The organism is Colwellia chukchiensis (assembly GCF_002104455.1).
GTDB lineage: Bacteria > Pseudomonadota > Gammaproteobacteria > Enterobacterales > Alteromonadaceae > Cognaticolwellia > Cognaticolwellia chukchiensis.
Genome location: NZ_NBOC01000009.1, coordinates 115,343 through 163,381, shown reverse-complemented (window position 1 = coordinate 163,381; position 48,039 = coordinate 115,343). Strand labels below are relative to the sequence as shown.

40 protein-coding genes and 3 pseudogenes (1 of these 43 running past the window's edge) are annotated in these 48,039 nt (G+C 40.9%); 22 read left to right on the top strand and 21 right to left on the bottom strand.

What is annotated here, in order from left to right; genetic code table 11:
• Positions 1-3: 3 nt before the first annotated feature.
• From B6K83_RS11660 to B6K83_RS11635, 6 genes and pseudogenes are all read right to left on the bottom strand, one after another.
• A pseudogene (locus tag B6K83_RS11660) lies at positions 4-251 on the bottom strand (IS3 family transposase); the annotation flags it as partial.
• Between the two features lie 30 nt (positions 252-281).
• Positions 282-470: pseudogene (locus tag B6K83_RS18665) on the bottom strand (DDE-type integrase/transposase/recombinase); the annotation flags it as partial.
• Between the two features lie 50 nt (positions 471-520).
• Positions 521-1,413: pseudogene (locus B6K83_RS18660) on the bottom strand (IS3 family transposase); the annotation flags it as partial.
• A gap of 232 nt (positions 1,414-1,645) precedes the next feature.
• Positions 1,646-2,575, bottom strand: coding sequence for a polysaccharide deacetylase family protein (locus B6K83_RS11645; RefSeq protein ID WP_085285097.1), 930 nt, complete (start codon positions 2,573-2,575; stop codon positions 1,646-1,648).
• A complete protein-coding gene (locus B6K83_RS11640) occupies positions 2,575-3,447 on the bottom strand; it encodes a polysaccharide deacetylase family protein (protein WP_233143979.1) in 873 nt (290 codons plus the stop codon). Before B6K83_RS11640 ends, B6K83_RS11645 begins: the two co-directional genes overlap by 1 nt.
• Positions 3,448-3,659: 212 nt before the next feature.
• Positions 3,660-4,325 carry an isochorismatase family protein gene (locus B6K83_RS11635; RefSeq protein WP_085285095.1) on the bottom strand — a complete coding sequence of 222 codons (666 nt, stop codon included), beginning with the start codon at positions 4,323-4,325 and terminating at the stop codon, positions 3,660-3,662.
• A 1,069-nt stretch (positions 4,326-5,394) separates the two neighbouring features.
• On the opposite strand from B6K83_RS11635, the gene B6K83_RS11625 reads away from it, so the two are divergent.
• From B6K83_RS11625 to B6K83_RS11605, 5 genes are all read left to right on the top strand, one after another.
• Positions 5,395-6,225: a DUF1838 family protein gene (locus B6K83_RS11625; protein ID WP_158088347.1), complete on the top strand. Its 831-nt coding sequence runs from the start codon at positions 5,395-5,397 to the stop codon at positions 6,223-6,225.
• Between the two features lie 29 nt (positions 6,226-6,254).
• Positions 6,255-7,766 (top strand): FAD-dependent oxidoreductase, encoded by a 1,512-nt coding sequence (locus tag B6K83_RS11620; protein ID WP_085285092.1) that lies wholly within the window; start codon positions 6,255-6,257, stop codon positions 7,764-7,766.
• Positions 7,767-7,770: 4 nt separating this feature from the next.
• On the top strand, positions 7,771-7,986 hold the full coding sequence (locus B6K83_RS11615) for a hypothetical protein (RefSeq protein ID WP_085285091.1): 216 nt from the start codon (positions 7,771-7,773) through the stop codon (positions 7,984-7,986).
• A 299-nt stretch (positions 7,987-8,285) separates the two neighbouring features.
• Complete coding sequence (locus B6K83_RS11610) at positions 8,286-9,530, top strand: MFS transporter (protein WP_085285090.1); 1,245 nt, start codon at positions 8,286-8,288, stop codon at positions 9,528-9,530.
• A 5-nt stretch (positions 9,531-9,535) separates the two neighbouring features.
• The gene (locus tag B6K83_RS11605; protein ID WP_085285089.1) at positions 9,536-10,705 is read left to right on the top strand and encodes a Bcr/CflA family efflux MFS transporter; all 1,170 of its coding nucleotides are present in this window, start codon (positions 9,536-9,538) and stop codon (positions 10,703-10,705) included.
• A 128-nt stretch (positions 10,706-10,833) separates the two neighbouring features.
• Here B6K83_RS11605 and B6K83_RS11600 read toward each other — a convergent pair whose 3' ends face one another.
• Positions 10,834-12,414, bottom strand: a complete 1,581-nt coding sequence (locus B6K83_RS11600) for an FAD-binding oxidoreductase (protein ID WP_085285088.1) — start codon at positions 12,412-12,414, stop codon at positions 10,834-10,836.
• 667 nt (positions 12,415-13,081) lie between these two features.
• On the opposite strand from B6K83_RS11600, the gene B6K83_RS11595 reads away from it, so the two are divergent.
• From B6K83_RS11595 to B6K83_RS11580, 4 genes are all read left to right on the top strand, one after another.
• The gene (locus B6K83_RS11595) at positions 13,082-14,137 is read left to right on the top strand and encodes a nitrilase-related carbon-nitrogen hydrolase (RefSeq protein ID WP_085285087.1); all 1,056 of its coding nucleotides are present in this window, start codon (positions 13,082-13,084) and stop codon (positions 14,135-14,137) included.
• Between the two features lie 12 nt (positions 14,138-14,149).
• Complete coding sequence (locus B6K83_RS11590; RefSeq protein WP_085285086.1) at positions 14,150-15,547, top strand: aldehyde dehydrogenase family protein; 1,398 nt, start codon at positions 14,150-14,152, stop codon at positions 15,545-15,547.
• A complete protein-coding gene (locus B6K83_RS11585; protein ID WP_085285085.1) occupies positions 15,548-16,279 on the top strand; it encodes a GntR family transcriptional regulator in 732 nt (243 codons plus the stop codon).
• 190 nt (positions 16,280-16,469) lie between these two features.
• Positions 16,470-16,790, top strand: coding sequence for a hypothetical protein (locus B6K83_RS11580; RefSeq protein ID WP_085285084.1), 321 nt, complete (start codon positions 16,470-16,472; stop codon positions 16,788-16,790).
• 208 nt (positions 16,791-16,998) lie between these two features.
• Here B6K83_RS11580 and B6K83_RS11575 read toward each other — a convergent pair whose 3' ends face one another.
• From B6K83_RS11575 to B6K83_RS11530, 10 genes are all read right to left on the bottom strand, one after another.
• Positions 16,999-17,358 (bottom strand): nuclear transport factor 2 family protein, encoded by a 360-nt coding sequence (locus tag B6K83_RS11575; protein ID WP_085285083.1) that lies wholly within the window; start codon positions 17,356-17,358, stop codon positions 16,999-17,001.
• A gap of 392 nt (positions 17,359-17,750) precedes the next feature.
• Positions 17,751-18,170: a VOC family protein gene (locus B6K83_RS11570; RefSeq protein ID WP_085285082.1), complete on the bottom strand. Its 420-nt coding sequence runs from the start codon at positions 18,168-18,170 to the stop codon at positions 17,751-17,753.
• A gap of 3 nt (positions 18,171-18,173) precedes the next feature.
• Positions 18,174-18,809 (bottom strand): endonuclease III, encoded by a 636-nt coding sequence (gene nth / locus B6K83_RS11565; RefSeq protein WP_085285081.1) that lies wholly within the window; start codon positions 18,807-18,809, stop codon positions 18,174-18,176.
• Positions 18,810-18,858: 49 nt separating this feature from the next.
• Complete coding sequence (locus tag B6K83_RS11560) at positions 18,859-19,557, bottom strand: electron transport complex subunit E (RefSeq protein ID WP_085285080.1); 699 nt, start codon at positions 19,555-19,557, stop codon at positions 18,859-18,861.
• A gap of 2 nt (positions 19,558-19,559) precedes the next feature.
• Complete coding sequence (gene rsxG, locus B6K83_RS11555; protein WP_233143972.1) at positions 19,560-20,216, bottom strand: electron transport complex subunit RsxG; 657 nt, start codon at positions 20,214-20,216, stop codon at positions 19,560-19,562.
• A complete protein-coding gene (gene rsxD / locus B6K83_RS11550; protein WP_085285079.1) occupies positions 20,213-21,265 on the bottom strand; it encodes an electron transport complex subunit RsxD in 1,053 nt (350 codons plus the stop codon). The genes rsxG and rsxD overlap by 4 nt, the downstream gene beginning before the upstream one ends.
• Positions 21,266-21,273: 8 nt before the next feature.
• Positions 21,274-23,565, bottom strand: a complete 2,292-nt coding sequence (gene rsxC / locus B6K83_RS11545) for an electron transport complex subunit RsxC (protein WP_233143969.1) — start codon at positions 23,563-23,565, stop codon at positions 21,274-21,276.
• Positions 23,566-23,573: 8 nt separating this feature from the next.
• On the bottom strand, positions 23,574-24,131 hold the full coding sequence (gene rsxB, locus B6K83_RS11540; RefSeq protein WP_085285077.1) for an electron transport complex subunit RsxB: 558 nt from the start codon (positions 24,129-24,131) through the stop codon (positions 23,574-23,576).
• Positions 24,131-24,712: an electron transport complex subunit RsxA gene (rsxA, locus tag B6K83_RS11535; RefSeq protein WP_085285076.1), complete on the bottom strand. Its 582-nt coding sequence runs from the start codon at positions 24,710-24,712 to the stop codon at positions 24,131-24,133. The genes rsxB and rsxA overlap by 1 nt, the downstream gene beginning before the upstream one ends.
• 252 nt (positions 24,713-24,964) lie before the next feature.
• Positions 24,965-26,851 (bottom strand): EAL domain-containing protein, encoded by a 1,887-nt coding sequence (locus B6K83_RS11530; protein WP_085285105.1) that lies wholly within the window; start codon positions 26,849-26,851, stop codon positions 24,965-24,967.
• Positions 26,852-27,546: 695 nt separating this feature from the next.
• Between B6K83_RS11530 and rimP the strand changes: the two genes are divergently transcribed.
• The 12 genes from rimP to B6K83_RS11470 all read left to right on the top strand — a co-directional run bounded on the left by rimP (position 27,547) and on the right by B6K83_RS11470 (position 41,462).
• The gene (rimP, locus tag B6K83_RS11525; protein ID WP_085285075.1) at positions 27,547-28,008 is read left to right on the top strand and encodes a ribosome maturation factor RimP; all 462 of its coding nucleotides are present in this window, start codon (positions 27,547-27,549) and stop codon (positions 28,006-28,008) included.
• Positions 28,009-28,037: 29 nt separating this feature from the next.
• Entirely contained in the window at positions 28,038-29,534 is a 1,497-nt protein-coding gene (nusA, locus tag B6K83_RS11520) for a transcription termination factor NusA (protein WP_085285074.1), read from the top strand.
• A gap of 21 nt (positions 29,535-29,555) precedes the next feature.
• Positions 29,556-32,240, top strand: coding sequence for a translation initiation factor IF-2 (gene infB / locus B6K83_RS11515; protein ID WP_085285073.1), 2,685 nt, complete (start codon positions 29,556-29,558; stop codon positions 32,238-32,240).
• 169 nt (positions 32,241-32,409) lie between these two features.
• Positions 32,410-32,811, top strand: coding sequence for a 30S ribosome-binding factor RbfA (rbfA, locus tag B6K83_RS11510; protein WP_085285072.1), 402 nt, complete (start codon positions 32,410-32,412; stop codon positions 32,809-32,811).
• A gap of 2 nt (positions 32,812-32,813) precedes the next feature.
• Positions 32,814-33,758 carry a tRNA pseudouridine(55) synthase TruB gene (gene truB / locus B6K83_RS11505; protein WP_085285071.1) on the top strand — a complete coding sequence of 315 codons (945 nt, stop codon included), beginning with the start codon at positions 32,814-32,816 and terminating at the stop codon, positions 33,756-33,758.
• A gap of 138 nt (positions 33,759-33,896) precedes the next feature.
• Positions 33,897-34,166: a 30S ribosomal protein S15 gene (gene rpsO, locus B6K83_RS11500; protein WP_085285070.1), complete on the top strand. Its 270-nt coding sequence runs from the start codon at positions 33,897-33,899 to the stop codon at positions 34,164-34,166.
• 298 nt (positions 34,167-34,464) lie between these two features.
• On the top strand, positions 34,465-34,923 hold the full coding sequence (locus B6K83_RS11495) for a hemerythrin domain-containing protein (RefSeq protein ID WP_233143968.1): 459 nt from the start codon (positions 34,465-34,467) through the stop codon (positions 34,921-34,923).
• Between the two features lie 6 nt (positions 34,924-34,929).
• Entirely contained in the window at positions 34,930-35,190 is a 261-nt protein-coding gene (locus B6K83_RS11490) for a DUF2249 domain-containing protein (protein ID WP_085285068.1), read from the top strand.
• Between the two features lie 81 nt (positions 35,191-35,271).
• On the top strand, positions 35,272-36,588 hold the full coding sequence (locus B6K83_RS11485; RefSeq protein ID WP_085285067.1) for a hypothetical protein: 1,317 nt from the start codon (positions 35,272-35,274) through the stop codon (positions 36,586-36,588).
• 277 nt (positions 36,589-36,865) lie between these two features.
• Entirely contained in the window at positions 36,866-38,986 is a 2,121-nt protein-coding gene (gene pnp / locus B6K83_RS11480; protein ID WP_085285066.1) for a polyribonucleotide nucleotidyltransferase, read from the top strand.
• A gap of 108 nt (positions 38,987-39,094) precedes the next feature.
• Entirely contained in the window at positions 39,095-40,012 is a 918-nt protein-coding gene (gene nlpI, locus B6K83_RS11475; protein ID WP_233143964.1) for a lipoprotein NlpI, read from the top strand.
• Positions 40,013-40,064: 52 nt separating this feature from the next.
• Positions 40,065-41,462, top strand: coding sequence for a M64 family metallopeptidase (locus B6K83_RS11470; RefSeq protein WP_085285064.1), 1,398 nt, complete (start codon positions 40,065-40,067; stop codon positions 41,460-41,462).
• 61 nt (positions 41,463-41,523) lie between these two features.
• Here the strand turns inward: B6K83_RS11470 and B6K83_RS11465 are convergent, their stop codons facing one another.
• Complete coding sequence (locus B6K83_RS11465; RefSeq protein WP_085285063.1) at positions 41,524-41,751, bottom strand: hypothetical protein; 228 nt, start codon at positions 41,749-41,751, stop codon at positions 41,524-41,526.
• Positions 41,752-41,918: 167 nt separating this feature from the next.
• On the opposite strand from B6K83_RS11465, the gene B6K83_RS11460 reads away from it, so the two are divergent.
• Positions 41,919-43,613, top strand: coding sequence for a SufS family cysteine desulfurase (locus tag B6K83_RS11460; RefSeq protein ID WP_085285062.1), 1,695 nt, complete (start codon positions 41,919-41,921; stop codon positions 43,611-43,613).
• A gap of 10 nt (positions 43,614-43,623) precedes the next feature.
• Here the strand turns inward: B6K83_RS11460 and tcdA are convergent, their stop codons facing one another.
• The 3 genes from tcdA to B6K83_RS11435 form a co-directional block, all read right to left on the bottom strand.
• Positions 43,624-44,421 carry a tRNA cyclic N6-threonylcarbamoyladenosine(37) synthase TcdA gene (gene tcdA, locus B6K83_RS11455; protein ID WP_085285061.1) on the bottom strand — a complete coding sequence of 266 codons (798 nt, stop codon included), beginning with the start codon at positions 44,419-44,421 and terminating at the stop codon, positions 43,624-43,626.
• 915 nt (positions 44,422-45,336) lie between these two features.
• Positions 45,337-46,863, bottom strand: a complete 1,527-nt coding sequence (locus tag B6K83_RS11440; protein ID WP_158088346.1) for a hybrid sensor histidine kinase/response regulator — start codon at positions 46,861-46,863, stop codon at positions 45,337-45,339.
• 162 nt (positions 46,864-47,025) lie between these two features.
• On the bottom strand, positions 47,026-48,039 hold the 3' portion of the coding sequence (locus B6K83_RS11435; RefSeq protein ID WP_085285057.1) for a citrate synthase. The gene runs 273 nt beyond the window's last position; only the last 1,014 of its 1,287 coding nucleotides appear in the window; its start codon lies beyond the right edge, outside the window — the gene reads right to left on this strand; the stop codon is at positions 47,026-47,028.

Here is a 48,039-nt window from a genome sequence, read left to right as displayed (position 1 = left end):
AAGCTAGGCCGCACACTTTTTCCTTACACTTTCAAATTCAATTGGCGACATATCGTTTAAGCTCGTATGTAACCTAACTGAGTTATAGTATTTGATGTATTCTTCAACATCGAATTTCATGCTTTCTCTGGTTAAGTGGTAAACATTTAATAGCCATTCATTTTTCAAGCTACCGAAGAACCTTTCAACTACTGCATTATCCAAACAAGCGCCACGGCCACTCATTGATGACATGATTCGATTAGCCCATAACAACGCTTGGTAACGTTTGCTGGTATNAGCCATTCATTTTTCAAGCTACCGAAGAACCTTTCAACTACTGCATTATCCAAACAAGCGCCACGGCCACTCATTGATGACATGATTCGATTAGCCCATAACAACGCTTGGTAACGTTTGCTGGTATATTGAGAGCCTCTATCGCTATGGAAGATTAATCCCGCTTTTGGTTGGCGAAGATTAATTGCCATTTGAATTGCTCTCATTGTTAAATCAACCGTCATACGCTTACTCAATGCCCANGTTTGCTGGTATATTGAGAGCCTCTATCGCTATGGAAGATTAATCCCGCTTTTGGTTGGCGAAGATTAATTGCCATTTGAATTGCTCTCATTGTTAAATCAACCGTCATACGCTTACTCAATGCCCAACCGATAATACGACGAGAGTGCAAATCCATTACGACGGCTAAATACATCCAGCCTTGGTGCGTTCTTAAATAAGTAATATCACCAGCCCACGCTTGATTTGCACTAGCTGGATTAAAGTTACGCTTTAATAAATTATTGGCAACCGCATGACTATGTTTTCGCATTGTCGTTATTTTATAAGCAACTCGTTGCTTAACGACTAAGCCTAGCTTTTTCATCAAGGTTTTTACTCGGAAAATACCAATTTTAAAGCCTTCCTTGCGTAGCAACTTCATCAAGGTTCTAGCACCAGCACTACTTCGGCTATCATCAAACAACCTTTTCATGCGGCGATAAAGCATTAGCTCATCAAGACTAATGATTTTCGCTGGCCGTTTAAGCCATGCGTAATAAGCAGAGCGACTAACGTTTAAAACCTCGCATAGCGCATTTATCGGGAAGCGCCATTGTTGCTCTTTTATAAACTCGAACTTTACTTCATTTCTTTCGCAAAGAAGGCACTGGCCTTTTTTAAAATTTCACGCTCCATCAATAAGCGTTTATTTTCTTTTCTCAGCTTAACCAGCTCTGCTCTTTCATCTTTGCTTAATGCTTCGCCTGAAGCTTGCTTGGCTAATTTATCTTTCCAGTTATAAAGAAGCTTAGTTGTAATACCTAAAGATTTAGCAGCTTCTGTTACGGTATAGCCTTGTTCAGTGACCAGTTTTACTGCTTCTTCTCTGAACTCATCTGTATAATTTCTTGGTTTTCTTCTTTGCGTCATTTTCACACCTTTATTAATGGATTAATTATCCTTCATAAAAGTGTGCGGTTCTATTTAATCAGATCACTTATCTCTCGCGAGTTTACATGTAAAACGGTAAATAGGCGTAGCACTTCAGTGAAATTTTAGCGAATAACGCTTTAGCAACTAGAGTCAGTGATAATATCTAAAGGTGATAAATAGCTAGGCCAGCCCATCGAAATGGGCCGGTAGCTGGCATATAATTTTTCGCTTATTTAGTGCTTTGCTGTGCAGTGAAGCAATTTAATATTTCACTTGCTGAGGCAGACCAGATATTTTGCGCGGTTACATATTCGAGTACTTTTTCTAGCTTTGCAATGCGGTGAGGTTGTCCTAACATCCACGGGTGGATATTAAGGGCAAGTATTCTTCCACCTTGCGTTGTTGCTTCTTCAGATAAAAAATCACAAGCGTCGCAAATTTGTTCTACATACGAGTCTTCACTATGTAAGTTGTCCATGATGATAAACTTATCTTCTAACTCATTTGATAATGGCATCGCCCAAAGAGGCCCGTTTTGGGTGTTAAATTGATAAGGCATATCATCATTTACCCAGTCACAAAAATATTTAATACCATTAGATGCGAGTAACTCAGGGGTATTTTCGCTTTCATTACGGGCAGGGCTTAACCAACCGGTAATGTTTTGTTTGGTTAAATGACGTAATGTATCGAGCGATTCTGCTACAAGTGCTGTTTCTTCTTGAATATTTTGTCCACCATAATGTAACGCATCCATATGCATACCGTGACAGATAACTTCATCCTGACGCTCTTTTATCACATCAAGCAGATAGGGCGTTCTTTTCGCTAGCTCGCTATTCATAGCAAATGTTGGGGTAACCTTATATTTATCGAATGCTTTTAATAAACGATATATGCCAACGCGATTACCATAATCCCTTAAACTATAATGACGTAAATCAGGGTAGGGCATAGTCATGCCACCAGGAACTTTAAATGGTATGCCCTTTTGGTCTAAAGGAAAAAACTGCAAGGGCACGTTGATCCACAAGGCTAACTTTTTGTTTTCAGGCCAAACGATGGCTTGTTGTTGGGCTAACATTTGCCATTCGTAGCGGTTGTGATCCATGCCGTAAGATCGCTGCGGATATTGTAAATGCTCTTTATCTAACGCCATTATCTACCTCCAAACTTTATCTGCTTTTGTTTTATATCAGCAACGGAACTGTCGTAATAATGTTGGATATAATATTCGGCAATTTCTCGACCTGTGGTTACCCAAACATCGTCATGGCTCGTAATATAATCAAGTGCTTGTTCATAAGCCTTCATGCGATGAGGACAGGAAACTTGGTAGTTATGGGTCGGAATGCACATAATCGTGCCTGACTCGTCTGCTTCTTGGTAAAGTCGATCAAAGTTTTCTTGTAACATTTTACCGTAACGACGAGGCTCCATTTTATTGACTGCAAAAGCTATCGTGTCATTCATTTCTAATGAATATGGCACTGAAACAAACTTTTTCTTACTGCGTAAATGAATCGGTGTTGGTTGGTCGTCGTGAAAAAGATCGCAAGTATAAATACCACCTTCATTACCGAATAGTTCAGTACCTACTTCAGCGAATAAATCTAGGGTTCGTTCAGAGTGAGAAAGTGCTGGCGCTAAATACCCAGCACACTTTTGACCTGTATGTTTAAAGATGGTCTCCATTGAGTCTTTAATCATTTCTCGCTCTTGCTGCTCAGACATGCCATAGGTATATCGAGTATTGTAGATACCATGGCTAAAAAACTCCCAATTGCGTTCTTTACACATTTGAATGATTTCGGGGTGATGTTCACAAAGGGCAGTCGATAAAGAAATTGAACCTCGAATACCATATTTATCGAGTAATTCCATTTGCCGAATATGGCCGACACGATTGCCATAGTCTCTGATACTATAGCCCTGATTGGCAGGGTTTGGCTGAGGCCACGCTTTTCTGTTTGGGTTTACCGGGGGATTTAATTCGTAAAATTCAATATTGGGTGCAACCCAAAATGCCATCTTTTTTCCATCGGGCCAGCGGATTTTAGGCCTATTATGGTACGGCCAATAATCATAATATTCGGGATCGCTTTTCATAAAAGTTCTCACTGTCTATTTAATGTTATTCATGATATTTACAGGAACACTACTATTTTTTTTTACCCGAGAAGATGACAAATGTCATCTTCTGACGATATGTAAAATGTCGTTTTAAGGTAAAAAATAATGCGTTATTTCTGTTGTGATAGCCAATCAAACACTTCTTTTAATTCGACGACATCAGCATACTTTAAAGACATGTCAGTTAAGTTCGCGTAATGATAACTTTCGTGTTTATCGGCAACACACTCTTCAGGCACTATGGTACGATAGCCGCGCGAGAGAGAATCAACCGCAGTAGATCTAATGCAACCCGAGGTGGAGCCGCCGGTTAAAATAACCGTATCAACTTTGTGCCAAACCATTAATGATTGCAGCTGGGTTTCAAAAAAAGCAGAAGGCATTTTTTTTAAATAAATGACATCGTTTACCGCATCGATTTCTAGGCGATCGTCGAATTCACTGCGCGGAGAATTAAATTTTATATTCTGCAAAGAGTCTGGAGTATTCGTTCTTGTGCCCCATACACCTGCATCTTCCGCTGAGTCCATATAGGCAACATGCGTCCAAACCACGGGCCAATTTAATGACCTAAACTTTTTCGCTAAGGTATTAATATATTCCATTTGGCGGGGGTCGGTTTCATAGGCTGTGTTGTATGTACCGACTTCTGTATAAGCTTTTTGAGGATCAATATTAACTAATATTGCTTTTTCACCGAAACCAAAGCGTTTTCTGGCTGGGTTGTTTTTTACCTCGAAGTAGATTTCTTTTGCTGTTTTATTTGTTGTTTCCATCGTAACCATCCACCTATTTGATTTTTATCAAGGGCATTGCTCTAACATTTTTTAACAATAGAGCAAGTTTTATCAGGTAAACGATTAGTTAGGTGTCGGCAGGGTGTTTGAATAAGCACATTCATTCTTAAACATTTAAAGAGCAACTTCAACAAAATTGTCATCTTTTTACCTGAATTATTTATGCGGCTAGGCTGCGGCATGTTGGTGCGCAAAAGCATGTCAAAAAAGGCGTAAAAGACTAATAACGAGGTAAGTTAAGTGCAATTATCGTTGTTGGTTAGCGGTTAAATGACGCTGGCTACGTTTGGGCAGCTGCAAAGCTCTGTTCGCATACCTCTGTTCACATGCCATAGGGTATAACAGGACCTTTTTACAATTTGCGCACGGTTCGTTATGTTGTTTAAAGGGGCGAGAAGCCATAGAGGATCATTAGGGCGTGTTGCTCTTTCAGGACTATTTTTACAGCCGTTTGTTTGGTCTTTATACAAGGCTGAGCCTGTAACGTGTAGTTATGCTACTCGCACAGGCGAAAACGTAGGAAAAAAATGCCAAACAAACGCTGTCCAATGGATTCATTTGAGCGTGATTTCCTCTTTGTTACGCGTTATTTATTGGGCATAACCAAACTTCATGCCGAGTGCCGCGATCAAATCACGTTCAATTCGAACAAAATTCAATCACGCAAGTTCAACACGCCCTTGTATGTGTTGAAACAAAAAGACCTAGCGCTAACCTTGTTTTATAAACCTTTACTCAAATGCAATTATTTCACACGACGCTTGCGCTCTAAATAGTTATATCCGTGCCTCGCTTAAACGCATAACACCTTTTTCAAGAGAAAAATAAAAAAACAGCGTCTCTTGACAAATATCAACCGGTTTTGTTTTTTTATCTTTAAATTAAGTCATAATCATTTCTAGAATTTGTCCAGACATATTATGAAAATAATATCTCAGCAGATAATAAAAGATACTCACATGTAATTTGATAGTAAGGAAATACCATGAAGTTCAAACAATTAATATTTCTCGCTTCTTTCTCAATATGTTCGTTAAATGTTCATGCCGTGCAGGGGAATAAATTAGATTTATCAGACTCTGAGGATGCTTATAAGGCAATGTTAAGAGTGGTAGGTAATTTAGATGGTAGCGCAGTGTTTAAAGATTGGGATGCAACCATATTGATGGTATTACCGGGCGAAAAACCGAAACCCATTTTACGTACCATTGGTTTTAATGCGGGGCGTATGATAGCAAAAGAAGATGGCAGTTATGAATGGGTGACTCGGGAAGTATCATATTATGTTGATTTGAAATCAGGGGAAATTATTAACCAATGGCATAACCCTATTACGGAGGAAACCGTATGTATTCTCGATGTGGCAAACGACCCTGTAAGTAATATTTTTCCTTTACCTAGTAAAGATAAAAATAATCCTTTCGCGGCTTTTACAAACTTCGATGTGATGGGAGATGTCTCGGTGTTACGTTGGGATGTGCCGTTAAAGTATCCTAACCCCCTACCGCCGAAAGAACACCCTGAAGAATCAACCGGCGAAAACTACGTCGCTTCTGAACACTTTATTTTCTTTGCGGGTACCGATGATTTAGAAAAAGCGACAACCACCTCTACCGATACGCATTATTCATGGGCTAGAACGGGACCCTGGTTGCCTTGGATGGAGTTAGGCCAGACGCCTGGGTATTTAATTTATAGTGGCCATGGCAGAAAGTACCATTCGTTTAACGAGCTTTCGAGTCAATTAAAAGCATATACCTTAAAGCATTATCCTAAATTTGCCGATGCCCCTAATAGCTTCTATCAACCTAATGAAACTAGCTGGACTTACTATTTAAAGCAAAAGAAAGCGGGCAATTTAAAGTCAAAATGTAAATAATTTAACACCATTTATTGGGGAGAGTTCCAATGGCAAGTCTATTATCAGTTGAAAAGTGGGATATCGAAACGGATGTTTTGATTTTAGGTTTTGGTTTAGCGGGAGCGAGTGCTGCTATTGAAGCGCTTGATGCAGATCCCGATGTTAAAGTAACAATTTGTGAAAAAAATCCAGAAAAATATGCTGGTGGCAACTCTCGAGCAGCGGGGCAATCTTTGTTAATTGCAAAGAATCCAACAGCCTTAAAAGCCTATCAAAAGTCAATGAGTACAGCTAACCCGATTCCTGAAGAAATGTTAGATGAATGGGCGATACGTATGTCACAGCTTGAGCCTTGGATACAAGCACGTGCAGAAGAAGCCGGCTCACAGTATATCAAAGGTACAGGGTTTACCGATCGTGACGCCGTATTAGAATTTCCAGAGCTAGGTGCTGCCGATGCGGTTACCTACACCGCGACTATATTACCTATCCCGGCCGGTGTTTGGTTGGCATTTAAGAAGAACGTAGATAACCGAGCGGTGGATGTATTATATGAGTCACCGGTGAAAGATTTGATTCAAGATCCAGATACCCTTGAAGTGTTTGGCGCCGTCATTGAACAAAATGGCGAGCTAAAGCGGATTAAAGCTAATCGAGGTGTAGTGATGGCGGTTGGTGGCTATGAAGCTAACCTCGAAATGCAACGTAACTACTGCGGCTATCAAGATATTTTTCCATTAGGTAATCCTGCTAATACGGGTGATGGTATCCATATTTTGCAAAAAGCCGGTGCGGATATGTGGCATATGCGAAATAAAGGTCAATCAGGTGGTATTTGGCCGGGATTACAAGTTCCTGGTTACCAAACCGTATTTTTACGCAATCCTTTTTGGCAAAGCTACAGTTGGATTGAAATTGCTGCGGATAATAAACGTTTTTACAATGAAACGGCTGAACTTCAGTTAACACATTATAAAGAAAAGAAACATAACCATTGGGTTGATACGCCACATATTAACGCGGGCCCGATCCATATGATTTTTGATGAGACAACGCGTGAATATAATTGCTTAGCACTTAAAGCTTTTACTTGGAATATCGCCGCAGAAAATCTTGATTGGAGTGATGATAACCAAGTGGAAATAGAACAAGGAATAATTAGCAAAGCCGACAGTATTGAGGAGCTTGCTGAATTGATCGGTCGTGACCCTAGTGAGGTTAGTGCTGAGGTGCAACGTTATAATGATTCATGTGAAGCTGGTAAAGACAGTGATTTTGAACGAGAAGCGATAACATTACAGCCCATTATTAAGGCACCGTTTTATGCGGTAAAAATAGTACCAGCGGTTGTTTGTACTGGTGGTGGCGGTCGCCGCAATATTGAATCTGAAGTATTAAACCCAGCAGGGCAGCCTATTCCCCGACTTTATGAGGCAGGTGAGTTAGGTTCAATGTTTTCAAACTTGTATCAAAATGGCAGTTACTTAACTGAAGCTATGATTTCTGGTCGTGCTGCCGGTAAAAATGCAGCAAATAAAGAAAATTGGGATAAAGGGTAAAGTTATGCAAGTTAAAACGGTCGCAATGAAAATGGGTGTACGTATAGAAAAAGCTGAAGCGCTTGATGATACAGTGGTCTTACATGGTTTTGCCGGTACTATGCCGTGTGAAACCACTATCACGGCATCAGAAGCGATACAAATTTTTAAAATGTGTTTTAAAATAAGCATTTTAAAAATGTTGTTTAAAGCAATTTTTTCAAAAAATAAAGCACAGTAGATTGGCCCTTCATTTCATTTGAGAAATAGCATAGCCGCTCTGAGTTTTTATCCTTAATAACTATCAATTCACCCGACTATATTAGTTATCCATAGTCGGGTGTATTGGTGCCAATTATATTTGGCGGTGTTTTTTATTAATATAAAACAAATGGTTAGAATGCTTTGGTTGGTGGTTGTAATTTTTATATGATAGATTTAATTAGATCATTTACTCGTTGATAAATATCAATTAGGTAATCCGCTATTCAGTCTATAACTATAGATAAAAGATATTATTAAAATACACTGAGGAGATGTATGGAAACAGTATCAGAAGTACCCAAAAAAACGGCTAGTAGAATAATGCACTGGACAATTGTATTTATTGCGATGCTTAGCTTAATGGTTTCAAACGGCATGGTTTTTACCGGTATAACTGCCTTTGACAGTGCAATATTAGCTGACTTTCCCGAATGGAGTCGAGGCGAGTTAAAATTACGTGAACTTATTACCTTAATTGGTATTGGGATCCTTGCTCCCCTCTTTGGTATTTTAATAGACAAAGTGGGAGTAAGGGCACTCATGATCGTTGGCTGCTTAATTTTAATACCGAGTTATTTTGCCTATGGACATGTTGAAAATTTAAACCATATTTATATTCTGCATACCTTTCTATCTATTGTTATGGTGTGCTGTGGCCTTAACGTCGGTGTTATTTTAGTTTCAAACTGGTTTGTGAAGCATCGGGGAACCGCCATTGGTATTGCCATTTTAGGCACATCTTTAGGTGGGGCTGCGTTAGCTCCACTATTTGGTTATTGGCTAAGTATTGGCTTGTCTTGGAGAGAAGGCTTTCAATATGCTTCTGTGATCCCATTTATATTACTCGCCATAACTATCATATTAGTGCGAAGCAAACCCTCTGTCATTGGCTTAAAGCCGTACGGCACGGAAGGCTACTCTACTCAGCATCAAGAAGATTTGTCTAATCATGGTTTAGAGTACAAAGATGCCATTAGAACCCGTTCCTTTTGGGCCATAACCTTTATTGCTATGTGTACTTTTTATACCTTAATGGGGCTTCAGGCTAATTTAGTTTTGCACTTGCAAGATTTGGGTTTTGATATTCAATCTGCATCGGTAGGGCTCACTATGCTGTTTATTCCGGCTTTAGTTGGTAAGTTTTTATTCGGTTTATTTGCCGATAGGTATGAAGGTAATAGGCTTTTGTATGCCAATATCATCATGCTGCTCATTGGTTTGTTAGCGCTGATCACGAGCTCTTCGGCGACGGTTATGTACAGTATAGTGTTGATTGGTTTTGCTTGGGGCGGCTTTTATACCTTATTACAGCTCAACGCCATCAATAACTTTGGTTTAAAAGCATCAGGTAAGATATTAGGCACGATTACGATTCTAGATGCCTTAGGTGGTGGTTTAGGTATCTATTTAACTGGGGTTATTTTTGATGTCTATGGCAGTTACCAGTATGCATTTATAATATTCGGCGTACTTTGTACTATTGCATTAATATTAATCAGCCAAGTTAAAAAGCACGTATAACAGCAATGGGAAAAACTTCGTTAGCAGCCAATAAACTGATATTTTTATTGGCTGCTATTATTGCTACCACCCCTCTAGCTATTGACATGTACTTACCTGCAATACCCCAAATTGCAGCAGAGCTGGGCTCAGATCTGAGTCATGTACAGCAATCAATTAGTATTTTTTTACTTGGCTATGCTATTTCACAAATTATTGCGGGTCCTTTAGCGGACCTGATAGGCCGTCGGCGTTTAGCTTGCATAGGTTTATTAGGTTTTAGCTTTGCGAGCTACGCATTAACCATGGCAGAAAATATTGAATCATTTTTAATATTTCGCAGCCTACAAGCTTTTTTTGGCGCTTTCTTTTCGGTTGTTATTCCCGGAGTCGTACAACAAATTTACAATAAAAATACCGCTAAAGGTATGTCGTATCTTTCATTGATCATGATGATTGCGCCATTATTGGCACCAGGCATAGGGAGCATGTTGCTACAAGCATACACTTGGCAAGCTATTTTTATATTCTTAGGCACATACGCGATGGTAATGATGATACTTGTGATCTGCTTTTTACCGAATGATCCAGTACAGATAAAACGCCGACGAAAAAGAGACTTATTAGCAGGTTATCGGCTGATATTTTCCCACCGCATAGCCCGGCCATTTTTAATTTCCAGCATGTTATCTTCATTTGCCTTTTTTTGTTATATCACAGCAATCCCGTTTGTTTACTTAGATTACTATGCTGTTAGTGTTCAAGATTTCCCATTTTATTTCGCGTTTAATGTGTCCTTTGTTATTTTAGCAAATATCATTAACAGTCAGCTTTCCGTGCGATTTGGGGCGGTTAGAATGCTGAGATTTGGTATGTTCTTTGGACTTATTATCGGCGCACTATTATGCCTTGTGACTTGGTATAACTTAGCATTTATTTATACCGTGCTGTTACTGGGGCTTATGATGAGTTCGTTATCATTTATTTCTACTAATTCAGATGCTTTAGTGCTTATGAACTTTAAAGAGCATGGTGGCAGTGCGGCGGCAAGTATTGGCGCATTAAGGTTTGGCTCAGGGGCATTAGCGGGGCCCTTACTGCTAGTGTTGCATAATGATACCCCATTGGCTTTTACCACTTTAATGCTTGCTTCGTTAGTTGTTATTATACTGACTCGTTCTAAGGTATTAGATTAGTTAGGAAAGATAATTAAGTAGGAAAGATAAATAGCGTCATATTATCTGCTAATTGAGTTGTTATATATTATTAAAAATAAAGCGGCTTTATGCCGCTTTATTAACTTGACTAAAAGATTGGCTACAAGTTAATTAAATCCTAAACAACCAGGGTTTAAGCGATTATTAGCATCTAGCATGTTTTTAATATCGGATAGTAACTGATAATTTTCCTTATCAACGACCTCTTTAAATTTGTAGGTTTTACCTAATTGCATATGAACATAGCCAGAGTCTGCATAGGTCGCCATTAAGTCAGCTCTAATTGCCGATAAAGCTTCGCTAGCAGCAGGGTTGGCACTAAAACCAGGTAAGCGTTTTAGGTGTGCGGGTTCAACGGCTGATTTATGTAATTCGTTTAACTCATCAGGCCAGAAAAATACTGGCTCCAAGACAAATACGGTACTTGAAACAGTCGCTAATAAATAACCAATGCCAATGTTGTGTTTGGCGATAGCATCTGCATGCTTTTTAAAAACCGCTTCGGTAGCATTATACGCTTCTTGGGCGCTTGAATGGGGAACTAAGGCGTGAACAGGGACCCATCGCTCTCCTTTAGGACCAACCATATTATTCACCGGGCCGAATGGATTAGCGCTCAGCACTTTAGGAATAGTATTTTCAACGACTGTACCTTGTAAGTCTTTTGCCAGCTGGTTAATTCTATTTAGTTTTAGTTCGACACCTTGCTCAGTCCAGTCTTCAACCATAAAGTGTACAGACCAACATTCACTCTCAATAAAGTCTCGACCCGCAAGTGCAATTTTTGATCCTGCTTTTAACGCTTTGCCAACACTACCCGCGGCTTTCATAACACCGAATAATGACTTAATATCTTTGCCCAAACTTTCTCGTTGTAAGCGCTGAGCTTGTAAAAAAGGATCGAAGCCAAAGCACTCACTGGCTAAGCCTTGTCGAGCGACTTCGCTCATTAATTCCGCTTGATGATTAAACTCGGTGAAGCTGATGGATGTTGAGCCTTTGTGTAAAGCTTCTGGAATTAATCGGATAGTTGCTTTCGTTTTGATGCCTAGTGCTGCGCTGTCATTACAAAATAAGCCCGTCAGATCAGGTCCGAAATGGCGAGTAAAGGGTTTGGTTTCTTGTTTCGCTGCCGAGCCAGTATTAATTGTTTTACCATCACTTAAGATAACTTCTAAAGATAAAACAGAATCAACCGCAAAACCATGTTGTGCAGATCCCCAGAAAATACCATTTTGCGATAAGCTACCACCAACTGTGGCAAAGCGGCCAGATAATGTCCCCCAAAAAGGGGTTCTTAAATTATAGTCTTTTAAAGTTTGATAAAGTTTTTCCCAGCTACAGCCACACTCAACGGTGACATACATATCTTTAGTATTAACTTCAATCACGCTATTTAATGCCGACATATCTATAATAACGGAGTGTTCTTCATCGGGTACATATCCCCGAGTGTAAGACATACCGCCACCCCGAGCAACGACAGAGTATCCAGCTTGAGTAATCGTTAATACTGCCTCAGCAAGTTTTTCTGTTGAGCTTGGCTGAATGACCATTGCGCTAGACTTATCTTTTGTATAGACATCTTGTGAGTATAAAACGCATGATAGTTGATCTGTTTTAACTTCATTAGCGTCCAAAATTTCTATTAGTTGATTTGATAGTTCATTTTTACTAAGTAATTGCATAAGTTTTAACTCTTAAATTATTGAATCTAAATGCTGATAAGCCAAGCAAGCGAATAGCTTAAATTCTGTAATATATAATCCATCTAGTTATGATTGCTGTTGTGATGGTTACTTATTATCACTCGTGGGTTATTTATTTGTAGCGTTTTGATATAGTAACCGATAATTTCGTCATCTATTTTTCCTTTACTGTTATTCGCATAATGCTAATAAATCGCCCACCTTACTATGAAGCTTGCTTAAACTGTCATAAAACAATGCTAAACCTCTGACAAAATTAGCCATTGATAAATCTCAAAGATCAGCATTTAAGTCGCGTTATTATCTTTATTTTGAAGTCTCAAGAGAGTAATAAATAAAATACGCTTTCGTGTAGAGTATGGCGCTTGTGACTTTAATCGAGTAGATAACAATGGCTTTTAGTGGTTCGTATCATCCCCAAGCTATCTTGAGATAAGAATAAAATTTTCGTTAGGCTGGTATATGGTTCTTAATTGACAAATATCAGTCAAACGTCGGTTAGTTTGAATTAATATTGCGTTATATGAAGACAAAAAACGCTATTTAGCGTTATTTTATTTTTAATTGTGAATAATTAAATCAAAACAAAAATAACTAAGTGTGGCTTTAGATTATGCCATTTTATGATACGACTTTAGGGGTTAGTATGGATTTGTCATATTGTGCGTTGGCTTTACAGCTTGAATGTAGATCGGTCAATAGTTTAGATATAGCAGCATCACGGCAGCAAATATTTAATAATATTGCTCACATTTCTCAGCAAATAAAATCGAGCTTAGGCTTTATTAAAACTTATTCTGGTGACTCGGTACGTTTAGTTGTATTACCTGAATATTTTTTAACTGGTTTTCCAATGGGCGAATCAATCGAAGAATGGCAAGCAAAAGCTGCTCTCGCTATGGACGGGGAAGAGTACGAACGATTGGCGACAATTGCTCAAGATAATAACATTTATTTATCAGGCAATGCCTACGAGCTTGATCCTAACTTTCCAAGTTTATACTTTCAAACTTGTTTTATTATTTCACCTACTGGCGATATCGTTCTGCGCTATCGTCGACTTATTTCTATGTTTGCGCCAACACCTCATGACGTGTGGCAGCCGTATTTAGATATTTATGGCTATGAGGGGGTTTTTCCAGTAGCAAAAACAGAAATTGGGCATTTAGCCGCTATCGCCTCAGAAGAGATATTATACCCTGAAATTGCTCGCTGTCTTGCTATGCAAGGAGCGGAAGTTTTTATGCATAATACCTCGGAAATTTCTGCTCCTGACTTAACGCCAAAAGATATCGCGAAAAGAGCTAGAGCTATTGAGAATATGGCGTATGTGGTATCGGCCAATTCCGCGGGTATTATCGGGACTAATCTACCGAGTAATTCATCAGATGGTATGTCAAAAATTGTTGATACTAAAGGTCGAGTGTTAGCTCAAGCAGATGTGGGTGAAACGATGGCGGCTCATGCTGAGATAAATATTTCTTCGTTACGCTCACAACGGTTAAAGCCCGCGATGACCAACGTATTCGCGCGTCAGCGTAATGAACTTTTTTTACCCACATATCAAAAAACAGTGTATCCGGCTGATAATATGGTGGCGCAAATTGGAGATGAAAAGCCAATAAACCGCCAGCACTTTATCGATACTCAAGTTCACGTGATTGATAACTTAATAGCTCAAGGTGTTTTTTCAACCAGGTAATAGGAAATAAAGATGCAGATCAGAAACCCAAGAACAGGCATATACGACTATGACCTTACTGAATTCTCAGCTGAACAAGTTGAAAAGATTGCGGTAAACCTACGAAAGGAACAGTCGCTTTGGTGGCAGTCTGGGCTAGAAATGCGTATCGAGCAATTACAGTTATTTGCTGCGGAAGTTGTCAAGGCTAAGCCTGAATTAGTTAAGGCTATCGAAGAAGATACTGGTCGCTGGTCGGAATCAGAGCTCGAAGTTGATGCGCTCGTGCAAACCATAACGCGCTGGTGTAATGATGCGCCAAAATTGTTAGATGTGGTGCCTGCTAGACCCGCTAGCATTCCTTTTTTAGAGATTGAGCAGCAATATTATCCTTATCCAGTTGTTGGTGTGGTTAGCCCATGGAATTTTCCGCTCTTATTGTCTTTTGTTGATGCCATTCCCGCTTTATTAGCAGGCTGTGCATTATTAATTAAACCTAGTGAAGTTACTTCACGTTTTGTTGAAACTTTGTCCGTTGTGTTGGCAAAAGTACCGCAATTACAAAAAGTATTGGCACTCGTTACCGGGGGGGGAGAAACTGGGCAAGCGGTAACCAATAATGTCGATATTTTGTGCTTTACTGGCAGTGTAGCGACAGGACGTAGAGTAGGGGAGCAGTGTGCTAAATTATTTATTCCCGCATTTTTAGAGCTCGGAGGTAAAGATGCCGCTATTGTATGTGCAGATGCGGATCTTGATATTGCTAGCAGTGCCATCTGTTGGGGCAGTATGGTAAATGCTGGTCAATCTTGTATGAGCATAGAAAGAGTCTATGTCGATAGCAAGGTAGCAGAAGAGTTTAAGCAGCTTTTAGTAGCAAAAGTCAGTAATTTAAAGCATAACTACCCCGCCATTAAAACGGGTCAAGTTGGCCCTGTAATTTCTGATAAACAAGTTGCAGTTATCGAGCAACAATTTCAGGATGCTAAACAAAAAAATGCGCGTTTTTTATGTGGCGGTGAAGTGGTTAACTTAGGTGGTGGAGTTTACTGCCAACCTACCGTAGTAGATAATATAACGCCTGATATGTTAATTGGAGTGGAAGAAACTTTTGCGCCAGTATTAGTTATCGAAACGTTTTCCTCTGAGCAGGAGGCGGTTAATTTAGCTAATGCGACTAAGTATGGTCTTTCCGGTGCCGTATTTTCACAAGATATTGAAAAAGCGCATAATATAGCAAAACAGTTAATTGTTGGTGGCATCAGTATTAACGATACCGCATTAACGGGCTTTGTTCATGAAGCTGAAAAGCAGTCTTTTGGTCTATCTGGTTTAGGGGGTTCGAGAATGGGTGACGAGTCTATACGCCGCTTTATACGTAAAAAAGCGCTATTAACTAATACAGGCGTGAGATCTCCTTGGTGGTTTTAAATGATAAAAAGCAGTAAGCAGGTTAAGTATAAGGAATTAGGCGACGAAATTATTGATGCGATTTTACAGCGTCAGTATTTAGTCGGTGACCTGCTGCCAACTGAAAAAGAACTATGTCAAAGCCACGACATTAGTCGTTATACCGCTCGTGAAGCTTTACGGTATGTCCAAAATGCTGGCCTTGTTGAGCGTAGACAAGGCTCAGGTTCGCGTGTGTTACGAAATAGTTTACCTAATAAAATAAATCAGTTTATTCACTCAGTACAAGATCTATTTTCTTTTGCTGAACAGACTCGTTTTGAAGTTGAAAGCTGCGCGTTAGAAACGGTCAGTAATACGCAAGTTGAAATATTCTCAGTCCCCGTTGGGACACGATTTGTTAAACTTGATGGCATCAGATTAGAAAGCCATAATAAAAAACCTATTTGCTACTCTGTTATTAACCAATTTAATTTTGATCCAAGAGCCCTGCCAGAAATTAACAATAAAAGGACAGTGTTACACTCCTTTGTTAACAGCATGAAAAGTATAGCCATTGGGCGAGTGGAGCAAAACTTCTCAGCAACAATGATTCCCAACGAACTATCTGAGAAGCTTGATGTGCCAATGAATAGCGTTGCTATGTTAATTGTTAGAAGATATATTGCCAAAGATGGTAGTTTACTCTTGGTAGCTGAAAGCCTCTATCCCGCATGCAGATATAGCTACTCAAATGTCTTAGAGCAAAGCTAGATTAGGAAAGCTGAATTAGGAAAAATAATCAAAATTTTTGTAGCAAAAGTACTAAAACCTGACAAATTGCTAGAAAATAAGGTCAATTTAGTATGCGTCGGCTTTTGATGACGTTAATTTTTATAAACCAGCAAAGTTATTATAGGGGGTATATTGGTTTATTGCTTCAACACTAAGGTTTAATTTATATATGACTTGTATCACTAATATTATTCTTACAACGGCTATACAAGATGGCGCTTGGATGCACAGTGATTATGGCAGTGTAGATCAGTTGAATGATTATTTATCTTCGAAATATCAAGGCACTAGGCTTTATTCTGTCGAAAATAGTGCTGGCGGTCATAAAACCATTAGTTGTGATATTTTTGTCGCCGCAGTTGATTACTTAAATGTTGATGAGTTTATTGAAGAATTTTTAAAAATAGCTTGGCAAAAGCCTGAGCAAGTTCAGCTGTTAATTAAAAATAATCATGATTTAAGGTTTACGTCGTACTATCCAAATGTTTAATGAAATGAAATTTGTTTTGCTATTGCAAACAGCCGTATGCCTCTAATTAACATATATTAGAAAACGCCTAAGTAAATTTGAGCGACTTATAGCCTTACTGATTGGTTGTAAAAGGTTGCGCCCTAACGTAAGCCATAAAAGATGCTGAAGATTAATTACGGAAAAAGCCGCAAAGGTGTTTTGCAAAAAAATAAACCAAAGTTCAATGCTATTCACCGGTACCAACAAAGCCAATCATACGGCAAATAAGGTCACCGTCTTTTTCTACAAAGTATTGGCCGAGCTGAACTTGCTGGCAGCCATCTGGTCCCATACCAGTGAAAGCAACAGTGACACGAGTAACGCCAGAGATAATATCGCTTTTAACTACTTCTGCTGACCATCCCGGAGCATTTTCGCTAAACATAGTTATATAATGACTTAATGCTTCAATACCGTTTAAAGGTTCATTCGTGCGAGGATCTGAGTATTGTACACTTTCTGTCACAGCGCTATTTATCGTAGTAAGCCGAGTTTCAGCGTCCTTGATTTCCCAAGCTTTAAAAAACCTTGTAATACAATTTGACATAATTCGTTCCTAGTTTTGTTAACGCAACACCTGAGAAATAATATAGGCTCTCACTCGGCGTCTATGTGCTATCGTGAAGTTGTCGACAAGCCTCATTTGATCAGGAGTCTTTAGGTTACTAATGAAAGCAATTGGCATCGATAAAGCCAAACTTGTTTTTAGTATTTATGGGATTGGTGAACATAACAAGTGTACATTGGTAAAATCATTAAAAAAATTATTAGTAGAGGTTGCTCAGTTACAGTAATTAAAAGTGACATTCATGCCAAGTATAAACTTGGCTTTTGTTTCATCAAGACATAACACGAGATGATTTAGCAGCAATGAAATGAATGGCGAGTTAATTGCGGACTAAATAACTCGCCATTTTATCATTAGAATACGTTAATGGCTTACCAAGTGCCGATATTTTCCATGCTTTGCCATGGCTCTTGTGGCGCTAATGCCTGTCCTTTTTGTAGTAGCTCGATTGAAATATTATCAGGTGATTTAACAAATGCCATACGGCCGCAACGGGGAGGGCGGTTAATGGTGATGCCGGCTGCCATAAGTTTTTCACAGGTGGCATAAATGTCTTCCACTTCAAAGGCTAAGTGGCCAAAGTTTCTGCCTACTGTGTACTCTTCCTCTGAGCCCCAGTTGTGGGTCAGTTCAACTTCAGCGCCGCCTGGCTCGGCGGCTAAAAATATAAGGCTAAACTTGCCTTCGGGTACATCAACACGGCGTGTTTCAACTAAGCCTAAGTGTTGAACGTAAAAGGTTAGTGATTTTTCTAAATCGGAAACACGAACCATGGAATGTAAAAATTTCATTGTTTAACCCTCAGTTTTATCTTTAAACTCGCACAAATCTTCAATAATGCACGAACCACAGCGTGGCTTTCGTGCCACACAGGTATAACGACCGTGCAAAATTAACCAGTGATGGACATCCACTTTAAACTCAGCAGGTACAACTTTAAGTAGTTTTTCTTCAACTTGGTCGACGTTTTTACCCATGGCTAATTTAGTGCGATTACTAACCCGATAAATATGGGTATCTACCGCTATGGTTGGCCAGCCAAAGGCTGTGTTAAGCACCACGTTGGCGGTTTTTCTGCCAACGCCGGGTAGCGCTTCTAGTGCAGCTCTATCTTCTGGTACTTCACCACCATGTAGATCAACCAGCATTTGACAGGTTTTTATGGTGTTAGCCGCTTTGGTGTTAAATAGACCAATAGTTTTGATATATGATTTTAATCCCTCTAAGCCCAAATCTAGAATGGCTTGTGGGGTATTTGCCACAGCGTAGAGCTTTGCCGTGGCTTTATTAACACCAACATCAGTCGCTTGTGCCGATAGTAATACCGCGATTAATAGCTCAAAAGGGCTAGAAAAGTTAAGCTCTGTAGTGGGGTTAGGGTTAGCGTCCCTTAAACGGGTTAATATGGCTAATCGTTTTGCTTTATTCATGAGATTTTCAGTGTTCGCTTAGGTTAGTCGAATAGCTTTAAGAGTCAGTTTAGCTGTCAAAATTTACCCGCACGCGCTCAATACCTTGCTGTAATTTTTTCGGTTGTGCTTGTGCAACTTTATCATCAATATAGTTTTTACCTGCAATTAAAAAGCCCATCGCAATAAAGGCACCTGGGGGTAAAATAGCTAATAAAAACTGACTATCCAGTTGATAAACTTGTATTTTAAGATCTGTTGCCCAAGCACCTAGCAGTAAGTTGGCACCGTAAAACAGGGTGCCTTGGCCGAGTACTTCACGAATAGCGCCTAACGCCAATAACACCGCTAAGAAACCAAGCCCCATCATTAAACCATCAAAACTGGCTTGCTTAATGGGATTTTTTGACGCGTAAGCTTCTGCGCGGCCAATAATGGCGCAGTTGGTGACGATAAGCGGTAAGAAAATGCCCAGTGACTGATATAAGTCGTAGGTATAGGCATTCATTAATAACTGCACACAGGTGACGAATGCGGCAATAATCAAGACAAAAATAGGAATACGTACTTCTTTGGGCACCCATTGCCTAACGGCTGACACTGTAACGTTTGAGCCAATAAGTACAAATAAGGTGGCAATACCTAAACCGAGTGCATTAACCACGGTGGAAGTAACCGCCAATAAGGGGCATAAGCCAAGTAACTGCACAAGGCCGGGGTTGTTTTTCCAAAGTCCTTGCCAGGCCAGCTCTTTATATTCTGGATTCATTTTCATGGTTGCTCTCCACAATTGCTGTCACTGGTAAAAATAAGTACTTGATTTGCTTTAAAATATTCAATGGTTTTCTTAACCGTGTTAACGACAGCGCGCGGGGTGATAGTGGCGCCAGTAAATTGGTCAAACATGCCGCCATCTTTAACAACCGCCCAACGGCTATCGTTTTCATCTAGCACTTTTTTGCCCGTAAAGCTTGCTATCCAATCACTTTTTCGCAACTCTATTTTATCGCCTAAGCCTGGTGTTTCTTTATGGTCTAACGCCCTAACACCGCTGACGCTGCCATCGCTATTAATGGCAATTAATAGTTCAATATTGCCGCTATAACCGTCGGGTGCTACGGTTTTAATTGCTGCTGCCGTTGCCTCATTATTGAGTCTTGCGCGATAAATTACGTCAATGAGTAACTCGCTATGACTATCTTGCGGTGCAATCAGGCAGTCACGAAACATTTCATTATCATGGCGGTCACTTGGGATAATTTCATTTAGCTGTTGGATCAACTTTTGTTGTGCTTGTAGCTCGATGCGATCTTTAGTTAATGAATGGACAAAGCCAACTGCAGCAGTACAGGCAATGGCAAATAGTGCCAGTACTTTTGCATTTTTACTAATGGCTGGCATTAAGCTGGACATGATATTTTTACTCATAACTTATGGCCGTAAGTGCGTGGACGGGTATATTGGTCAATTAACGGCGCTGCCATATTACATAACAACACGGCAAAGGCAACGGCGTCAGGGTAACCGCCAAATTTGCGTATTAAGTACACTAATAGTCCGGCAAGTGCGCCGAATATTAATCGGCCTTTAACACTTGTTGCACCTGAAACCGGATCCGTTAAGATAAAAAACGCGCCCAGCATAGTGGCACCAGTAAACCAGTGAAACATGGTTGAAGCGCTGCTATCTGGGCTGATAACAAAGGCGATAAAGCTACAAACAAACAAACTTGTTAAGAAGCTAACCGGCGTGGTCCAGTGTATGGCTTTGCGCTTAAGTAAGTATAAGCCACCGAGCAGGAAGCCGGCATTCATCCACTCCCAGCCAACGCCAAAGTGCTCGCCTATGGTTGCACTTTGCATGCTTTCTACCACAGTTAGCCCCATGGTGATATTCGTTTTTACGGTATCTAGCGGTGTTGCCATAGTATAGCCGTCGATGTGGGTACGAATTTGTTCAACTGAATAGCCTTGCGGTGTATAACCTGAAAATATCACCGAGAGCGTATCGACAAAATGTATATCTAGGGCTAACAAGGATAGCGGTGGTTGCCACAGTGTCATTTGCACCGGAAATGAGATCAGTAACATAACGTAGGCCGCCATGGCAGGGTTAAAGGGGTTATGACCTAAACCACCATAAAGTTGCTTTACCACTATTATGGCAAATAAGCTGCCGGTAACCGTTATCCACCATGGCGCGAGGGCAGGTAAGCTAATGCCGATTAACACCGCGGTTAATATTGCGCTGCCATCAAAAAGTTGTGTGCTGATTTTTTTATGACGTAAAGACAGTACGGTAAATTCCGCCACTAGGGCGGTGACCACAGCTAAAGCAATATGAATAAGATTACCCCAGCCAAAAAAATACCATTGTGCCAGTACACCAGGAATAGTGGCGTAAATAACCAACCGCATCAGCGCCGAGGTTTCACTTTGTTGATGATGATGTGGAGAACTTGCTATCCAAAATGCCATAGTGCCATTTACTCTAAAGGTTGTGATTTATGCGTTGTTGCCGCTAATTTTTTCGCTTTTGCTTTTGCAACGGCTGCTGCTATGCGTGCTTTTTTTTCGGCCGCGTCAGATGTTTGCTCAGCTTGTTGCTGAGGCTGCTGCGCTGTCGGTTGCTGAGCATGTTGTTTTGTCGCTAGGTTATCTTTGTCTTGACTGCTACAGGCTTGCTTTGCCTCGGCTAATTTCTTGGCTTTTGCTTTGGCCACGACAGCAGCAACTTTGGCCTTTCTTGTGTTGTCATCTTCGTTTGCTGCCCTCACTGTACCTGTGTTGGCTTCTTCTGTTATTGACGCCTTTTGCTGGCGATCAATATTATCTTGCGCGGCATCGGATTGCTCGTTTTCGTTTACCGCAAGCTTATCGTTTGTAACCTCAACCTGTGGTTTGTTTTGAGCTAAGGTACTGGTTGCATTGCTTTCAGGCTCTGGCGTAGTCGCAAGCGATTGGCGCTGCTGTTTTGCTTTGGCTTTTGCAATTGCGGCGGCAACTTTGGCCTTTTGTTCACTATTAGCAGGCGCTGCCTGTGATAAAGTCACGGAGCTTTGTGACTCATTACTTTGCAAGGTGTTTAAATCATCAATTTGACCTTGCTTTTTTAAGGCCAGCTTTTTGGCTTTTGCACGCGCAATCGCATTAGCGACCTGTTTTTTTGAGTCGCTAACTTCTGGCGCAACAGCGTCGGCTTGTTGGTCGCTCGTTTGAGCTTTTTTTGCTTTTACTCGTGCTAATGCAGCAGCAACCGCTGATTTCTCCGCTTTTGCGGCTGGCGTACCTGCGTTCATACGAGCTTTTCGTGCTTCGGCAGCTTTTCTATGTTTTTCCGCACGGGCGATTTTTTCGCGCTCAAGGCGTTGTTTACGCGCTTCAAACCTGACTTTGGCTTTTTCGGCTTTTATGTCGAGTAACTTTTGTTGGCGAATTTCTGCTTTTGCAACCCGATAATAATGCACGAGTGGAATTTGACTCGGACAAACATAAGCACAGGCACCGCACTCAATACAGTCAAATAGGTTGAGGCTTTCTAGCTGCTTGTGATCTTTTGCTTTAGCGCTCCATTGTAGCTCTTGTGGCAAAAGTTGTGCAGGGCAAGCGTCAGCACATTGCCCACAACGAATGCATTCCACCTCGTTATTACTGGTAGAAGAAAACGGTGAGGCAATTTCAATTTCGCTCGGCGCAAGAATACAGTTACTGGTTTTGACCACAGGAATTTGATCATGTGGCAAACTAAAGCCCATCATAGGACCGCCCATGATCAAGTGTTTGTATTTTTGGTTTTGATATTGGCAGCGCTCGATTAAATCACCAACTGGTGTACCAATAAGTGCCCAAAAATTTTGCGGCTTTGCCAACGCTTGGCCGGTAACCGTTACCACGCGTTTTATTAACGGAGTGTCGTTAATCACGGCATCGGCGATAGCAAAACAGGTGGCAACATTTTGCATTACCATGCCGAGAGAACTCGGCAGTACACCACTGGGAACTTCTTGCCCCGTTAGTATTTTGATCAATTGTTTTTCGCCACCACTGGGATACTTGGTTGGGATGACACAAATTTCCACTTTGCTATTGGCTGCCGTGGCTGTTTTTAATGCTGTGATCGCTTGCGCTTTATTGTCTTCAATGGCAATGAGAATGTGTTTAGGCGCCAATAAGTGATCTAAAATGTTTATGCCGTCAAGCACTGTAGGGCTATGCTCTTGTAGCAGTAAGTCATCAGCGGTAATGTAGGGTTCACATTCGGCGGCGTTGATGATCAGATAATCAATTTTGGCTAACGTGCCCGCTTTAACTTGGGTTGGAAAACCCGCGCCCCCCATACCTGCAATACCGGCATTGGCGATTTTTTCTAAAATTTGTCCTTTGCTCAATAATTGAAAGTCAGGACAAATTTTCCGCTGTTGCCATAGATCTTCGCCGTCAGGAGTTAAAATAATGCAGGGTTCACTGAGACCTGACGGATGCGGAATAGTCATAGCTTTGATGGCAGTGATAGTACCGCTTGTAGGCGCGTGTACGGGTAACGACATCGGACTATTTGCCCGAGTTAAGGCTTGACCTTTGAGTACAGTATCACCGACGTTAACGACTAATTCACCTGCTTGACCAATGTGCTGGCGAATAGGAATCGTTAACTGCGTGGGAATTGGCATATGAGCAATAGGTTTATTGCAGGTAAGAAATTTTTGCTCAGGTGGGTGAATGCCACCATGAAATTGCCAAAATTTGCCTTTTTGTATGCGTTCTATAACCGAATCCACCAAAACCTCTACTTATCTATTTGCACGACAGGAATCGTTTCTAAATCCCATTGCCAATTTTGTGTTGTGGTTGCCACTGGGATCATTTCAATACAATCGACTGGGCAAGGAGCAACACATAAGTCACAGCCTGTACATTCGTCAGCTATGATAGTATGCATTTGCTTAGTGGTGCCGATAATGGCATCAACGGGACACGCTTGAATACATTTAGTACAGCCAATACAGTCTTCTTCGATAATAAAGGCGACTTTTGGCGAATTATCTGTTTCGTGGGCTTCATCTAATGGCTGCACTTCAACGCCCATTAAGTCGGCAATTTTTTTGATGGTGTCTTCGCCGCCAGGCGCACATTTATTGATGGCTTCGCCGTTAGCCACGGCTTCAGCATAGGGTTTACAGCCAGGGTAGCCACATTGACCACATTGTGTTTGTGGCAGTAAAGCGTCTAATTGCTCAGCAAGTGGGTCACCTTCCACTTTAAAGCGCACTGAGGCAAAGCCTAACAAGGCCCCAAACAAGGCGGCGATAACACCAAGAACTAGGATAGCAGTTAGTGTGGTCATTAAAATTTCACCAACCCAGTAAAGCCCATAAAGGCTAATGACATTAATCCTGCGGTGATCATGGCGATTGCAGAGCCTTTAAAGGGCGAAGGTACATCGGCATGGGCGAGCTTTTCTCGCATCGCAGAAAACATAATTAGCACCAATGAAAAGCCTATTGCGGCACCAAAGCCATAGATGACAGACTCAAAAAAGTTATGCTGTTTATCACGGTTAAGTAAGGCAACACCTAATACGGCACAATTTGTGGTGATCAGCGGCAGAAAAATACCCAGTAAGCGATAGAGGTTGGCGCTGGTTTTGTGCACCACCATTTCAGTAAACTGTACTACCACGGCAATCACTAAAATAAAGGTCATGGTGGTGAGGTATTCTAAGTTGAGTGGCGCAAGAATATAAGTATTAACGATATAGCTTAATAACGAGGCTAAGGTCATCACAAATGTGGTGGCAAATGACATGCCAATAGCGGTTTCTGTGCGTGACGAAACCCCCATAAATGGACATAAGCCAAGAAAATTCACCAGAACAAAGTTATTTACTAATACTGTGCCAACGAGTAGCAAAAGGTAATCTGTCATGTGATCAATATTTTACCGTTAAAATTGGCACTATTATCCGCGTTTATTTAGTAATAAACAACCGATGAAGGGTAGGGTTATTCATTTTAATGTGGAGATATTTAGCAATATTGAAGAAAAATGATTGAAACTTAATCTAAAGCAAGTTCGGGTATAACATAAACACTAAGACCACAATGAATGTGGCCTTAGTGTTGGTATTTATCAACAAAAGTCTAGTTAGGGTATTCGTTATCTGTTTTGCGATTAAGGTTAAAGGCTTTTTGGTTTGCCAATGTAAAATCCTTGGCAGCCGTCAATAAATAGTCGTTCAAGGGCAAATTTTTCTTCTTGGCTTTCAACACTTTCTGCCAAAACACTGATACTTAACCTGTGTGCAAGGTCAACCATTAAACGTAAAAAATACTGGTTGTTTTTATCTTCATCAATATCGCGGGTATAGCTGCTATCCATTTTAATAAAATCAGGCTTTAAGTCTCTGAAAAACTTAAAAGAAGTAAGACCAACACCAAAGCGCTCTACGGTGATCCTAGCGCCAACCCTGTGGATCATATCAATAAAGTTTTTACTGGTTTTGATATTTTGTTGTAAGCCGTATTCAGTAATTTCAAATACTAATTTAGAGGCTATGGTGGCATCTCGTAATAGCCGTCGCTCTAGCCAGATAAGGAAGTGGCCATCGTTGATTGACCGTGCGCTAATATTGACGCCAAAAAATTGATCTTGCATATTTTTTTGTGCAACTTGCGTAATAACCGTTTCAATGATCAGGCGATCGACCGCGACAATTTTATCAAGTTTTTCTGCCATTGCGAAAAAGGACGCCGTGGGGAGTATGTCATCATTACTGTTACTAAAACGGGCTAAAACCTCGCTATAGACACGATTGTTTGGGCTCGTAGGCTTAATGGTTTGTATGAGAAGCTTAATGCGTTGATTTTCAATTACACTATCAATTTCTTGACGCCAGTTTTGATTACCATAACTGCTACTGCTATTTTCTAAAATACTAGTATCCGTTTGTGCATACCAAGCGTTAACTTGCTGTGTTTGTGCGACACTGATGCCAGTATCCGCTAACGCTAAAAGCTCGCCTAAGGGCTTGTCATTATCGAAATAAACTAAGCCGGTATAGGCGACTGAGTCTAAGTCTGAGGCTTGCTGATATTCATTAAAACGACCGGTTAAATCGTTGGCAAAGTTTTTAGCACTTTTTAAGGTTACATTTGGCAGCAAGGTGGCGAAATCTGAGCTGTTTAAGCGAAAAACTTTCGCACCTTTATACCGGCTAATAGCAACTCTCATGATTTCAGCGACCTGACGTATATAATTATCGCCTTCATGATAGCCATGAATTTGATTCACGGTTTGTAGCTCTGAGCAACGTGTGATGGCAAGTACACCAAAGTCTGCGCGGCTATCGGCATTTTCAAAAAATTGAATAAAACGATGACGGTTTTCTAATTTCGTTACTGGCTCAATGTAGGCATCTTGTTCCAACACTTGCGTAGTACTAATTTTCTGAGCAATAAGGTTTTTAAGCTCAGTTAAGTGTTGCTGAATTTCGGGCAAGTCGATTTCGTTATCGTTATCAATATCGCCAGTTGCTTGCTCTTGTCCGCTAATGATAGTGGCTAAATCGCGTTTAATTTGTTGATTAATTTTGCCTGCGAGTCGGCGGTAACGGCGGATACTAAAAAACGCGGCCAGTATGATAAATAAACAACTTAATGTGAAAACGGCGATAACAATATTGCGCAATAAAATCACACCCTGCTGGTCACCTAATTGAAACCGTACCACTAAGCCTCTATTAGGGAGCTGGACTTCTGAGCTGGCAGGTAAAATAAAATCAGTAAGTATATGGGAGTTTTGTTGATGGTTTACCAAGGTAGTATCGCTATTATCCGTAATCGTTAACAAGTGATACTTATTTAAAACCGCCAGTTGCTGAGCAAAATCTTTGCTATTTTCATTAACGTTGGCTGTTTTATCTAGCGCTAATAATGTTTTTCGGTGCTGGTCTTGGCGCTCATCGGCTTGTAATGCGACTATAATAGCGCCTGCAATAGCAACGCAAGCACTGAACGATAAAGCAAAAAATAAATTTCGTAAAAGTAATTGTGAATAAGTATACATATTATTCCAACGTATTGGTTTTTGACGTTTTGATGATAGCGAGTAACTCACTAATAACGTTTTTAACATGAATTAGCATAATTTACTAACTATCTGATTATACCGCAATAATTATTATAGTCGGCGTTAATGAACTTTGATGATTAATTTTTTTGTTAAGACGTTAGATTTTAAGGTTTAGTCGTGTCAATACTAGCAGCACCAGCTAGCTAAATTTATTGCCTGTAACCATAGCAAGACGCTATCGGCTAACGCTTATGGGTTACACAAGTTACCTTGGTAAGTTATGACCAAACCTTATCGGCAATCTGCGTGCGACACTATAAGAGGTAACAGTATCAAAAAGCTAGCAATTAATTGCTGTTAGCGGCGTATATATTTTATGCTCTCGTCAAATGTCCTTGAAATTAGGCTTGCTATAAAAATAGCAAGCCTATATAATTTGCGCAGCTTGAATACAGTAATATTTCACTGAATAGATTATTTTCTAAGTTAAGTTAATTTTCTAAGATATTACTGTACAAAACCAAGAAGCATCACCGCTTGGTTTACATCGTGGGTTCAGTGAATAAGCCCCGCGTTTAGGGGTTTTTTTGTATCTTACGAATGAGAAAAGGTGCAATATCAGCAAGATAACTCGCTGGGCTATATGCCCTTTTTTTGTTTCTGAACGCTACTAAATTGGAGAAAAATGATTGGCTAAGTTTGCAGATAAATTAACCGATATGTTGCGTCCTGCCGTTGAAGAAACCGGCAAAGAGCTTTTAGGTGTTGAATATATCAGCGCCGGTAATAATTCGGTTTTACGATTATTTATCGACCATGAAGATGGTATCGATGTTGATGACTGTGCGGAAGTCAGTCGTCAGGTTGGGGCAATTCTGGATGTAGAAGACCCGATCAGCAGTGAATATAATTTAGAAGTTTCGTCGCCTGGCTTAGATCGTCCTTTGTTTAACAAAGCACAATTTAGCGCTGTTATTGACGAAACCATAGAAGTGAAAATTTCAATGCCATTAAACGGCCGCCGAAAATTCAAAGGCAAGTTAATCGCTGTGGAAAATGATAGTTTAATTGTCATGGTTGATAACGAAGAATATGAACTCGTTATTAGTAATATAGATAAGGCAAACCTTATTTATAACCATAAAAAATAATTTTAAAATAATGAGAAAGGCTAATTAGCATGAGTAAGGAAATATTACTGGTCGTAGATGCTGTTTCTAACGAAAAGGCACTGCCACGAGAAAGCATCTTTGAAGCGATGGAAACGGCTTTAGAAACAGCAACCAAGAAAAAGTATGAAGGTGATATTGCTGTTCGAGTCAGTATTGACCGCGCAACAGGCGAGTTTGATACTTTCCGTCGTTGGTTAGTCATAGATGAAAGCGAAACGCCGATGGAAAATCCATTTGCGGAAATTAGCATTGAAGCAGCGCAATACGATGATCCAGAGCTAAATGTTGGCGATTATATCGAAGAGCAAATTGAATCGGTAAAATTTGATCGCGTAACAACACAAACAGCCAAGCAGGTTATCGTTCAAAAAATTCGTGAGGCAGAGCGTGGTCTTATTGTAGATGCTTATCAAGAGCAAATAGGTGAAATTATTACCGGTGTAGTGAAGAAAGCTAGCCGTGATAGTGTCATTTTAGATCTTGGTAATAATGCAGAAGCCATGGTTTATCGCGATGATATGTTACCACGGGAAAGTTTCCGTCCAGGTGACCGAGTTCGTGGTTTGTTGTATGAAATTAAACCGGAAGCCCGCGGCGCACAATTATTTGTTAGTCGTACTAAGCCGGAAATGTTAATTGAATTATTCCGCGTGGAAGTGCCTGAAATTGGCGAAGAAATGCTGGAAATCAAAGGCGCAGCACGCGACCCTGGTTCTCGAGCTAAGATTTCGGTTAAAAGCAACGATAAACGTATAGACCCAGTTGGAGCCTGTGTAGGTATGCGTGGTTCACGCGTGCAAGCTGTATCGGGTGAATTAGGCGGTGAGCGTGTTGATATCGTGTTATACGACGACAACCCAGCGCAATACGTTATTAATGCCATGGCACCGGCTGAAGTAGCATCTATCATAGTTGATGAAGACAAACACACTATGGATATTGCGGTTGAAGAAGGCAACTTAGCCATGGCGATTGGTCGCAGCGGTCAAAATATTCGATTAGCTAGCCAACTAACGGGTTGGGAGCTTAACGTCATGACCGTTGCGGATATGAACGAAAAACACCAAGCAGAAAATGATAAAGTGTTGGCGTTATTTACAGAGAAGCTCGATCTTGATGAAGACTTCGCCTTAATGTTAGTGGAAGAAGGCTTTAGCTCTTTAGAAGAAATTGCCTACGTACCGGTAGCAGAAATGCTAGAAATCGACGGTATGGATGACGAGATTGTTGAAGAATTACGTGAACGTGCAAAAGCGGCAATAACGACGCAAGCATTAGCAAGTGAAGAAACGCTCGAAGGTGCAGAGCCAGCAGAAGACTTGTTAAACCTTGAAGGCTTAGAACGTCATTTAGCGTTTGTTTTAGCTAGCCGCGGTATCACAACGTTAGAAGACCTTGCTGAGCAAGGTGTTGATGAAATATCTGACATTGAAGAATTAGATGAAACCAAAGCGGGCGAGCTAATTATGGCCGCACGTAATATTTGTTGGTTTAACGAAGAATAACGCACCGGGAGAATTATATAGATGGCAAACGTAACAGTTGAACAACTTGCCAAAGAAATCGGTACACCGGTGGATCGCTTAGTCAGCCAATTGGCAGACTCAGGCGTGAAAAAGTCGGCAACCGATTCAGTTTCGCAAGAAGAAAAAGAAACTTTGCTTGAGCATTTGAAAAAGCAACACGGTGATGATTCAACCGCTAGCCCGAGTAAAATGACCTTAAGCCGTAAGAAAAAATCGACCTTAGTGTTAGGTCACGGTAGTAAAGCTAAGTCTGTACAAGTAGAAGTTCGTAAAAAGCGCACTTATGTAAAACGTAGCGACTTAGAAGTGCAACAACAAGCTGAAGCTGAAGCAAAAGCAGCAGAAGAAGCGCGTATTCAAGCTGAGGCTGAAGCAAAAGCTAAAGCGGAAGCTGATGCCAAAGAAGCTGAAAATGCACGCGCTGCAGCAGCGGCAAAAGCCGAGTTAGAAGCGAAAAAACAAGCGCAAGCGAAAGCAGAGGCTGAGGCAAAAGCTAAGCAAGCTGCAGTCGCTAAGGCGAAAAATATCGAAGAATCAGCGAGTAAGCCAGCAGCAGTGACAGAAACTGAAGAAGCCAAAAAGCTACGCTTACAACAAGAAGCCGAGTTAACGGCAAAAGCTGAAGAAGAAGCACGCTTATCAGCAGAAGCCGCTCGCAAACTTGCTGAAGAAAACGAAGCACGTTGGCAAGCGCAAGAAGCTGAGCGTAAAGCGAAAGAAAAAGAAGTGGTACATTTAACCTCTTCTAAGTACGCGCAAGAAGCAGAAGATAAAAGTGACTCTGCTGACGAAAGTGGCCGTCGTCGTAAGAAGAAAAAGCCAGCGGGTCAAGACCGTAACAATCGTGGTCGCAATGCCAAAGGTAAAGGTAAATTAAGCCTATCTTCACCACAAAGCTTAAAGCATGGCTTTACTAAGCCAGTTGAAGTTAAGTTAAGTGAAGTGCGCATAGGTGAGACGATTTCAGTGGCTGAATTAGCAAACAAAATGTCGGTTAAAGGCGCTGAAGTTGTTAAAACTATGTTTAAAATGGGCGCTATGGCGACCATTAACCAAGTGATTGACCAAGAAACTGCCGCTTTAGTGGCGGAAGAAATGGGTCGAGAAGTGGTATTGGTAAAAGAAAATGCCCTTGAAGAAGCGGTACTATCAGATCGTGGTCATACAGGTGAAGCAATCACCCGTGCGCCAGTAGTTACGATTATGGGGCATGTTGACCACGGTAAAACGTCATTACTTGATTACATTCGTGAAGCAAAAGTCGCGGTTGGAGAAGCGGGGGGGATCACCCAGCATATCGGTGCTTATCATGTAGAAACAGATAAAGGCATGATCACCTTCCTTGATACTCCAGGCCATGCTGCGTTTACGGCCATGCGTTCTCGTGGTGCTAAGGCAACCGATATCGTTATTATTGTTGTCGCCGCAGATGATGGTGTTATGCCGCAAACAATTGAAGCGATTCAGCATGCGAAAGCGTCAGACTCGCCAATTATTATTGCTGTTAACAAAATGGATAAAGAAACTGCTGACCCAGATCGCGTGAAAAGTGAATTATCACAGCATGATGTTTTATCTGAAGAGTGGGGCGGTGATGTACAATTTTGTCACGTTTCAGCGAAAACAGGCTTAGGCATAGATGAATTACTTGATGCCGTATTGCTTCAGTCTGAAGTTTTAGAGCTAACCGCTGTCGTCGATAAAATGGCGAATGGTGTGGTGGTTGAGTCAAAACTTGACAAAGGTCGCGGCCCAGTAGCAACAATATTGGTACAAGAAGGTACGTTAAACCAAGGTGATATCGTACTTTGTGGTTTAGAGTACGGCCGTGTTCGTGCCATGCGAGATGAAAATGGCAAAACCATTAAGTCTGCAGGACCATCAATTCCAGTTGAAATTATCGGGTTAAGTGGTGTACCACAATCAGGCGACGAAGCAACGGTCGTTAAAGATGAGAAAAAAGCTCGCGAAGTTGCGTTATTCCGTCAAGGTAAATACCGTGACGTTAAACTGGCGCGTCAACAAAAGTCTAAACTTGAGAATATGTTTGCGAACATGGCCACTGGTGATGTTTCTGAAGTTAACATTGTACTTAAGTCTGATGTACAAGGCTCGCTTGAAGCGATTTCAGATTCACTTGTTAAGCTTTCAACAGATGAAGTTAAGGTGCGTATTATTGGTAGTGGTGTTGGTGCCATTACTGAAACTGATGCGACGTTAGCTGCGGCTTCGAATGCTATTATCGTTGGCTTTAATGTTCGTGCTGATGCAACGGCGCGAAAAGTAATTGAAACAGAGAAAATAGATTTACGCTACTACAGCGTGATCTACGCCTTGATTGACGAAGTTAAGTCTGCGATGAGTGGTATGCTTGCGCCTGAATTTAAGCAAGAAATTATTGGTTTAGCGCAAGTTCGCGACGTGTTCAAATCACCAAAACTTGGTGCAATTGCCGGCTGTATGGTGACTGAAGGTATTATTAAGCGCTCAGCACCTATTCGTGTACTGCGTGATAACGTGGTGATATACGAAGGTGAGCTAGAGTCGCTGCGTCGCTTTAAAGACGATGTGCAAGAAGTTCGAAACGGTACTGAGTGTGGTATTGGTGTTAAGAACTATAATGATGTGCGTGTTGGCGACCAAATTGAAGTATTTGAAACAGTAGAAATTAAACGTTCACTGTAGCTTTATAAATTTATCGCTTACTGATGCTGCTTTATTAAGAATTTAACCAGTATTCACCGGTAAATTCCACAAGGTATACGGCAAAGTAAGCGCTAGTTTAAAGTGATAAATATTTAGATTAAACATGTAGAAATGGAGGCTTAGCCTCCGTTTTTGTTAGGAGTATATAATGGCAAGAGAATTTGCTCGAACTGATCGAGTGGCACAAGAAATTCAAAAAGAAATTGCGATGATCATTCAACGCGAAGTAAAAGATCCCCGTTTAGGCATGGTAACGGTTAATGCGGTTGAGGTGACTCGTGATCTCGCTTATGCCAAAGTTTTTGTAACGTTTTTCACCTTAGAAGGTCAAAATGTTGATCACTCAATTACGGTGTTAAATGAGGCGGCAAGCTATATTCGGACATTATTAGCAAAACGTATTAAAGCTCGTATTATGCCTGAGCTACGATTTGTTTATGATAAGTCTATGGTGGAAGGGGTGCGTATGGGCAATTTGGTTGATCAAGCCGTTGCTGAAGATAAAAAAAATCAAGGCCATGTTGCTGACGACAAACCCGAGAACGAATAATCATGGCAAAAAAACGAAAAGGTCGTGCTATTAATGGTGTGTTGCTGCTTGATAAGCCATACGACATGTCATCAAATACGGCTTTACAAAAAGTTAAACGTATTTATTTTGCGCAAAAAGCAGGGCACACCGGCGCGTTAGATCCGCTGGCAACGGGTATGCTGCCTATCTGCTTAGGTGAAGGGACAAAGTTCTCACAGTTTTTACTTGATACCGATAAAACTTATCAGGTTACGGCTAAGCTAGGCGTGCGCACCACCACCAGTGATATCGATGGTGATGTTGTCAGCGAAAGGCCTGTGAATGTTAGTGCCGCGCAATTGGCAACAGCGCTAGATTCATTTCGTGGCACAAGCCAGCAAATTCCGTCTATGTATTCAGCCTTAAAGTATCAAGGGCAACCGTTATATAAGTATGCGCGTGAGGGCATTGAAGTACCGAGAGAATCACGGGATATTACCGTATTTCGTTTAGATTTATTGCGCTTTGAAGACGATGAAGTTGATTTAGATATTCATGTTTCAAAAGGTACTTATATTCGCACCATAATTGATGACTTAGGAGAGCTACTTGGTTGTGGAGCGCATGTTGCTCAGCTTCACCGTAGCGCTGTGGGTAATTACCCCACTGATCGCATGGTAAGTATGGCGCAGCTTGAAGCCTTACTTGAACAAGCGAAAAGTGAGGACGTTGCACCGTCTGTGTATCTTGATCCGTTATTATTGCCAATGGCAACCGCTTGCGATGGTATCCCTGTGGTGTTTGTTGATGAAATGTCAGCCAATTTCTTGCGCCACGGTAATCCGGTGCAATGTTCAAATGCGCCTACTGAAGGCTTAGTGCAAGTGTTTATCGGGGATGACATTGAACAAGGTGAATTTATCGGTGTAGGTCAAATAGACGATGATGGTTTAGTGGCGCCAAAACGCATTACCGTCGTGGTATAACTGACAGTCTAGTCGCGCTATTGTAACTTATCTTGCAATTTGCGTTATTATTGCTAGAATACGCGCTCTTTTGAACGTCTTGCTGGGTTAGTGTTCGGCTTGACGCGATTATTAAACACTAAAATTAAGGTAAATATTATGTCTTTAAACGCTGCTGAAAAAGCTGCTATCGTTGCAGAATACGCACAATCTGAAGGTGACACTGGTTCTCCAGAAGTACAAGTTGCTTTGTTATCAACACAAATCAACCACTTACAAGGTCACTTCAAAGAGCACATCCATGATCACCACTCACGTCGTGGTTTATTACGCATGGTAAGCCAACGTCGTAAATTACTTGATTACTTAAAAGGTAAAAACGTTGAGCGTTACACTGCCTTAATCGGTAAATTAGGCCTACGTCGCTAAGACGGGCTTTACTGTAAAGCAAAGATTTTCAAAGGAGCCTCAGGGCTCCTTTTTTGTTGCTATTTTTCATAGCGTTATAAGGCGCTAATATAGTCGCCTGAACATACACCTATCTAGCCAATGAAACTCTCTTGAGCTTGCATAGTCCTAGCCCATTAAGCTTGCGCAAGCTTATATTGTTTCAGGCAAAGGCGGTTTTTTATTTATACGCAGCAGCTGACAACCTTAATATTATGCTAAATCAAAGAATGTTCTGCTGGTTTCGTTAAAATTTCCTTAATTTTTGATGAGGAAATTAATGATGACATCTATTCCTGAGTTTATGACAGCAAAGCATCGCGAATGTGACGAAGTTTTTATCGCTGCAGAGAATGCTATAACGGATAATAACTGGCCCTTGGCGGCGCAAACATTTAACCAGTTTGCAAAAGAGTTAGAGCTACACTTACAAGCCGAAGAAGAGATACTTTTTCCTGAATTTGAGCAAGCCACAGGCATTACTCAAGGGCCGACGCAAGTGATGCGTGGTGAACACCAGCAAATGCGCGCATTAGTTGCAGATTTAACGCAGGCACTGAATGAAAAAAACCAGCAGGCCTATATTGGTGCTTCTGAAACTTTAATGGTGTTAATGCAGCAACATAACATGAAGGAAGAAATGATGCTTTATCCTATGACGCAGCAACGTGTACCTGCCCCTGAGGCACTCTTAACGCGTGTGACAGAGCATTGTACAGGCACCGACATAAGTGATTAACTGTTTATGGATATCCTAGATGTTAATGTTTGCGGTTTGCCGCCACCTGAGCCCATGCAAGTGATTTTATCAGCCTTAGCGAGTTTGCCACGCGGCGCGGTGTTAAAGGTGGCTCACCAACGTCAGCCATATCCGCTTTACGAACGTCTGCTTGCCAATGGCTGGTTATATCATAGTGTAGAGAAGCCCGAGCAAGGTGTTGATATATATATCGCTAATGCACTAGATAAAGCTGAGTTTTTTACTTTTTTAAAAGGTCATGTCTGAAAGCGACCATGGCCTGTTTATGCAGCCTAAAGCTTATGACAGAGTGGTTTTGCTTATTATTTTGGTCAGTATCATTTAATTATGAACAGTACAAATTTATCTTTTAGTGCTTTACCACCGATCAATGTGCCGTTTCGACATTTTATTAGTGCCTGTGTATTTTTAATGCTTGCGGCGCTAGTGATACTTGTTAGCGGTGAAGAATCTTGGCTTAGCCGCTGGCAACCAAGCATGCTAGCAATTATTCATTTATTCACCCTTGGCTTTGTTTCTATGGTAATGATGGGGGCTATCTATCAGTTTTTGCCGGTAATTGGGGGTGTTGGCATACCTAATGTACGCTTGATTGCCAATATATGCCATAGCTTACATGTGCTTGGTAGCTTAGCGTTAGCGTCAAGTTTTGTGTTGCCAAACGCGATTGTTCGCTGGCTTGCACTGATCACGCTGGCAATGGCATGGGGCTTATATGTTGTTGCTGTTGCGAATGTACTTATTAAGAAACTAAGTCAAGGTCATACCATAATTGGTTTGCGACTTGCGTTATTATCTCTGGTATTTGTGCTTATTTTAGGCTTACTTTTTGTGGCTAATAATACAGGCTTATTTGCGTCATACTTCATTTTTCTACAAGATAAAAATTATACCGATATCCACGCATTATTTGGTGGTTTTGGCTGGGCGGGGTTGTTAATCATATCGGTCAGTTTACAAATCATTCCAATGTTTCATGTGACGCCTAACTTTCCTAAACTACAGGCAAAATACCTACCCAGCTTGTTGTTTTTGTTACTGTTAGCCTTGTTTGCTTTGCCGCCAAGTAGTCAAGCTGGGCAATTATTAATTGTAAGCATTTTGCTTGTTTTCTCAGTTTTTAATTTAAGCTATTTAAGGCTTTTTCGACAAAGAAAGCGCAAAGTAGCGGACACCAGTATTAAGTTTTGGCAGTTTGCTGGTGTGAGTTTTTTAGTGTTAGTGCTGTTCTATTGCTCACCTGATAAATGGTTAGTGCCGGTGCTGGTGGAAAAAAAGTCTTTTCTATTAGCCGCGGTGTTTCTTTATTTTTATTTGATTAGCATTATCGAAGCTATGTTATTGAAGATAATTCCATTTTTGACCTATACCCATTTACAAAATTTATGTTTGACTAACTTTAATGTCATGGCACATTTACCGAATATGCAGCAATTACTGCTGAAAAGTCATGGTCGCTGGTTGTTTATTTTGCATGTTTTATGCTGTGCTTTATTGCTTTTAACTATCGTCTTTCCAAAATTTTATGTGTTATTGGCACTGGCGGTAATGGCGGAGTTTAGCTGGTTATTGTTTCTGATATTACGCAGCTTACATCATTATCAAGCGTGCCTAAGTAGCCTTGAAAATAGCGAGAATTGCTAAGCGAATTAAATAATATAACAACTTAATTTATGACTTTTTTCTTTAAAGCCCCAAGATTTATACTTTCTAACTAGTAAAAATGACGCTGTTAAGTATAATGTGCCTGCAAATTTTGTATTTGCATCAAACTAATCAATCAAACTGTATAATTTTTTGTTCATCTTCGTCGTTTATGTTTAGGTGTTTTAGCAACCTTATCTCGGTTATATCAAGGCTAAAGAGAATAAAAAATTGTACAGATTGATTAAAATCTAAAAAATATTTAAGGAACTACTTTATGTTCAAACCAGTTACAAAATCTTTTGAATTCGGCCAACACACAGTAACGCTTGAAACCGGTGTTATTGCTCGTCAAGCAACATGTGCTGTGATGGCTAGCATGGACGATACATCAGTATTAGTTTCAGTTGTTGGTAAAAAAGAAACCAAGCCAGGCCAAGACTTCTTCCCTTTAACTGTTAATTATCAAGAGCGCACATACGCAGCGGGTAAAATCCCAGGTGGCTTCTTTAAGCGTGAAGGTCGTCCTTCAGAAGAAGAAACTTTGATCGCACGTTTAATTGACCGTCCAATCCGTCCTTTATTCCCTGAAGGTTTTACTAACGAAGTACAAGTGATTATTACCGTCGTTTCTGCTAACCCAGAAATTTCGCCAGACATTATCTCTTTATTAGGTACATCTGCAGCATTGGCTATTTCAGGTATGCCTTTTAGTGGTCCAGTTGGAGCCGCGCGAGTTGGTTATACCGACGGTAAATACATACTTAACCCTTTACAATCTGAGTTAGAAAACTCACAGCTTGACTTAGTGGTTTCTGGTACAGACTCAGCGGTATTAATGGTAGAGTCGGAAGCAGACGTATTGTCTGAAGAAGTGATGCTTGGCGCCGTTGTTTACGGTCATGAACAGATGCAAACCGCCATTACCGCGATTAAAGAAATGGCAGCAGAAGTTAACTTGCCAAAATGGGAATGGACAGCACCGGTTAAAAATGCTGAGTTAGAAGCTAAAATTGTTGAGTTGTCTGAAGCTGCAGTAAACGAAGCGTACCAAATTACTGAAAAAACCGTTCGTTATGAAAAGATTGCGGAAATTCGTAACAGTGTTTTAGAACAGTTGTTAGAAGCAGATGCCGAGCTTGATGTACAAGAAGCGAAAGATTTGTTTCATGACTTAGAAAAAACCGTAGTTCGTGGTCGTATCACGCAAGGTCACCCGCGTATTGATGGCCGTGATCCTGAAATGATCCGTGCTTTAGATGTTATGACAGGTGTATTACCTCGTACTCATGGTTCGGCGGTATTTACCCGTGGTGAAACACAGGCTCTTGTTGCGGCGACATTAGGCACTCAACGTGATGCACAACGTCTTGACACCATCATGGGTGAGAAGACAGATAATTTCATGTTGCATTATAACTTCCCTCCATACTGTGTTGGTGAAACCGGTTTTGTTGGCTCACCTAAGCGTCGTGAAATTGGTCATGGTCGTTTGGCAAAACGCGGTATGCTAGCGGTTATGCCTTCAGTTGAAGACTTCCCATACTCAGTGCGTGTTGTTTCTGAAATTACCGAGTCAAATGGTTCATCATCTATGGCCTCTGTTTGCGGTACATCATTAGCATTAATGGATGCGGGTGTTCCAATTAAAGCTTCTGTAGCAGGTATTGCTATGGGCTTAGTTAAAGAAGGCGATAATTTTGTCGTGCTTTCAGACATTTTAGGTGATGAAGATCACTTAGGTGATATGGACTTTAAAGTGGCCGGTACAACAGGTGGTATTACCGCCTTGCAAATGGATATCAAGATTGAAGGTATTACCCAAGAAATTATGCAAATTGCGTTAAACCAAGCAAAAGCTGCTCGTACTCATATCTTAAGTGTTATGGATGAAGCCATTGGTGGTCATCGTGATGATATTTCTGAGTTTGCACCGCGTATTCATACCATGAAAGTAGCGCAAGATAAGATCCGTGATATTATCGGTAAAGGTGGCGCAACCATTCGTCAATTAACTGAAGAAACTGGTACTACTATTGAAATCGAAGATGACGGTACAGTTAAAATTGCCGCAACCGACGGCGAGCAAGCGAAAGATGCCATTGCCCGTATTACTGCGCTTACTGCTGAAATTGAAGTTGGCTCAGTATATACAGGCAAAGTGGTTCGTATTGTAGACTTTGGTGCCTTTGTTAACGTGTTGCCAGGCAAAGATGGTTTAGTTCATATTTCGCAAATCTCTGAAGAGCGCGTTAATGCTGTTAGCGATGTCTTAAAAGAAGGTCAAGAAGTTACCGTTAAAGTGCTTGAAGTTGATCGTCAAGGCCGTGTGCGCTTGAGCATGAAAGAAGCAGCAGAAAAAGCAGCACCCGCTGCAGAAGCTGACAGCGCTGAATAATCGTTGCTAGATGAGTGATAACGGGCAATAAACTTGCCCATAAAAAGGGAGCTTAATTGCTCCCTTTTTTATATACTCAAAATTAAAATTACTAGGATGTTGATTTTCGTGTACTTAAATTTAAAACCTTATTTCTCAAGACAGCTATTTTCAGGTGTGCTCGTCGCGACAAGCCTAATATTGTTGCAGGCATGTACTACAACTGCGCCATCGCAGTCCGCTATCGGTGAGTTGATTATTGCCGAGCCGTTGCCGATAAATATCAAAGATGAGATTGCGGTTGGACGAATTAGCCAAGTACTGCAACGTGCAAAAATAAGTGATGAACAGCGTGCCGAGCTGTTTTATCAGCGTGGTATAAAATATGACAAGTTTGGGTTAAGGGCTTTGGCTCATAATGACTTTAATCAAGCTATCCAGCTCAAGCCAGACATGGCAGATGCTTATAACTTTTTAGGCATTCACTTTACCCAGCTACAAGAGTTTAATCAGTCATACGACGCATTTGACTCCGTTATTGAGTTAGACCCGGACTATGATTTTGCTTATTTCAATCGAGGTATTGCTTTATATTATGGCGGTAGACCTAACTTAGCCGCTGATGATTTCAAAATATTTAGAGAGCTACAGCAAAACGATCCATATCGTGTCTTATGGCAGTACTTAGCCGATGTAGAATTAGATCAGCAACAAGCCCATCAGAGCTTATTAACTTATGCTCAATTTGTGAATGATAAGGTATGGGCAAAAAATGTTATTAAGTTGTACTTAGGCGAGCTGAGTCAAGCGATGTTTATTGCTAAACTTACTGAAAATATACATAGCAATCAGGCATTAACAGAACGTTTGTGCGAAGCGTATTTTTATTTAGGTAAATATAGCCAAATGCAGGGCGATGTTAATGCTGCCATTAATTTCTTCAAGCTTGCGCTAAGCACCAATGTTTATGAGTTTGTCGAGCATAGGTATGCCAAGCTAGAGCTTGATTTAATGCGCCAAGCTATGCAGCAATCCAGCTTACCCTAGTCGCATTTTGAGTAACTAAGGCGTGGCTGTTTATTTCAAAGCATTGCTCGTTATGTTTGGCATAATGCTGCTCAGTGCTTTGTTCATTATTGAAGACTATAACGCAAAAATTAATAACGCGACGATAACGCGGCAACAACTTAAGCTACTTGAACTGCTGACACCGATAACGGATGTCGAAACGCGTTTAGCACAACTGCAACAAAGTAAGCCTAACGCCTGGTTACATTTAGCTAAACTCTATGCGGATAGTCAGGGTGAGGTTGCCTATCAATTGGGTGTACATTTTCAACAGCAACAACAACTCGCATTCGCAACACTATGGTATCAAACGGCAATTCGCCAAGCCCATAGTCAGGCACGACTAGCATTAGCTAAAATCTATTTTAATCAGCAAGAATATCAGTCTATAGCAGCACTGCTAAAGCCAATATTAAATAATGATCAGGCACTATCGCTGCGCTATCAAGTTGCCTTACAGCAGGGCGAGCTCGCCTTTATCGTTGAAAACCAGCAACGCCTAAAAGCGAGTGAAAATAGCACGCTTTATTATGAATTGGCACAGTATTGGGCTTTTGGCGCTGATGTTGCGATTGACGTTAGTAACAGCCGATATGCTAAACCGTTTTCGTGCGTGATCAGCGTTCAGTTATTTGCGACAAACTTGAACGGCTTACGACACGGACAACAATTAATTGATGATTTTTCACAACACCCGCTAAGCGAGTTAATTTGTTTGCAAACACCGCGCTACATCGCAGCTGATGTGCTAGATTGCCAGCATCAAAAACATCAAAGAATTAACTGTCGGGCAACAGCTTGGCGTCAACAAGAATTAATTAATAGTCGTTATATAGGCTTAATTGTTGAGCAAGGTGGTGCCTATGTGGATAACGGTATTATGTACCTTGATCAACAAGATACTGTTGATGTTTTAGTGCACGAGTTGAGCCATTTTATCGGCTTTGTTGATGAATACCCGCTACCAAGTCAGCACCAAAAATGTCAGCAAAACCAGTCAGCACCATTTGCACACAACATAGTCGTATTAACAAGTGATTATCAAGGGCAACGCGAAGACATAAGAGCGCAAGTTTTAGCGCAAGTACCTTGGCGCAGTTTAATCGCGCCAACAACACCAATTTTAAGTCGCAATATACAAGGCGAATGGAAGCTCGGTACACCAAGTGAATTTCAAGATGAAATAGGGCTATTCAGCGCCAGTACTTGTGAGCGTAATGGCAATGTAAAAGCGTTTAAGCCGTTGTCAAAGCGTACCAAATTAGAATATTTTGAGCTGACCTTGCCAAGTCAGTATTTAGAAATACTGCGACTTGCGCCGAGGCAGTTTTTAATGCCGAGCTATCATTTTAATGTCAGTAAGGCCTTAGCCGAGCAAGGTGAGCTTGGGCAAGCGATTGAGCTGTTACAGGAAATGGTGATAGATTGAAAATTTAGCCAACTAGATCACAAACAACGCGTTAATTGACTAAATTTAAATTTTCTGCAGGTTAAACTTTACTTACTTGTTCTTTGAGTACCTTTAGCTTTGCTTCTTGTTTGATATGTGCGGTAACTTTTAGGTAGGCCTGTTGTTGTCTTGAAATGTTTCCTCTTACTTTTGCGATTGGCCACATAGTGTTGTTATTGAATGTTGATAACTCTTGCTCTAACGACGCCTTAGTATTTTTTGGAGAATTAACCCGCGTAGAATTATTAAACCACGAAAAAAGTGTCATATTTCAGGCTCCTCGATTAACACTCTTAAGTTATAGCGCAAATTTGCAGATTTTGCTGTCTCAATTTACATATTTTAGAGAAATATTTTCTTTTTCAATGCGGCTTTCTTGACCTGAGTTACGATATAATTAACTTTGGTAACTTTAGTGAATATGATTAGTACTTTATGGAAAATTTTTCTTTTCGTGACTTTCGTCAGCAATTTCCCATTTTAACTGAGCAAGTTAATGGGCAAGCCTTAATTTATTTTGATAATGCTGCGACAACGCAAAAACCACAGTGTGTTATTGACAGTTACCAAGATTATTATCAAAGGTGTAATGCCAACGTACACCGCGCATCTCACGCCTTAAGCACAATGGCGACAATGGATTATGAAAAAGCGCGCAGCAGTGTTAAAAACTTTATTAATGCCAACACAGAGCAAGAAGTTATCTGGACTAAAGGCAGCACCGAAAGTATAAATTTGGTGGCCCAAAGTTGGGGGCGTAGTAGCTTAAAAGCGGGAGATGAAATAGTCTTAAGTTATTGTGCGCACCACGCTAATATCGTTCCTTGGCAACTGGTTGCCGAGCAAACTGGCGCCAAAATAAAGCTACTTGCATTGAATGAAAATGGTGTTATTGCCACAGAGCAATTAGAGCAAGTGATAGGCGAGCGCACTAAAATCGTTTGCGTGGCTCATATTTCCAATGTTATTGGTAAAATTAATCCAGTGGCAGACATTATTAGAGTAGCAAAAAGGTTTCAAGCATTAACCTTAATTGACGGCGCGCAAGCAATAGCCCATATACCTGTTGACGTGACAGCACTAGGTTGTGACTTTTATGTCTTCTCCGCTCATAAAATGTATGGTCCTACTGGGGTTGGGGTATTGTATGGAAAACAAGAGTTGCTAGATAAAATGCCACCATATCAAGGTGGTGGTGAAATGATAAAAAGCGTTAGCTTTGACCACACAACCTTTAATACGCTACCGCATAAATTTGAAGCAGGTACACCTAATATTGCCGGTATTATTGCCTTTGGGGCAGCCATTGATTTTCTTAATCAGCAGCCATGTCGTGCGCTATTAGATTATGAAAACAGGCTACGCGATTATTGTTTTACACAACTGGTAACCGTCCCTGGTCTAGCCTTTATCGTTGAAGCTGCGCCGGATATCCCCGTTTTTTCATTTACTTTAGCTGAACATCATAATCATGATGTTGCGGCGGCATTAGATAGTGTTGGGGTTGCTATTCGTGCAGGTCATCATTGTGCTATGCCCTTGATGTCATATTTACAGCTTGACGGATGCTTGCGTTTATCATTGTCAGCTTATAATAGCTTTGCTGAAGTTGATTATGCTGTCACGGCTTTGCAACGTATAAGCCAAGAAAAATTAAGCGTTAAGAGTGCCGATTCAAGGGTAATTGCCCCTGCGAATACACAGACGATTAAACCAATTAATAAGTCGCTTAAGGTTGCAGATATTCAGGCGATTTTTGCCAAGGCTAAAAGCTGGGATAGCAAGCATCGCGAAATTATGCTGCTTGGCAAAGCTCTACCGCGGCTAAGTAATGAAGAAAAAACTGCACAGGCATTAATTTCGGGCTGTGAAAGTCATGCTTGGCTGCAGAGCTTTCAAGCGCCTAATGGCGTATTTCAGTTTAAAGCCGACAGTGATGCTAAAATTATTCGAGGCTTGTTAGCCATTATTTTAGCCGCTGTTAATCAGAAAACAGCAGCCCAAATTCGGGCTTTTGATATGGACGGCTATTTTGCTGAATTAGGGTTACTACAACACTTAAGCCCTTCACGCGGCAATGGTGTGCGTGCCATCGTCAAAAAAATCTATCAAGCAGTTGGAGTGCAATAGCACTTAATCGTTAACTTTTACTTTGCGTTAATGCGCGCTGTAAGTATTTTTCCGTGGCTTTTGCTACGGCAAAAAATGCGAAGCAAGCAGTGACATGGGTTGTAGCACCAAAGCCGCCACTACAATCGAGTCGCATGGCACCCGAGCTAGCCTGTTTTGCATGGCAAATATTGCCCTCGGCATCAGGATAGCGTAGCTGCTCGGTGGAAAATACCGCATCTATTGCAAATTTTCGCTTAACATTACGAGAAAAGTTGTATTCACGGCGCAGTTGATTGCGAACTTTAGCTAATAGGGGATCTTGGAAGGTTTGGCTTAAATCAGTCAGGGTAATTTTACTAGGATCAATTTGTCCACCCGCACCGCCAATGGTGACTAACGGAATTTTGCTGCGCTTACAGTGTGCTATCAAGGCGCACTTCACCGCGACAGAATCTATGGCGTCAATCACATAGTCAAAAGAGTTGGTTAACAACATTGCGATATTTTCTAAGGTAATAAAGTCTTCAATAGCGTTAACCTGACATTGAGGGTTAATTTGCTGAATTCGGTCTCGCATGACATCTACTTTACTTAACCCTATAGTGTCGGTAAGCGCGTGAATCTGACGGTTAATGTTGGTAACACATAAGTCATCAAGATCAATTAAGGTGATTTGGCCAACACCGTTTCGGGCTAAAGCTTCTGCAGCCCACGAGCCAACACCACCAATACCAATAACACAGAAATGAGCTTGTTGGAGTGCGTGACTGGCGCTATTGCCATAAAGTCGAGCTATACCCCCGAACCTTAATTGATAATCTGACATACTAAATTTACCTAATAAAAATTTCGCTGCGCATTATAGCAGTCCATAGGGCTAATGCTATCTATGTCGGCGGCAAATTAGCCTACACGTTGAAAAATTTTAAGAAAAAGCCCTGACTCACAGGGTAAAGTGCCTGGGCGTTATTTTAGCTGCGCTAAGCGGGTTATTTAAAGTGTTAAAGTTGCAGTAAAGCGTTGTCTTTGGTGCTAACTGTCGCTAATAATCTGCACCAGAGATAAGTGCATTTATTCGGTATTCTTGTGAGTTGAAAGTACGTTATTACGACGAAAATTACGATAATGCAAAGTAGCGCTTTGCGGATTTTTTAAGGTCTCTAACAATGTATTTAGATCGTGTTGATGTTTCGCGGTTGAATTTTGTTCAAGCGAAGCCATCATGCAGCGTTTGTTTGGCATTATTACTACATTTTCGCCTGTGCGAGTAGCATAACTACAATTTACAGGCTCAGCCTTGTATAAAGGCCAAACAAACGGCTGCAAAAATAGTCCTGAAAAATCAGCACGCGCTAGTGTTGTTTGTTAATTTTACTATTCATTTTGGTGATTACAAGTATCAAAATTTATGATGGTGCATACAAAATACCGTGCTGATTTATTGTACAGGCTGGTTGTTATTTGACCGTTTTGGTTGTTTTTTTTGATAAAGTTTGTGAAGTAGAGCGTCAAAAATTTAAGCTTTTTATCGAATAGATCAAGTTTTTCTTTGCGCAAGCTGCCACAAGCATGGCCACTTGTACGATATGTCGCTTGTATTGTTTGATAATTGAACATCAATTAGGCTTTAGCAGAGATATAAGTAGCGAGAATAGCTATTTTTTGCACTACAAGTGACGTCGATTTGCCGGTCACGCTAGTACAGGGCGTTTAGTCACGGCTAAAAGCTCGGCAACTGCGCTTAGGCTGCAGGCAAGTTGACTGTAAAACGCGTTTGTTGGTTGTTGATAATCTCAAAATTGATATCGCCATGCTGAACTTGCGTCATCAGTTTAGCTGAATACGTCCCCAAACCAACACCGGTTTGATGGTTTGAACTTGTGTACTTTTCAAATAACCCACTACGGATTTCTGGCGGTATTACGCCATCGTTGGTTAATTGAAAGCAGATTGTGCCCGACTGGTGAGACAACTGCAGGGTAATGGTTTTATTGATTGGTGAGGCTTCAACGGCATTTTTTATTAAGTTATTAAAAATGGATAAACACAGCAGCGGCTCGGCTAAGATAGTGTGTTCAACATCAAAGCCTTGTAGTGCGATATTGATATTTTTATCACTTGTAATGCTAGATACGGCGTTTATCGCATCAGTGATCAAGGTATTAATATTGGTTGCTTGCGGTATAAAGGTATAAATTCCTTGCTCAATTTTATATAAATTAAGTGAATTATTGACCATGTTCACCACATTATTAACGGCGCGATTAATGGCATTTGCCGCACGTTTATCCGCTAAGCGGTAGGTTTCAAAGAGAATATTATTTAGTGGCGCTTTTAAGTCATGTTGGGTTATTTTTTCAATATCTTCGCGTAACTTTGCGTTTTCTTTTAACGTGGTTATTTGCGCAGAGAGCGCCTGTTTTTGCTGTTGTAGCCTGATGTGAGTAGCAACGCGTGCGCGCAATAGATCCCCATTTAACGGCTTGGTAATATAGTCAACAGCCCCTAGATCAAAGCCGTGCTTTATGTCATCTATTTGTGCTTTTGCGCTAAGGAAAATCACCGGAATATCGGCGCTGGCTTGCTTTGCTTTCAATGCTGCACACACCTGATAGCCATCCATTGCAGGCATCATAATATCGAGTAAAATTAAGGTGATGTTATGCTTATTGCTAGCCACTATTCTTAGTGCGTCTTCACCAGATTTTGCTGCCATCACCCGATAAATATGGCGCAAATTTCCCGCCGCCACATCAATGTTACTGGTCTCATCATCTACCACTAATACCGTGGCTTTTTCGCTACTGGTAAGGGTCTCTTCTTCATGCTGAGCAACGAGGTTATTGCTTGCCGATTTTTCAATTGCTTGGGTGTCAAAATCAAAAATAGGGTTTTGCGTTAGGCTAAATAACGCTCTGATAATTTGTTGTTTTTTGTATGGACGGCTGAGCGTTAGCCACGCCTTATTGCTACTATTAGGCTGACGAAATGAGTCGGCTGCTTGATCTGTCACTAAAACCATAGTCGCCAACTGTTTGCTTGCTGTATATTGGCATAAGCTCGCATGAAAGCCCTCAACATTGTCGTTGTTAATGTTATCGGCACAAATTAGCAAGCTTACCGGAGAGAACTGGGCATATTCTATGGCATCATCTTCGTTTTCTACGCAGGCGATACTTGCTTTACTTACGCCACAAGCGTGGATGATTTTGGCAAGCGCTTCACGCACTAAGCGGCGTTCGTCGACAATTAAAATGTGATCAAGCACAGGCATAGCACCATGATATCTTTATTATTAATTCAACAATATTATAAACATCACACTATTGTATAGGAATAATAGTTAATGAAGTATTAAAAGAAAAGGCAACCAATAGGCTGCCTTATCAACTATGTTTTCAGCTAACGACTTGAGTCGAGAAACTGTCTTTTATCTATCACTTAGTGGAACAAACTTTCGGTTAATTTCACCAGTATATTTTTGACGAGGACGGCCGATTTTCTGACCTGCTTGGCCAAGCATTTCATCCCAGTGGGCAATCCAGCCTACGGTGCGAGACATGGCAAAAATCACCGTAAACATATTGGTAGGTATACCAATTGCTTTAAGAATAATACCCGAGTAGAAGTCAACGTTAGGGTAGAGTTTCTTCTCGATAAAGTATTGATCTTCAAGGGCAACTTTCTCAAGTGCCATAGCAACGTCAAGTAGTGGATCTTTGATGCCAAGTTCTTTTAATACTTCATGACAGGTTTCACGCATTACCGTCGCGCGCGGGTCAAAGTTTTTATATACTCGATGACCAAAGCCCATTAAGCGGAACGGATCTGACTTGTCTTTAGCTTTTGCAACGTATTCATCGACGCGATCTAACGAACCAATTTCTTCTAACATTGTTAAGCAAGCTTCGTTGGCTCCACCATGTGCAGGGCCCCATAATGATGCGACACCAGCAGCAATACAGGCATATGGGTTAGCACCCGATGAGCCTGCTAGTCGTACCGTTGATGTTGACGCGTTTTGCTCGTGATCCGCATGTAAGGTAAAGATACGGTCCATAGCACGGGCAACGACCGGGCTTACCTTATATTCCTCAGCAGGTACTGAGAACATCATGTGTAAGAAGTTTTCTGCATAAGTTAAGTCGTTACGAGGATAAACAAACGGCTGACCTATGCTGTATTTGTAGGCCATAGCGGCAATCGTTGGCATTTTAGCAATTAAGCGGTGGGCACTACGCATACGCTGGTCAGCAGCATGGATATCTAAGTCACTGTGATAAAACGAAGATAATGCGCCAACTACGCCACATAACATCGCCATCGGATGCGCATCGGGTAAGAAGCCATGAAAGAAATGAACTAGCTTTTCATGCACCATAGTGTGGTTAGTAATAATGTTTTTAAATTCATCATATTGCGTTTTAGTTGGTGCATGACCATT

What these genes read in the sequence shown, in the direction of transcription:
- B6K83_RS11645 (WP_085285097.1), bottom strand. Translation starts at nt 2,575, where the DNA reads ATGGCGTTAGATAAAGAGCATTTACAATATCCGCAGCGATCTTACGGC.
- B6K83_RS11640 (WP_233143979.1), bottom strand. Translation starts at nt 3,447, where the DNA reads ATGGCATTTTGGGTTGCACCCAATATTGAATTTTACGAATTAAATCCC.
- B6K83_RS11635 (WP_085285095.1), bottom strand. Translation starts at nt 4,325, where the DNA reads ATGGAAACAACAAATAAAACAGCAAAAGAAATCTACTTCGAGGTAAAA.
- B6K83_RS11620 (WP_085285092.1), top strand. Translation starts at nt 6,255, where the DNA reads ATGGCAAGTCTATTATCAGTTGAAAAGTGGGATATCGAAACGGATGTT.
- B6K83_RS11615 (WP_085285091.1), top strand. Translation starts at nt 7,771, where the DNA reads ATGCAAGTTAAAACGGTCGCAATGAAAATGGGTGTACGTATAGAAAAA.
- B6K83_RS11610 (WP_085285090.1), top strand. Translation starts at nt 8,286, where the DNA reads ATGGAAACAGTATCAGAAGTACCCAAAAAAACGGCTAGTAGAATAATG.
- B6K83_RS11605 (WP_085285089.1), top strand. Translation starts at nt 9,536, where the DNA reads ATGGGAAAAACTTCGTTAGCAGCCAATAAACTGATATTTTTATTGGCT.
- B6K83_RS11600 (WP_085285088.1), bottom strand. Translation starts at nt 12,414, where the DNA reads ATGCAATTACTTAGTAAAAATGAACTATCAAATCAACTAATAGAAATT.
- B6K83_RS11595 (WP_085285087.1), top strand. Translation starts at nt 13,082, where the DNA reads ATGGATTTGTCATATTGTGCGTTGGCTTTACAGCTTGAATGTAGATCG.
- B6K83_RS11590 (WP_085285086.1), top strand. Translation starts at nt 14,150, where the DNA reads ATGCAGATCAGAAACCCAAGAACAGGCATATACGACTATGACCTTACT.
- B6K83_RS11585 (WP_085285085.1), top strand. Translation starts at nt 15,548, where the DNA reads ATGATAAAAAGCAGTAAGCAGGTTAAGTATAAGGAATTAGGCGACGAA.
- B6K83_RS11580 (WP_085285084.1), top strand. Translation starts at nt 16,470, where the DNA reads ATGACTTGTATCACTAATATTATTCTTACAACGGCTATACAAGATGGC.
- B6K83_RS11575 (WP_085285083.1), bottom strand. Translation starts at nt 17,358, where the DNA reads ATGTCAAATTGTATTACAAGGTTTTTTAAAGCTTGGGAAATCAAGGAC.
- B6K83_RS11570 (WP_085285082.1), bottom strand. Translation starts at nt 18,170, where the DNA reads ATGAAATTTTTACATTCCATGGTTCGTGTTTCCGATTTAGAAAAATCA.
- nth (WP_085285081.1), bottom strand. Translation starts at nt 18,809, where the DNA reads ATGAATAAAGCAAAACGATTAGCCATATTAACCCGTTTAAGGGACGCT.
- B6K83_RS11560 (WP_085285080.1), bottom strand. Translation starts at nt 19,557, where the DNA reads ATGAATCCAGAATATAAAGAGCTGGCCTGGCAAGGACTTTGGAAAAAC.
- rsxG (WP_233143972.1), bottom strand. Translation starts at nt 20,216, where the DNA reads ATGAGTAAAAATATCATGTCCAGCTTAATGCCAGCCATTAGTAAAAAT.
- rsxD (WP_085285079.1), bottom strand. Translation starts at nt 21,265, where the DNA reads ATGGCATTTTGGATAGCAAGTTCTCCACATCATCATCAACAAAGTGAA.
- rsxB (WP_085285077.1), bottom strand. Translation starts at nt 24,131, where the DNA reads ATGACCACACTAACTGCTATCCTAGTTCTTGGTGTTATCGCCGCCTTG.
- rsxA (WP_085285076.1), bottom strand. Translation starts at nt 24,712, where the DNA reads ATGACAGATTACCTTTTGCTACTCGTTGGCACAGTATTAGTAAATAAC.
- B6K83_RS11530 (WP_085285105.1), bottom strand. Translation starts at nt 26,851, where the DNA reads ATGTATACTTATTCACAATTACTTTTACGAAATTTATTTTTTGCTTTA.
- nusA (WP_085285074.1), top strand. Translation starts at nt 28,038, where the DNA reads ATGAGTAAGGAAATATTACTGGTCGTAGATGCTGTTTCTAACGAAAAG.
- infB (WP_085285073.1), top strand. Translation starts at nt 29,556, where the DNA reads ATGGCAAACGTAACAGTTGAACAACTTGCCAAAGAAATCGGTACACCG.
- rbfA (WP_085285072.1), top strand. Translation starts at nt 32,410, where the DNA reads ATGGCAAGAGAATTTGCTCGAACTGATCGAGTGGCACAAGAAATTCAA.
- truB (WP_085285071.1), top strand. Translation starts at nt 32,814, where the DNA reads ATGGCAAAAAAACGAAAAGGTCGTGCTATTAATGGTGTGTTGCTGCTT.
- rpsO (WP_085285070.1), top strand. Translation starts at nt 33,897, where the DNA reads ATGTCTTTAAACGCTGCTGAAAAAGCTGCTATCGTTGCAGAATACGCA.
- B6K83_RS11495 (WP_233143968.1), top strand. Translation starts at nt 34,465, where the DNA reads ATGATGACATCTATTCCTGAGTTTATGACAGCAAAGCATCGCGAATGT.
- B6K83_RS11490 (WP_085285068.1), top strand. Translation starts at nt 34,930, where the DNA reads ATGGATATCCTAGATGTTAATGTTTGCGGTTTGCCGCCACCTGAGCCC.
- B6K83_RS11485 (WP_085285067.1), top strand. Translation starts at nt 35,272, where the DNA reads ATGAACAGTACAAATTTATCTTTTAGTGCTTTACCACCGATCAATGTG.
- pnp (WP_085285066.1), top strand. Translation starts at nt 36,866, where the DNA reads ATGTTCAAACCAGTTACAAAATCTTTTGAATTCGGCCAACACACAGTA.
- B6K83_RS11470 (WP_085285064.1), top strand. Translation starts at nt 40,065, where the DNA reads ATGTTTGGCATAATGCTGCTCAGTGCTTTGTTCATTATTGAAGACTAT.
- B6K83_RS11465 (WP_085285063.1), bottom strand. Translation starts at nt 41,751, where the DNA reads ATGACACTTTTTTCGTGGTTTAATAATTCTACGCGGGTTAATTCTCCA.
- B6K83_RS11460 (WP_085285062.1), top strand. Translation starts at nt 41,919, where the DNA reads ATGGAAAATTTTTCTTTTCGTGACTTTCGTCAGCAATTTCCCATTTTA.
- tcdA (WP_085285061.1), bottom strand. Translation starts at nt 44,421, where the DNA reads ATGTCAGATTATCAATTAAGGTTCGGGGGTATAGCTCGACTTTATGGC.